Source organism: Promicromonospora sp. NPDC050880 (assembly GCF_044456525.1).
Classification (GTDB): domain Bacteria; phylum Actinomycetota; class Actinomycetes; order Actinomycetales; family Cellulomonadaceae; genus Promicromonospora.
Window position 1 is genome coordinate 219,967 of sequence record NZ_JBITFV010000002.1, and the last position, 55,798, is coordinate 275,764.

A 55,798-nucleotide genomic window follows, 5' to 3' on the forward strand; every position below is an offset into this window, starting at 1 on the left:
CTCGGGACGGCGGGGCTCGGGACGGCGGGGCTCGGGACGGCGGGGCTCGGGACGGCGGGGCTCGGGACGGCGGGGCTCGGGACGGCGGGGCTCGGGACGGCGGGGCTCGGAGCGGCTGGGCTCGGGGCGGCGGGCGGGTGTCCGGTGCGTTCCTGGGCCAGCTCCGGCGTCCCCGCGACCGTGCAGACCATGCCGGCCGTGCAGAACCCGCACTGGAACCCGGCCGCCTCGACGAAGGCGCGCTGCACGGGGTGCAGGTGCTCGTCGTCCGCGGCGGGGTCACCGCCCGGCCCGAACCGGCCCAGGCCCGCGGCGGTCACCACCTCGGCGTCGGCGGCCCGGTGCGCCGGGACCAGGCACGACTGCACGGGGGCGCCGTCGAGCAGCACGGTGCAGGCGCCGCAGTCGCCCGCGTCGCACCCCTTCTTCACGGCGGTGGCGCCTTGTTCCCGCAGGTAGGTGCGCAGGCACTGGCCGGGGCGGGGTTCGGCCGTGACGTCGGTGCCGTCGAGCCTCATGCGGCCGCCCTCGTGCGAGCCCGGGAGCGCCTCCGGGAGATGTCTCCCCGCGCAGGTGGGTTGCAGGGAGTAGACATTGTCGACGCACAGCAACGCATCTGCGCGGCGCACACCCGCCGGCGGCCGGCCGCGCCCGCCACACCAGCCACACCAGCCACACCAGCCACACCAGCCACGCCGGCCGCGCAGACCTTCGGGTGTCCGACGCGGTCCCCACGGGTGCTCATGTCGGGTCTCCCAGGTCGTCGAGCACCTCGTGCGCGAGCCGCCGGGTCATCGCGGCACGCCACGCGCGGCTCCCGTGCGTGTCCTCGTACCAGCCGCCCGCACCGCCCGGACCGGACGCACCGATCGCACCGATCGCGCCGGACGCGCCGATCGCGTCGGACGCGCCGAGCGGGCCGGACGCGCCGAGCGGGCCGGACGCGCCGAGCGGGCCGGACGCGCCGAGCGGGCCGGACGCGTCGAGCGGGGACGCGTCGAGCGGGCCGGACGCGTCGATCGCGTCGATCCAGCGGTCCAGCGCCTCGTGGTCGCGGACGGCGCGGCCGAGCGGCCGGGCGACCGACCCGGTCAGGGTGAGCCACGCGCCGTCCTCGCCGGCCCGGCCGGTCACCATGGCGGCCGTACGCCCGGTCGGTGTCAGCGACGCGCGCCGGACCGCCGTGCGCTGCCGGAGCACGGCCTCGGGGACCAGCACCTCGCGGAGCACCTCACCACGCGACAGCGCGACGACGCCGGCCCCGGTGACCAGGTCGGCGACGGGTACCTCGCGCGTCCCGCCGTCCGGCGTCCACACGACCGCCCGGGCCGCGAGCGCCGCGAACAGCCCCGCCATCGACCCCGCGGGCAGGCCGAGCGCCAGGTTGCCGCCCACGGTCGCCGTGCGGGCCACCTTGGCCGAGAGCGTCAGCGCCGCCACGCACGGCGCCACGATCCCGAGCGCACGGTACGGCCCGGGCACCCCGAGCCCGCCGGGCCCCGCCAGCAGCTCCTCCAGCGTGCACGTGCCGGCCACGCGCAGTCCCGACCCGTCCACCGACCAGGGCTCCCAGCCCAGGCCGGTGAGGTCCACGAGCCCCGTCACCCCGGGCGGGACGGGCTCCGAGTAGAGGTAGGTGCCCCCGCCCAGGAACGTCTCGCCGGGCCGCAGCACGCAGTCCGCGCGGCTCCGGGCCACGCGCACGGTGTCGACGTCGAGGTCCATGCGGTCAGCCCTCGTCAATCTCGCGCAGCAGCGCGTACCGGGCGTCGATCGCGTCGACACGGCTGCCGGCGCCGTCGAGCAGCTCGTGCACGCGGTCCGAGAGGGCGGCCACGACGCTCACGGGCGCCACCATCGAGTCGAAGGCGCCCCGCGTGGTGATGGGGCACTCGATCCACCAGGTCACGACGCCGGACAGGTGGCGCAGGCTGGAGTCGGCGAGCAGGAGCACGCGGACGCCGTCGGCCAGCAGGGACTCGACCATCTCGGCCACCCGGAAGGCGTGGCGCCGGATCGAGACCACCACGACGACGTCCTGCGGGCCCAGCCCGACGAGGTCGTCGGCCAGGGACTGGCCGGGCGCGGGCGCCAGGTGCACCCGCCCGCGCACCTGGACCAGGTTGCGCCTCAGCTGGGTGGCCGGCCCCAGGGAGCCCCGGCGGCCGACGACCACCACGTCGCCCGCCGTCGCGAGCGCCGCGGCGATGTCGTCGAGCACGCCCTCGTCGAGCAGGGTGTACGCCTTCTGGAGGTTCTTGATCTCCTGCTCCAGCCGCTCGCGCAGGCCGGGCGGCGGTTCGACGGCGATCGGCAGGCCTCGCCCGCGACGGGCGCGCAGGTGCGCCCGCAGCCCCTCGAAGTCGTCGTAGCCGAGCTTGCGGAACAGGCGGCTCATCGTCGCCTTCGACACCCCGGCGAGGGTGGCGAGCTCCGTGGCGCGGTAGGTGCCGAGGTCACCGAGGTGGTCCAGGAGGGCGTCGGCGGCCCGGCGCTCCTGCGGGGACAGCTCGCGGTAGGCGCTGGCCACGCGCTCCTCCAGCGGCGTGGCGACGGACGTCATCGGGCCTCCTGGTGGGCGAGCGCGAGGACGGCCTGCGTGCAGGCGTCGAGCGCCACCTCGACGTCCGCGAGCTCGACGTGCTCGTCGGGGTGGTGGCTGATCCCGTCCCGGCAGCGCACGAACAGCATGCCGACGCCGGTCACGGCGGCCATCGCCATGCCGTCGTGACCCGCGGGGCTCCACAGGCCGGGGACCCGGGCGGGCGCCGCACCGTCCGACGGCGCCCCGGGCAGTGCCGGGTCCAGGCCGGGCACGACGGCCGCGATCCCGCTGGCGACCGCCGCCGACAGGCGGCTGTCGCAGGTGGTCGACGGGGCCCGGTGGGTCTCGGTGTGCTCGAACGTCACGCGCCGCTCGCGCGCGATCTCCTGCCCGGCGGCCGCGATCCGCTCCCACAGGGCGTCCCGGTCGGCGTCGGTGCGGCCGCGCAGGTCCAGGGTGAGCTCGGCCCGGCCGGGGATGACGTTGACGGCACCGGGCTGCACGTGCAGGTCGCCCACGGTGGCGAGGCAGCCGGCCGCGACCGCGAGCTCCTCGATCCGGGTGACGAGGTGCGCGGCGGCGACCAGCGCGTCCCGGCGCCGGGCGAACGGGGTACCGCCCGCGTGCCTGGCCTCGCCGGTGACGGTGAGCACGAACCGCCGCGCCCCCGCGATCGTGGTGACGTACGCGAGCGGCAGGTCCAGCGACTCCAGCACGGGACCCTGTTCGATGTGCGTCTCCAGGTACCCGACCAGGTCCTGCGGACGGCGGGCGGCGTCGCCCACGCGGCCCGGGTCCAGGCCGAACCGGGTGAAGGCCTCGCGCAGGGTCACGCCGTCGGCGTCGGTCTGCTCCCACCAGGCCGCGTCCCACTGGCCGGAGGCGGCACAGCTGCCCAGCAGCGCCTTGCCGAACCGCGTGCCCTCCTCGTCGGAGAACCCCACGACCTCCAGGGCGAACGGCAGCACCGTGTGGCGCAGCCGGTGCGCGACGGCGATGGCGAGCACCACGCCGAGCATGCCGTCGTACCGCCCGGCGTCGGGCACGGTGTCGAGGTGGGAGCCGAGCACGAGCGCGGGCTCGCCCGGTGTGGCGGGACGCTGGGGCGCACCGGCGGCGGCGCGGCGGCCCCAGAGGTTCCCGGCGGCGTCGGTCTCGGTGTCGAGGCCGGCCTCGCGCATCCAGGCGGCGACCACCGTGTTCGCGGCGGAGTGCTCGGGCGACAGGTAGACACGTTCCAGGGCGTCCTCCCGGGCGGAGTACCGGGTCAGGTCGTCGCACCGGTCCAGCACCCAGGCCGCGGTGCCGGTCATCGGGCGGCCTCGTACTCGGCCAGGGCCGCCGTCACCCCGCCGCCGGGCGGGGTCGCGAAGCCGGCGCGGCGCAGCTCGTGCTCGAGCGCCGCCAGGGTGGTCAGGACGGCGTCGCGCCGGGCGTTGAAACCCATCGTGCCAATGCGCCAGACCACGCCGTGCAGCGGCCCGAACGAGGTGCCGATCTCGATGCCGAAGTCGTCCAGGAGAGCGCCGCGCACGGCGTCGCCGTCCACGCCGTCGGGGATGCGCACGGCCACCACGTTGTGCATCTTGTGCCCGACGTCGCCGAACACCTCCAGGCCGAGCCCCCGCACGCCCGCAAGCATCGCGGCGCCGTGCCGGGCGTGCCGGGCGACGGCGGCCGCCATGCCCTCGTCGGTCAGGACCCGGGCGCACTCGCGCGCCGCGTACAGCATCGACGTGGCCTCGGTGTGGTGGTTGAGCCGGCGCGGGCCCCAGTAGTCCATGATCTGCGCCAGGTCGAGGTAGTTCGACACGATCGGGCTACCGTGCGGCGCCACGTCGTGCTCGGTGCGGATCCCCGCCTCGACGTGCTTGCGCCGGTCGACGGCGGCGACGGCGGCGGGCGAGAGCGTCACGGGCGCGCTGCCCGACGGCCCGCCCAGGCACTTCTGCAGCCCGGCGGTCGCCGCGTCGACACCCCACTCGTCGGTGTGGAACGGGTTGCCGCCGAGCGTGGCGGTGGCGTCCACGTACAGCAGGGCGTCGTGGTCGTGGGCGATGCGGCCCAGCTCCGCGAGCGGCTGGGCCATGGTCGTGGAGGTGTCCCCGTGCACGACGGCGACCACGCGCGGCCGCACGCGCCGCACGGCCTCCTCGATCTGCCCCGGGTCGAAGACCGTGCCCCACTCCGTCTCGATCGTGTGCACCTCGGCCCCGGCGCGGGCACCGATCTCCGCGAGCAGGTGCCCGAACCGGCCGAACACCGGCACGAGCACGCGGTCGCCCGGTTCCAGCAGGGACACGAGCGCCGCCTCGATACCGGCCCGCGAGGTGCCGTCCACGAGGAACGTCTGCTCGTTCGCGGTGTCCCAGACCGTGCGCCACAGCGCCATGGCCTCGGTCATCGTGTCGGTCATGAAGGGGTCGAACTGCCCCACGAGCGGCGCGGCCATGGCGCGCAGCACGCGCGGGTCGGCGTCGACGGGCCCGGGCCCCATGAGCAGCCGGGCGGGTGGGTGGATCTGGGTCATGCGGGCCTCCTGACCAGCCGCCCCGGCGCGGGCCGGAGCGCGGTGACGCCGCCCCGGACCGTCCGGGCGTCGTACGGCGTGACCTTGTTCTTGTGGGCCAGGTCGGCCGCGCGGAACGTCGTGGTGGCGTCCGGGTCGTAGACGACCAGGTCGGCCGCGGCGCCCTCGGCGATCACGCCCTTCGGCCGCGGCCCCCGGTCCAGGCCCACCAGCGCGGCGGTGTGCGCGGTGGTCCAGCGGGAGACGTCGGCCAGCGGCACGCCCCGGCGCCGGGCGGCGTCGGCCAGGACGAGGAAGCCGGGCTGGAGCCCCGCCACGCCGCCCCACGCGGCCTGGAGGTCCGCCTCGCCCGGGGCCGCGCCCCGGTACTTCTCCTCGGCCGTCGCCGGCGAGTGGTCGCTGACCACGCAGTCCAGGATCCCCTCGCGCAGCCCGTCCCACAGGGCGTCCTGGTTGCCGCGGTCGCGGATCGGCGGGCAGCACTTGTACGCGGAGTCGCCGTCAGGCACGTCCTCCGCGGCGAGCGTCAGGTAGTGGTGGCACGTCTCCGCCGTCACGGGCAGGCCCTCCGCCTTGGCCTCGGCCAGCAGGTCGAGCACCTTCGCCGAGGACACGTGCAGCACGTGCGTGCGCGTGCCGGTCTCCCGGACGGCGTCGAGCAGCGTGCGGACCGCGGCGGTCTCGGCCTCGTCCGGACGGGACAGCAGGAAGTCCGCGTAGGCGCGCGACGGCGCGTGCGGCGCCGCGGCGAGCACCGCCGGGTCCTCGGCGTGCACCACCAGCAGGCCGCCGAACCAGGCGATCCGGCCCATCGCGTCGAGCAGCTCCTGCGGCCCGAGCGGCGGGAACTCCGGCACCCCCGAGTCGGCGAGGAAGCACTTGAACCCCAGCACGCCGGCGTCCCACAGCGGCTCCAGGTGGTCGGCGTTGCCGGGTACCGCGCCGCCCCAGAACGCGACGTCGCAGTGCAGCTCGCCCCGGGCGCGGACGGCCTCCGCGGCGGCACGCTTGATCTCCAGCGCCTCGACCGTGGTGGTGGCGGGGATCGAGTTGAGCGGCATGTCCACGATGGTGGTGACACCGCCCAGCCGCGCGGCGCGGGTCGCGGAGGCGAAGCCCTCCCACGCGGTGCGGCCCGGCTCGTTGACGTGCACGTGCGTGTCCACGACACCGGGCAGCAGCACCCGGTCGCCCAGCGCGACCACCTCGGGCGGGGGCTCCGGGGTGCCGCCGAGCACCTCGCCGCCCAGCACGTCGTCGGCGGGGCGCAGCACGGCGTCCGGGTCGGACGTGCCCCACCACACCTGGTCGATCCGGTCGCCCTCGATCCGCAGCACGGCCGGGCGCAGCTCGCCCTCGACCAGGACCTGCTCCGAGGCGACCACGATGCTCCCGCTCACAGCAGCCCCCCGACGCTCGACCACGCGGGGTGCTCCCCGTCGTCCTGCGACCGCTGCACCGTGGCCTCGATCAGCCCGTACGGCCGGTCCGCGGCGAAGAACACCTCGCCCGGGTTGTCCAGGCCGAACGGCTCCAGGTCCACGAGGAAGTGGTGGTTGTTGGGGCAGGACAGCCGGATCTCGGCGATGTCCGGGTAGGCCTCCAGCACGGCCCGGCCCATCGCGAACACCGTCTGCTGCAGGGCCAGGGAGTGCACCCGGGCGAAGGTCTCCAGCAGGATCGAGCGCACCGCCGCGAACCGCTCGTCGTACTGCGCGGGCGTGGCGGTGCCGGTGAACGAGGGCGCGTAGCGCCACCAGGCCGTGACGTCGGTCGCGAGGATCCGGTCGTCGGTCTCGGGCAGCGTGGTGTAGCGGTCGCGCGGGAAGCCGGAGAACTCCGAGCCCGTGGACTTGAGCACCGTCGCGTCCCGCAGCCCGGCCAGCACCGTCAGGCCGTCGGAATCGGCGTGCACGAGCGCCGTGCGCCGCTCGGCCCCGCCCCGCACGAACGCGTGGTCGTGCCCGTCGGGGCCGTCCGGGATCCGCTCCCAGCCGTGCTGCTCGGCGAGCCAGCGCCCGCCGGTCACCTGCGGCTCCGCCAGGAAGTGCCGCGCCAGCCGCAGCAGGAACGTCTCGGGCGAGCCCACGCCGTCGCGCGCGAACGCGTACATCGTGTTCTTCTGCGTGTCCGTGGCGATGACGCCGGTGTTGTCGCCGGACTCGTGCGTGGCCCGGAAGTCGCCGCGGAGCTGGGCGGTGAGGGTCAGGTCGGTGAGGCGGTGCCGCGCCGTGTCACGGTCCACCCGGACCAGCCGCACCTCCGCCTTGCCGTACTGGTTGGGCCCCAGGACTATCGACATTCAGCTCCCTCGGTAGGTGGTGTAGGCGAACGGGCTGAGCAGGAGGGCCACGTGCGTGTGGTCGGGTCCGAGCACGACGTCGAGCACCACCTGCCCGAAGAACGTGTCCCGGCCCTGTGCCGCGAACCAGTCGCCGGCGGCGAAGGTCAGGACGTGCCGGCCCGGGGCGACCTCGCCCCAGGCGACGCGGCCGTCGGCGTCGGTGACGGCGTGGCGGGCGGCGGGCGGTGCGCCGTCGTCCGCGGGGGCACCGGGCCCGGACGCCGGGACGAGCGTCACCGCGAGGCCAGCGGCGGGCAGACCGCGGGCGGCGTCGAGCACGTGGGACGAGGCGGTCGTCATCGGTCCGCCCCGTCCGGCTCGGCCGCGGGGTCCACCTCGTCCGGCTCGACGAGCGCCTCCAGCCGCAGCAGCGCGATCTGCCGGAGCTGCTCGGCGGTCACGAGCGCCTCGGTGGCGGGGTCGTTGGCCAGGCGCTCGGTCAGGTTGGCGAGGATCTCCTCGGCGGTGCGCCCGGCGGCCCGGACCAGGAAGATCCGGCCGAACCGCTCCTCGTAGGCCACGTTGCCCGCGGCGATCCGCGCGGCCGTGGCCTCGGCCGCGGTGGGCTGCTCGCCCCGGGACAGGCGCGCCTCGACGCTGTCGCCCGTGGCCCGCTCGCCGATCCGCGGGTGGTGCGCGAGGGCGGCGTCCACGTCGTCGCCGGTCCAGTCGGCGGCGGCCCGCATCGCGTGCAACAGCAGGGAGTCACGGCAGCGGTAGGGCCGGCCGGCCACGACGTCGTCCACCCACGCGCCGATGTCGGCGCACGGGCGGACTGCCGACGCCGCCTCGGCGGCGGGCAGGGCGTTGAAGGTCGCGAGGTCCACGGGACAAACCTAGTTTCAAACTGTCCCCCGCGATGAGACGCGCGTTTCAGCGAGGTAAATCTTCGCCCGCCCGTGGACCCCGCGGCTCGTCTCACCTGACGTCGCGCGGCAGCGTCTCCGTGGTGCCCGGCTGCTCGACGGCCCGGGCCCGCGCGGGCCAGACCGCGATGAGCAGGCCGGCCAGCGCGCTCAGGCCGTGCAGCCAGTTGTCGGCGGTGTTGATGTTGAGGAAGTTGATCTCCGGGTTGCCGACGGCGAACAGGCCGTAGACGAAGGCCGCGCCGTACCCGACCAGGAGGAGCCAGCCGAAGGTGCGGGCGCCGCCCGAGGTGCCCCAGAGGCTGATGCCCAGGAGCCCGATGACCAGGTGCACGATGTTGTGCAGCGGGTTGATCGCGAAGCCCAGCAGCGTCTGGCCGTGGTCGTGCTCGGTGAAGCCGCTGAAGCCGGTCACGAGGAATCCCGCGATGCCGACCAGCAGGTAGACCACGCCGATCACGAGGGCGAGCCACTGGTGGGTACCGCGGGCCTGTCGAGAAGCGGTGGAGTGGGTCATGATCCTTCTCCCGTCCGGTGCTGTCCCCTCCACCGTCACGCCGGACGGCGCCACTCGCACACCGGCGCCCACCGGGTGCGACGGGCTATCCCGCCAGCCGTGCCGCCAGGTGCAGCAGCGACCGGTCGGAACCCGCCGGGCCCACGAGGCACGCGCCGGCCGGGAGACCGCCCGCCGTCGGCACGGGCACCGACACCGCAGGCAGGCCACCGATCCCCGCGACGCAGGTCAGCAGCATCGTGGCCGCACGGGCCGCCTCGGCCTCCTGCGGCCGGGGCGCGACCGACGCCGCCGACGGAAGCACCAGCACCCGCTCCCCCAGCCGCTCCCGGATCAGCTCCCGGGCGCGCGCGACGTCGGCCCGGGCCGCGGCGGCCTCGTCCGCCCCCACGGACCGTGCCCGCTCGAACCGGGCCCTGACCGCGGGCCCGAGGGTGTCCATCCGGTCGGCGAGCCACGCACCGTGCACGACCCACGCCTCCGCCGCCTGAAGGGTCTGGAACGCGGCGAGCCAGCCGGGCTCGGGCGCCCAGTCGACGGCCACGGCCCCGGCGTCCGCGGCACGCTGCCCGACGGCGTCGCGCACCTCGGGCGCGGCGAGCCCGAGCAGGGCGTCGCTCGTCACGAGCGCGGCCGGGCCGGGCAGCGGGGCCGCGTCGTCGGGCAGCAGCGCCTGGCCCACCCGCGTCAGCGTGCCGGCGTCGCGGGCGAGCCAGCCCACCGTGTCGAAGGTGGGCGCGAGCGGCAGCAGGCCCCCGTCGGCCACGGCGCCGTGCGTCGGCCGGACGCCCCACAGCCCCTGGTAGGCGGCCGGGACGCGCACCGAGCCGCCCGTGTCGGTGCCGAGCGCGACGCTCGCCTCACCGGCCGCGACCGCCGTCGCCGGGCCCGACGTCGAGCCACCGCTGATCCGCCCCGGCGCGCGCGGGTTGGGCGGCGTCCCGTAGTGCGCGTTGGCGCCGGTCAGCGAGTACGCGAACTCCTCGGTCCGGGCGATGCCGGCCAGCGCCGCCCCGGCGTCCAGGAGCCGGCCCACGGCGTCGGCGTGCCGTTCCTCGACCGGAGCGGCCGCGAGCCAGGCGGGGTTCCCGGCGCCGATCCGCTGCCCGGCGACGGCGAACAGGTCCTTGACCGCGACGGTCTCGCCGTCGAGCAGGCCGGAGCCGGTCGGGCGGACCAGCGGCCCGGGCTCGGGACGGACGCGCCACACGCTGGGATCGAGGGTCATGCGCACATGCTGCCAGGCCGCCGGCGCCGCGGGCGCCGGGCCTACCCCGGGAAGTCCGCCTTGCGGATCCGCGCGTGGACGCCCTTGACCACGTCGACCACCTGCGAGATGTCGAAGTCCGTCGCCGCCGACAGGTACGCGTAGGCGTGCGCCGGCGACATCCCGTACCGCACGCCCAGCAGCGCGATCGCGGCGCGCACGCAGTTCTGCACCGCCACGTCGAGGTCGGCGTCCAGTCCCGTGGGGACCAGGTGGTCGGCGGTCTCGGCGAGCGGCCCGGCCAGCTCCCCGAAGGCGGCGACGGCGTCCGGTGCCGGGATCAGGTCGAACGCGAGCCGCACCCGCAGCGAGGCCTCGAACGCCGTGAGCGCCACCTCGCCGTCGCCCTGCGCGAAGTGCGGGTCGCCCACGTAGGCGAGCGCGCCCGCGACCTGCACCGGCAGGTACAGCGTGGACCCGGCACCCAGCAGGTTGATGTCGAGGTTGCCACCGAACGGCCCGGGCGGCACCGAGTGCGGCCGCTCGTCCCCGGCCGCGGCCACGCCCATGATGCCGAGGAACGGGTGCAGGTCGAAGCCCACCCGGGCCGCGGAACCCTCCGCGAGCGGGATCGAGCCGCGCCCGGCGCCGTCGGCCCACGTGTCCACCTGCGCGAAGACGCTCACGACGTCGACCCCGCCGGCCGGGAGCTCGTCCGGCAGGGAACCGCGGCCGTGCCGGTTGGAGATCACGCCGTACGGCACCCGCGGCTCCGTGGCCAGCACCCGGATCGCCAGCAGGTCGCCCGGCCGGGCACCGCGCACCTCGACCGGCCCGGTCACCACGTGGCCGCCGTGCGCACCGGGCACCCCGGGCAGGCCCGGGGTGCGGTCGCCGAGCCGGGAGCGGCGGGCCGTGGCCAGCTCGACGGCGTCGGCCAGCACGGCGTCCTCGGGCACGCCGCGCTCCGCGAAGTACGCGAGCGGGTCCCCGCCCTGGTCCTCCAGGACACCCTCGTGGGACAGGGTGTCGACCACCACCTCCTGACCGGGGTCCACCGCGAGCACGGCGGTGTCGGCGGCGCAGGGCAGGCGGCCCCAGTACGCCGTCTCCACGGAGGTGGGCAGGTAGGCGGCCCGGTCGGTGCGGGCGGTGCCGGGCTGGAGGATGGTCTGCTGGTGCACGGGGCGACTGTAGCCGCCTCGCCCAGGGCCGGGCGTCGGACCGGTTGGTCAGGCCGGCGGGGCGAGCAGCGCCCGGGCCGCCTCGCGCGCGGTGACGAACGCGTCGGGCTGCGCCCGGGTCGTGTGCGCGACCATCGCCCCCTCGTAGAGCAGGTGCACCTGGGCGCCGAGGCGCTCCGCGCCGGGATGGCCGGCCTGCCGCAGCAGGTCGGTGAACACGCCGAGCATGTGCTGCTTGTCGGCGAGGACCACTGCGTTGCCCGGGTGGTCGATGCCGCCGATCTCGGCGTGCGCGTTGACGAACGCGCAACCCCGCGCGTTGTCCTGCGCCCACTCCTCGGAGATCTCCAGCGCGGCGAGCACCTGCTCCGCGCCCGGCCGGGCCCCGTCAGCGACCCGCGCGGCGAGGCGCTCGCCGAACCACGCGTTCCACCGTTCCCGGCGCCGGGTGAGATACGCGGCCACCAGCTCGTCCTTGGAGCCGAACCGGTCGTAGAGCGTCTTCTTGGTGACCCCGGCCTCGTCCGCGATGAGGTCCACGCCGACGCCGCGGATGCCGCGCTCGTAGAACAGCCGGCTCGCGGTGACGAGGATCCGCTCGCCCGCGGCCGTGTGCGGGTTGGGGCTGCGTCGTGGCATCGGAGCCTCCCTCGTCGTCCTGCCCGGGCATCGGTCGGTGCACTGCGAGTATACCGACCTGTGTGGTTACCTGGATCGTATGAGACAGAGCCTCCTGCACCGCCTCGCCCCTGGCCTGCTCGTCGTGCTGTGGAGCTCCGGGTTCGTGGGCGCCACCTTCGCCGCCCCGACGGCGCCCGCCACCACGACCCTCCTGTGGCGCTACGTCGTCGCGGCACCGCTCATGGTGGCGGTGGTGCTGGTCCTGCGGCGCCGGTACGGGATCCGCTACCTGCGCCGCGAGGCCACGCTGGGCCTCCTCGGCCAGGCCGGCTACCTGTACGGCGTGTTCCGTGCCGTCGAGGAGGGGCTACCCGCCGGCACCGCTGCCCTGCTCGCGTCGCTGCAGCCCGCGCTGGTCGCCGTCGCCCTGGCCGGGCTGCGGCGCGGCTCGGGGTCCGGGCCCGCCGGCGGGCGCCGCCAGGCGGTGGGCCTCGCCGTCGGGTTCGTGGGCGTCGCGCTGGCCGTCGGGCCGGGCTCCGTGGCCGGGACCGGTGCGGCGGGGGCGCTCTGGGCGCTCGGCGGCATGCTGTCGCTCTCGACCGCGACGCTGCTCGGCAGCCTGTGGCCGGCGCCCGGTCCCCCGCAGGAGCGACAGTACGACGTGCTCGACTCGCTGACCGTGCAGAGCACGGCCGCCCTCGCGGCGTTCACCGTGGTGGCCTTCGCCGGCGGGCAGGCCGCACCGCCCGCCGACCCGGTCTTCTGGCTCGCGGTCGCCTGGCTCGTGTGCCTGGCGTTCCTGGGCGGCTACGGCATGTACCTGTACGTGCAGCGCACCCGCGGTCCGGTGGCGGTGAGCACGTGGCTGTACCTGACCCCGGCGGTGTCGGCCGCGTGGGCCTGGGCGATGTTCGGCGAGGAGCTGCCGCTGCTCACCGTGGCGGGGTTCGCCGTCAGCCTGACCGGCGTGCTGCTGACCCGGCCGGCACGGCAGGCGCCGGAGGAGCCGGCAGACGAGGTGCGCCGCCCGCCGGCCGCCGCTACCGCCCGCCCCAGCGCGCCAGGTGGTGCCACACCTTCTTGAGGTCCTGGGTGTCGTGCTCGCCGGCCCGCACGGCCTCGCCCACCACGCGGGCGTCCAGGCGGCCGTCGGTTGTGTGACCGGCGGCCACCTTGCGCGCCACCTCCACGATCGCCGGGCCCCGGAACTCCGGGCGGCGGGCCAGCTCGTCCACGTGCAGCCGGAACCCGTGGTGCCACTCGACGGCGACGCCCAGCCGGCCGGCTGCCTCCGCGACCGGGGTGTCCCGGTAGCAGGGGTCCAGCACCAGCGCCTCGACGTCGTCGGCCAGCGTGACCGGGCCGTGCACCTGGGCCTCGACGTAGTCGTCGAGCACGTCGTGCGTGCCGAGCGCGGTGTCGGCGTCCGCCAGTGCCACCAGCGGGGCCGGGTCGCTCGCGGCGAAGTGCTCGGGGTCGAAGACGGAGTCCGGGTAGCAGAACGTGGTGCGCTCCAGCACGTGCGGGCGCAGCCGCAGGTGGGCCGACCCGAAGCGGACCGCGCCGCCCGCGGCCCGGTCCCGGTGGTTCAGCGCGCCGTAGCGCGGGCGCTCGTGCGGCGGCGCGGCGTCGTACCGGCCGTCGAACATGCGTTGCTCCCAGCGCCACCGGTCGCCGCCCTCGTGGGCCGTGAGACCGCCGTTGCTGGTGCCGGTCTCGAACTGGGAGCGCCAGACGCCGTCGTGCGCGAGCCGCTCGACGAGGGTCTCGCTCCCGTCGGCGACCAGCCGGTCGGGGTGAAAGTTGATCGTGACCAGCCAGTTCATGGCCTGAGAGTAACCCGGGAAGGCACAGGCGGACCGCAGGAAAAAGGTCCGCCCCGACCGGACGGCCGGGGCGGACCTGTCGGTCAGGACGGTGTCAGTCCTGGACCTCGAGCATCCGGCGCCGCGCGCGGATCATCGCCGCGCCCGCAGCCGTGAGGCCGAGCGCCACCGCGGCGGCACCCGCGGCCTGGGCCCCGGTCTCGGCCAGCGCACCCGGCGCCTGGGCCTCGCCGTCGGCGCCGATGGGCGCCAGCGGGTCGATCCCGCTGCCGGATCCCGTGCCGTCGCCGTTGCCGATCGGGACGATGCCGGAACCGTCGTCCGAGCCCGCGCCCGAGCCGCCGTCCGAACCGCCGTCACCGGAACCGTCGTCGTCACCGCCGTCCCCGGGGTTCTCGCCCCCCGGGTTGTTCGCGTAGGAGGGGCTCTCCAGCAGGTCGTCGACGACGCCGTCGGGGCCGCCCACGCCGCCGATCACACCCGGCACGTCACCGCTGCCGAGGTTCTCGCCGATCGAGCCCACGTCGTCGATGATCTCGGCGGGCAGGTTGTCGGTCACGCCCTGCTCGGGGCCGTCGGCACCGAGCACGTCGTCGACGGCGCCGTCCTCCCCCGCCACCGCGGTGAGCGCACCGGTGACGCCGCCCACGACGTCCTCGACCGGGCCGCCCGCGTTGGGCGCGGCATCGGCCTTGACGGCCGGCGTCGTCGCCTCGGCGGCACCGCCGCCCGTCACGCCCTTGACCACGTCGTCCACGGCGCCGTCCTTGCCCGCGACTGAGTCCACGACGCCGGTCACGCCCTGGACCGTGTCGTCGACGGCGCCGTCCTCCTTGGTGACCTGGCCGACGGTGTCCGTCACCTGGGTCAGCGTGGTGTCCACCACGCCGTCCTCACCGACCACCGCGTCGACGGTGTCCGTGAGGAGCCCGCCGAGGCCGCCCTGTGACTGCTCGACCTTCGGCGACGTCTCGTCGGCCGCGGCCGCGGACATCGTGCCCGCGACCAGCAGGCCGCCCGCGACGATCGCGGACGGCAGCGCCCGGCTCACGAACTTCCTCTTCATGTGTCCCCCTGTATCTGGTAGTTCTGGAATCCGGCGCTCTACTCGACGCAGATTCCGATCCACAGTGACGGAAATGTCGGGTGAATTCAAGGATATCGGGTATGTTTCCCCCATGATCGTGCCAGGCTCAGGGGCAGCCCCGCAGATCCACCCGCTCGACCCGAACGATCCGCAGGAGCTGGGCGGTTACCAGCTTCTCGGCCGCATCGGCGCGGGCGGAATGGGAGTGGTCTACCTCGCAGAAACCCGTACCGGACGAAAGCTCGCCGTCAAGGCCATCCTCAAGGAGTACGTGCAGGACCCGGAGTTCCGTACCCGGTTCCGCCGGGAGGCCGCCGCGGCGATGAAGGTGCGCGGCCGGTTCCTCGCCACCCTGATCGACGCCGATCCGGACGGCGACCAGCCCTGGCTCGCGGTCGAGTACGTCGAGGGCCCGTCGCTGACCGCCGTCGTCCAGGCGAACGGTCCCCTGCCCGAGGCCGACGTGCGGCGCGTGCTCGCCGGCGTGGCCGAGGCCCTGCGGTCCGTGCACCAGGCCGGCATCGTGCACCGTGACCTCAAGCCGTCGAACATCCTGATCGGCCAGGACGGGCCGTTCGTCATCGACTTCGGCATCGCCCAGGCGTCGGACTCGACGTCGCTCACGCGCACCGGCCTCAAGGTCGGCACGCCGTCGTTCATGGCGCCCGAGCAGGTGCGCGGGAGCGTGTCCTCACCGGCCGCGGACATCTGGGCGCTCGGCGCCGTCGCGCTCTACGCCGCGACCGGGCAGCGCGCCTTCGGCGAGGGCGACACCACCGTCGTCTACTACCGCGTGGTGCACGAGGACCCGGACCTCAGCACCTGCCCCGCATGGCTCCTGCCGCTGGTCCAGGCCTGCCTCGCGAAGGACCCCGAGGAGCGGCCCGGGGTGCAGGAGGTGCTCGACTTCGTCAACGAGATCCCCGCCGGGTTCCGCGCGGCGACCACCAAGATCACGGCGGGCCCCGACGTCGTACCTCTCGACGACGACGCGACCACCCTGCGCGACGACGACGCGACCGTGCTCAAGGCCGAGACTGCCGAACCCGCCCCGGATCCCGCGCCGGAGCCGGAGGCGCCCCGCCGCCGGCTGCTGTCCCGGCCCATCACCTGGATCGCCGCGGCGGCCGGTGTGCTGGTGGTCGGGGCGGGAGCCACGGCGCTCGCCCTCGGCTGGCCCTCCGGCGTCCCGGAGGGCGGCCCGACGACGGCGTCGGCCTCCCCCTCGGCGTCCGCCGTGATCGACGAGTGCCTGGTGGGCAGCTGGCGGCTGGACGAGCTGACCGCCCAGGTCCGGCTCGGCGAGGACACGGTCGAGGCCACGGGCTTCGAGGGCCGGGTCACGGAGTTCCAGCCGGACGGGACGGAGCTGGTGCACTACGACGACGCCGAGCCGCTGCGCGCCCCGACCTCGGCGGGCGAGTACACGGAGACGTGGACCGGTACGGCCACCTACCCGATCCGGACCGAGGGAGGCGTCCTGACGACCACGGGGGTCGACCACAGCGACGTCACGGTGGTCAAGGCGATCGGTGACGAGAGCCGCGAGTACCAGCCGAGCGGCGGCACCCCGCAGCTCGACTACACCTGCGACGACACGACCTACACGGAGACGGCCGCAGGCTACGAGGCCACGTACACCCGCCTCAACTGACCCAAGCCCGTGAGTGCTGGATATTCGCCCTTCTGACGCGCGAAAGAGGGCGAATATCCAGCACTCAACAGTTTCGGGTCAGGAGGGCGTGCGTTCCGCGCGGTTGACCGCCGAGACGATGGCCTTCAGCGACGACAGCGTGATCGACGGGTCGATGCCCACGCCCCACAGGACGTCGTCGCCCACCGCGCACTCGACGTACGCCGCCGCGCTGGCGTCGCCGCCCTCGGACAGGGCGTGCTCCGTGTAGTCCAGCACCCGTACGTCCACGCCCACCTGCGCGATCGCGTTGACGAAGGCGTCGATGGGGCCGTTGCCCGAACCGGTCAGGGTCAGCTCCTGGCCACGGTCGGTCACGTCCACCTCGAGGGTGTCCTGCTCGCCCTCGGCCGACACGGCACGGGTGCCGCGCAGCGTGAGCCGCCCCCAGTGCTCCAGGCCCGACTCCGCACCGTCCTCGACCGGCAGGTACTCGTCGGTGAAGATGCGCCAGATGTCCTCGCCGGTCACCTCGGTGCCCTGCTCGTCGGTCACCTTCTGCACGGCGTGCGAGAACTCGATCTGCAGGCGCCGCGGCAGGTCCAGGTTGTGCTCGCTCTTGAGCAGGTAGGACACACCGCCCTTGCCGGACTGCGAGTTCACGCGGATCACGGCCTCGTAGGACCGCCCCACGTCGCGCGGGTCGATCGGCAGGTACGGCACGCCCCAGTCCAGGTCGTCGACACCGACGCCGGCGGCCTCGGCGCGCCCCGCCATGTGCTCGAAGCCCTTCTTGATGGCGTCCTGGTGCGAGCCCGAGAACGCCGTGAAGACGAGGTCGCCCACGTAGGGGTGCCGCTCGTGGACCGGCATCTGGTTGCAGTGCTCGACCGTGCGGCGGACGCCGTCGATGTCACTGAAGTCGATCTGCGGGTCGATGCCCTGCGAGAACAGGTTCATGCCCAGCGTCACCAGGTCGACGTTGCCGGTGCGCTCACCGTTGCCGAACAGGCAGCCCTCGATGCGGTCCGCGCCGGCCAGGTAGCCCAGCTCGGCCGCCGCCACGGCCGTGCCCCGGTCGTTGTGCGGGTGCAGCGACAGGATCACGTTCTCGCGGTGGGCGAGGTGCCGGCTCATCCACTCGATGGAGTCCGCGTACACGTTGGGCGTGGCCATCTCGACGGTCGCGGGCAGGTTGATGATGACCTTGCGCTCCGGCGTCGGCTCGAAGACCTCGATGACCTCGTTGCAGATGCGGACGGCGAACTCCAGCTCCGTGCCCGTGTAGGACTCCGGGGAGTACTCGTAGTAGATCCGCGTGCCGGGGACGGTCTCCTCCAGCTTGCGGCACAGCTTGGCGCCGTCGAGCGCGATGTCCACGATGCCGTCCTGGTCGGAGCGGAAGACGACCTCCCGCTGCAGCACCGACGTCGAGTTGTACAGGTGCACGATCGCCTGCTTGGCGCCGGCGATGGCCTCGTAGGTGCGCTCGATCAGGTGGGCGCGCGACTGGGTCAGCACCTGGATCACCACGTCGTCGGGGATCCGGTTCTCGTCGATGAGCTTGCGCACGAAGTCGTAGTCGGTCTGGCTCGCGGACGGGAAGCCGACCTCGATCTCCTTGTAGCCCATCTGCACCAGCAGCTCGAACATGCGCAGCTTGCGCTCCGCGTCCATCGGCTCGATGAGGGCCTGGTTGCCGTCCCGCAGGTCGACGGCGCACCAGCGCGGCGCCTTCTCGATGCGCTTGGCGGGCCAGGTGCGGTCCGGGAGGTCGACGCGGATCTGCTCGTGGAACGGGCGGTACTTCTGGATCGGCATGCCCGACGTCTGCTGCGGGTTGTCCTCGATGATCCCGCCTGCGGTGCCGTGCACCGCGGTCTCGTGAACTCCGCCGGGGGTGGTGGCGGTGATGCTGTTCTCCATCATGTGTCCTTCGCTCGGTGAGGTTGGCCGGCACACCAAGCCTCCGCGACGAGGGACCGGCCTGTCTAGGCCTCGTCGCGGCAGCGAAGGAGAAGGATCACCGTGAGACGCACGCCGTCACTCTACCCCCGTCGGCCGCCGTCCCCGCCACCCGGCCCACGATCCGGACCCACGCCCCACGACGCCGCCGAGACCTGGTCGTACGCCACCGGGTCTCGGCGGCGCCACCAGGTCTCGGCGGGCTCGGGGCGGAGTCAGCGGCGGGTGCGCAGGGCCGCGTCGACCTGCGGGTCGCCCAGGGCGCCCAGCCAGTCCAGCAGTGCCGGGTAGGTCGACGGGTTGGCCGCGACCTGCGGGCGCAGGTGCGGTGCCTCCTGCACGATCTTCGCCAGGTCCGCGAGCGGCGTCGCCGGGTCGAGCGCCACCGCGGCGGTCCACCGGCCCCCCACCGGCGGCATGACGGCGGTGTGCCCGGCCCGCGCACCCTGGTCCGCCTCGGTCCGCTGCGGCTGGCCGACGGACACCGGGCGCGTCACGTGCTCCTGCCCGTCGTCGCCGGCGGTCACGGCCTGCTGGCCCGTCATCGGGCGGATCCGCGCCGTCTGCTGACCGGAGGCCACGCGCTGGACGCGCGCCCCGGGCTGCGCCGCGGCCGGCTGACCGGACGCCTCGCCCGGGCGCACCGGCGGCAGGGTCGCGGTCTCGCCCACCGAGGCCGCGGGAGCACCCGCCGCCGGGAGGTCCTCGACGGTGCGCATCGCACTGAGGGGCACCTCGCCCGACGCCGGTGCGGCGTCGGCCTCGGCGGTGCCCGGAGCGGCGGCGGCCTGCGCGCCGGCCGCCTGGGCGGGCGGCGTGGCGCGCTGGGCCGCGGCGGCACCGGCGACGGTGCGCACGGCACCGGTCGAGGTGACCCGGCGCGGCTCGGCCGGCCGGCGCAGCTCGGGGGCGGACCGCACGGGCTCCTCCGGCAGCGTGGCCGGCGGCGCCTTGTCGCCCTTGGGCTGCTGCGGCGCCCACACGTACGCCTGGCTGCGGTCGACGTCCGCCGCCCCACCGATGCCGACCGTCTGGAAGTGCTCGCGCACCGCCTTCGGCACCATCAGGGCCGACGCCGCGACGATCGGCAGGCCGAGCGCCATGAGCAGGTCACCGAGGTTCACGCCCAGGCTCGCCCCGGACGTCGCGATGACGACCACGAGCCCGAGCACGCCCGCCACGCAGGCCGCGCCGACGGCCGGCACGTGACCCGTGCCGGGGTCGCGGCTCAGGGACCGGCGCGCGAACCACGCGATGGCCGCCACGACCACGCCGAGCACCAGGCGCACGACCAGCGTCACGCCGGCGCCCGACCCGATGAAGCCGGGGTCGATGAGCTGCACCAGCGCCGCGAGGGCACTGCACGCCGCGAGCAGCACGATGACGTCGAACGCGCGGATCGCCACCCGCACCCAGACGCCGGCGGCCCGCTCGGTGCTGAGGTCCTCCTCGGCCTCCGGGTCGCGGCGCACGGCGGGCGTACCCGCGATGGCGGCGGCGAGCGGCAGGAGCACGAGGCCGAACCGGCTCGGGTCCGTGACGCCGGGGCGCATGGACTCCAGGCCGGTCAGCGCGTCGCCCGAGGTGAACACGAACAGCAGCGCGAGCACGAACCCGGCGGCCACCAGCACCAGCCGGGAGGGACGGTCGTGCCGCACGGTGCCGCCCACCAGGAGCCAGGCGAGGCCCAGCACCAGGACCAGCCAGACGGGTGCCAGCAGGCGGTCACCCAGGGTGGCACCGTCGGCCAGCTCGGCGAACAGGGTCGACGCGACGGCGCCCACGGCGATCAGCACGCCGACACCCGCCAGGCCGAACCGCCAGCCGCGCAGCACCGCGCCGTCCTGCTCGACCGGGCCGAGCTCGCTGTCGCGCGGTGTGGCCGCGAGCGCCGCACCGGCCAGCGCGAGGCCCAGCCCGGTGCCGACGCCGGTGCCGGAGCTGACGTCGAAGACGAGGTGCAGCAGGCCGATCACCGCCAGCGGGAGCCCGGCGAGCAGGCGGGCCCGTCGGGTCGAGTGCACGGTCCAGGTCACGGGCAGCACGGCGAGGCGGGCCAGGTAGGGCAGGCTCAGCGAGGCGAGGGACAGCGCGACGGCGAGCACCACCTCGACACGGTCGGCGGACCGGTCCTCGAGGTTCCACGGCAGCGCGAGCGACACGAGCAGGGCGATCGCGGCGATGGCGTCGCGCACGTAGTCGGCCACGGCGATGTTGTCGAAGGCGCCGGCACCGGCGGGGCTCGCGTCGGGCGATTCCTCGACGCCGGCCTCGGGCGAGAGCACCGCGACGTGCTCGTGGCCGAGACGTTCGGTCGGTGCCCCGTTCGCGTCGGGTGCGGCGTCCGCCGAAGTTCTCTCGTCACGCTCGGAGGCGTGCTGGTCCATCATCCGTTCACTCCTCGATAACGCCGCTGGTCGAGACTGGGGAGGTGTGGCTGGCGGCGCGGGGTCCCCGATGTTTGTACCCGCTGGGTGCAGGCCCTGTCAGGCCGAACCGCGGCGAGTCCGGTCACACCTGCATTTCTGCGCACGTCCCTCACATTCACCCGTGCGCAGGACGTCACCGTCGGCGGCAGCCGATACGTCGAGGTCACAGGAGAACGCAGTGGACCCTTCTGCCGTACCGGCACCCCGCACCTGCGACGTCTGGCTGGTCCCGGTCCGACGTCGTGAGGCCTGGACGCGCCTGCTGACCGTACCGGATCGGGAGCACCTCGTGGGCCTGGACGAGCAGGCTGTGGACGTGCACCTGACGTCGCGGGCCGCCCAGCGGCTGATCCTGGCGCGGTATCTCCGGGTGCCGCCCGACGAGATCGTCGTGGACCGGGTCTGCGAACGCTGCGGTGACCCGCAGCACGGCCGCCCCTCCGTACCCGGCGCGAGCCTGGAGTACTCGGTCTCGCACACGCGGTCGTGGGTGCTGGTGGCGGTCGTGGGCGACGGCCGGGTGGGCGCGGACCTGGACGCCCGCCCGGCGGACCACGACCTGGAGGACCTGGCAGCCGCCGCCCTGACGCCGGCGGAGCGCCGTGCGTGGCGCCGGCTGCCGGCGCGGGAGCGCGCGGACGCGCTCCTGGCGTCGTGGACGCGCAAGGAGGCGACGGCCAAGCTGACGGGCCACGGGCTGGCGATCCCGCTGCGCGACCTGGACGTGTCCGGCCCGCGCCCGACGCTGCTGACCAGCGACCCGTCGGCGCGGCTGCCCTACCCGCGCCCCTACCTGACGCACGTGCCCGCCCCGTCGGGGCACAGCGCGGCGCTGGCGACGACGACGCACGTGGACCAGGTGCGTCAGCTCCGGCTCCCGGATGCGCTGCCGGAGGTCGTGGCGCACCGCCTCCACGGTGCCGCCGCGGCGCCGGCTCGCTCCTGAGCCCCGTGAGCAGGAGGGTCAGATGCCGAGCTGGTAGACGCCCCAGTAGGCCAGGGTGACCAGGAGCGCGGCCGCTCCGAGCACGGTGAGCCAGAACCCGGTGCGGACGACGACGGCTCCGCCGCGCGGGGTCTCGTGGACCGAGAGGCGGCCCGGCGCGTCGGCCGCCACCGCGGTGACCAGCCGGCCCCGCAGGTCCCGGAGCCGGTTGACCAGGAGCGCCGCCGCGACCACCGTCGCGATGCCGAGCAGGCGCACGCCGATCCATCCGCCCTGGACCACCGGCGCGTCCTTCTCGTAGTCGAGGGCGAGCCGGGCCACGGCGGCGAGGTAGGCGACCAGGCCGACGGTGGTGGCCGCGGCGCCGGCGCCGAGCCCCGTCAGCGGCTCGCGCAGGCCGGCGGCGAGGCGTGCACCCGGGCGACCCGGGCGACGTCGGGCGGCGCGGCCCGCGAGGGCGGCCCCGCCCAGGAGCAGAGGGCCGACCACGAGCAGCCCACCGGCGGTGACCACCACCCCGACGAGCCAGTCGCCGTCGCCGTACCAGTGGGGCTGCGGCACGGCGGACGCGAGGTAGAGCTGCTCGGGCTGGGCGCCGGCGACCTGCGGCGGCGCGGACGCCGTCCCCGGCAGGCCGAGCACCCAGTCCGCGAGGTCGGCCGCGAAGTCCGGGTGCAGCACCAGGCCGTCGGGCGTCTCGACGTTGATGCCGTGGTTGGCGTGCGCGTAGAACCGCACGGTCACGTCGGGGGCGTCGGCCATGAGCTCCCGGGCGCCCTGCTCGAACGGCATCGAGGCGTCCTTGGTGCCGTACACGGCGAGGATCGGGTCCTCCTGCTCCGTGAGCCACGGTCGCACGTCGAAGTCCGCGTACTCGAACCCGCCGCCCGGCAGCCGCATGCCGACGGCGCGCGGGATGGCGCGGAACACGCCGGCCGGCACGTCGGTGTTGCGCAGGTAGTTGTCGACGGCGTAGGCGGCCTGCTGCCGGGGCGGCACCACGGGCGCGGACACGAGGATCTGGAACGCGAGCCGGGGGTCGTCGACCATCATCACCGGCGACACCCAGGCCCCCTCCGACTCGGCGTACAGCCCCACGCGGTCGGGGTCGACGCCGGGCACGTCGCGCAGGTAGGCCACCGACCGCGCGTAGTCGCGGGCCATGGCCTCGTAGTCGCGGTGCCGCGTCGTGTAGGTGTCGAGCCGCTTGTCGGGCACCAGCGTCGTGATCCCCGCGCTGGCCAGCGCGGTCGCGGCCAGCGTGAACGCGTCGGCGGCCTTGCCGGTGCCCGCGCCGTGCACGAACACGATGCCCGGGCGCCCGTCCGGCGCCCCGACGGGTTCGCGCAGCAGCCCGCCCACCTCGATCCCGGGGGCGAGCGCGACGACGACGGGCGACTCCCGCACCTCGTAGTCCCCCGGCTCACCGGCGTCGGCCGAGGCGCCACCGATCGCCGTCGACGTCGTGGCGGGCTGCAGGTGCTCCGTCACGGGCTGCGGCTCCCAGGCGGGGCCCGCGACGGCACCGGTCACGGCGAGCACGACGAGGAACGCGGCGGAGGTGGCGACGGTCCGGAAGAACACCTTCGGATGTTACGCCCGGCGGGCCGGTGGCTCGATCCGGCGGGCCGGCCGTCACTCCGGCGGGCGGGAGGCCAGCATCTCCTCGGTGTCCCAGGTCAGGGCGCCGGAGCGCAGGTCGTCGACCACGCCGCTCACCCACGTCAGCTCGGCCCGCGTGACCGCGACGAGGTGCTCGTGCTCCAGCAGCAGCACGCGGGGCAGACCCCACTCGCGGCTCGTCCGCTCCTCGCGCTCCGCGACGTCCAGCGTGGCCGCCAGCGCCTCGGCCCGCTCGGCGAGCCGGTCGGCCACCAGGTCCGGGCCGGTGATCGCCACGACCGCCAGCACCGCCCGGAACTCGGGGAACTCCCGCGCGGGGGTGGCGAGGGCGGCGTCCATCCAGCGGTTCAGGGCGGCGCGGCCGTCGTCGGTCAGGGCGTAGACGATGCGGGCCGGGCCCGTGTCGGCGACCAGCTTCTCGCGCACCTCGATGAGGCCGTCCCGCAGCAGCCGCTCGATCGCCTGGTAGACGCTGTTGCTGCGGGCCACGTTGACCACGTCGTCCTTGCGCCGCGTCTTGATCAGGCGCTGCATGCGGTAGGCGTGCATGGGTTCCTCGGCGAGCAGCGCCAGCAGCACCATCGCGAGCGGCGAACGCGGCCGCGAGTCCTGTGTCACGGCGCCCAGCCTAGGCGGGATCGCACGACAGGCATCTTGCCATTTTATGGTTACCCATTTTATGGTTTCCACATGAGAGCACTCGTCATCGGAGCGGGCATCACCGGGCCCGTGACCGCCATGGCCCTGCAGAAGGCAGGCATCGACGCGACGATCCACGAGGCGTACGAGCGCACGGCGGACGGCGTCGGCGCCTATCTCAACCTCGCCACCAACGGCCTGGCCGCCCTGCGCCTGCTCGGCATCGACCACCGGGACCTCGGCGGCTTCGACACCCCCGCGCTGGAGCTGCGCAACGCCTCGGGCCGGCGTCTGGCCCACCTCGCGATGAGCCGGGACGACGCCGCCGGCACGGTCAGCCAGACCGTCCGCCGGTCGGATCTCTACGTCCGGCTCCGGGACGAGGCCGTGCGGCGCGGCATCCCGGTCGAGTACGGCAGGCGCCTGGTCGACGCCGTACCGCACCGGGGCGCCGTGCTCGCCACGTTCGCGGACGGCGGCACGGCCGAGGGCGACCTGCTCGTCGGCGCCGACGGCCTGCACTCCCGCACCCGCGCCATCCTGGACCCGCACTGCCCGCCGCCGCGCTACACCGGGCTCCTGAACACGGGCGGCTATGCCTCCGGCGTCTCGGTGGACACGCCGGTGGGGCTGTTCACCATGATCTTCGGGCGGCGGGCGTTCTTCGCCTACGCGAACCGGGGCCCGGGCGACGTGTGGTGGTTCGCGAACGTCCCCCGCGCCCGCGCGGCGAGCGACGACGAGCTCGCGGCGTACACCCCGGACCGCTGGCGCGCCGAGCTGGAGCGCCTGTTCGCCGACGACGCCGGGCCGGCGCTGGAGATCATCGCCGCGACGCCGGAGATCATCGCGCCCTGGAACACCCTGGACCTGCCCACGGTGCCCGTCTGGCACCGCGGCCCGATCGGGCTGGTGGGCGACGCGGCGCACGGCATCTCACCGACGTCCGGCCAGGGCGCCTCGCTCGCGATCGAGGACGGCGTGCTGCTGGCCCGTCTCCTGCGCGACCACGGCGACCCGGTGGCGGCGTTCGCCGCGTTCGAGGCGGCCCGCCGGCGACGGGTCGAGAAGCTGATCGCCCAGGCGAAGCGCACGTCCAACCAGAAGATCCCGAACCCGCTGACCCGGCTGCTCCGCGACCGCCTGATCCTCCCGCTGGTCAGCCGCGCAGCAGCTCGCACCACCCACGACTGGCTGACGGACTACCGCATCTCCTGGGACCCCCCGGCGGGCTCCCACCCCGCCCGCCGCTGAGTGCCGTGGCGGCCCGAGCCGGCGGCGAAGGCCGCCGCGCCCGCGTACGCGTCCGCCGCCAGGGAGCGGGCGCCATGGGTCCACTCCTGGGCCAGCGCGTCCGGCTCGGCCAGGCCCCACTGGTCCAGCACCGACGCACGGTCCTCGCGCAGGCAGGTCTGCGGGAACGCCGCCAGGGACTCCGCCAGCTCCACGGCCGCCGCCAGCGCCTGGCCTGCGGGCACCACCCGGTTGGCCAGGCCGATCCGCAGCGCCTCGTCGGCCTCGACCGCACGGCCGGTCAGGATCATGTCCATCGCGTGCGACTGCCCGACCAGCCGCGGCAGCCGCACGGTGCCGCCGTCGATCAGGGGCACGCCCCAGCGACGGCAGAAGACGCCGAAGACGGCGGTCTCGTCGGCGACGCGCAGGTCCGCCCAGGCGGCGAGCTCCAGCCCGCCCGCCACGGCGTGCCCGGACACGGCGGCGATCACCGGCTTGCTCAGCCGCAGCCGGGTGGGTCCCATCGGGCCGTCACCGTCCGGGGCCGCCCGGTTGCCGTCCGGCGTGCCCAGCGCCTTGAGGTCCGCGCCGGAGCAGAACGTGCCGCCCGTGCCGTACAGCACGGCGGCGGTGGCGGCGGCGTCGGCGTCGAAGGCGCGGAACGCGTCGGCGAGGGCGGCCGCCGTGGGGCCGTCGACGGCGTTGCGCCGCTCGGGGCGGTCGATGCCGATCAGGGTGACGCTGCCCTCGCGGGTGACCAGGACGCTCATCGGCGGCCCTCCCACAGCGGCTCGCGCAGCGCGCGCCGCAGCACCTTGCCCACGGGCGAGAGCGGCACCGCGTCGACGGTCCGCACCGACTTGGGCACCTTGTAGCCCGCCAGCCGTTCCCGCACGGCGGCCTGGAGCGCAGCCTCGTCGACGGTCGCGCCGGGCGCGGGCACGACGAACGCGGTGACGGCCTCGACCCACGTGTCGTCGGGCGCGCCGACCACGACGGCCTGCGCCACGGACGGCTGGGCCAGCAGCACGTCCTCGACCTCGCGCGGGTAGACGTTGTAGCCGCCGGTGATGATCATGTCGCTGCGCCGGTCCACGAGGTACAGGTAGCCGCGCTCGTCGACGCGGGCCATGTCCCGGGTGCGCAGCCAGCCGTCGCCGGCGAACATCTCCGCGTTCAGCTCGGGGGCCGCGTGGTAGCCGGCCATGGTGAACGGGGCACGCACCCGGATCTCGCCGACGTCGCCCGGGGCCACGGGGACGCCGTCGTCGTCGGTCACCAGGATCTGGGCGTCCAGGGCGGGCTGACCGCAGGAACCGAGCAGCGAGGCGTCGCCGTGGTCCGTCGCGTCGAGCACCGTGAGGCACAGGGGCGCCTCGGTCTGGCCGTAGTACTGCGCGAACCGCGGGCCCCAGACGTCCATGGCCTCCTCGATCACCGGGCGCGGCATGGGGCTGGCGCCGTAGATCGCGGTGCGCAGCGAGGAGACGTCGGCGCGCCGGGCGACGCCGCTGCCGAGCAGCATGCCGATCATCGTGGGCACCAGGTTGATCTCCGTGGCGCGGTACCGGGCGACGGCGTCGACGTAGCCCTGCGGGTCGAAGCCGGGCAGCACCACCGACTCGCCGCCGCGCAGCCAGTAGGGCAGCACGAAGGTGCCGCTGGCGTGGATCAGGCTCGCGGCGTGCAGCATCACCGAGTCGCGGGCGGGGCTGACCAGGTTGGTGAGGATGTTGGCGACGATCGCGGCGTAGCTGGCCTGGGTGTGCTCGACGGCCTTGAGCGTGCCCGTGGTGCCCGAGGTGTACAGCAGCAGGATCGGGTCCTGGGGGTGCGCCGGCAGGTTCGGGTCGGTGGTGGCGACCTCGTTCATCGCGACCAGCAGGTCCGCCCCGCCGACGGCGCCGGGCGCGCCCAGACCGAGCGTGGCGACGTCGTGCGCCGCGGCGAGCTCGCCGGCCCGCTCGACCAGGGCGGCGTCGTGCACCAGGAGCCGGACGCCGGTCTCGTCGAGCATGCGACCCTGCTCCGCCGCCGAGAGCCGGGCGTTCAGGGGCACGCGGGTGACGCCCGCCTTGAGGCAGGCGAAGTCCGTCGCGATGGACCACAGCCCGTTGCCCATCAGCAGCGCGACGCGCGACCCGGGCTCGGCGCCGTGGGCGTGCAGCACGCGCGCCATGGCGTTCGCCGCCTCGTCGACCTGCGTGTACGTGAGCGACTGGTCACCGAAGCGGACGGCGGTGCGCGGCCCGAACCGGGCGGCCCCGCGGCGGACCAGGTCGACGGTGAGCATGTTCTTCCTCCACGACAGATGTCCAGTTAGTACGTTTCGTGACCGTACTACCCGGTCCGCGCCAGGTGGAAGGGTGCGCCGACCATGTCACATCGCCGCAGGTCAGACCTCGTAGATCTCCGTACCCGACGAGCGTGCCCGCCGGTACCGCACCGGCAGCGCCTGCGGGTGCCGCACCCACGGCGACGGCACCCAGGCGAGCTCGTGGTCCTCGACCGCGAGCTCCAGGTCCAGCTCCGTGAGCAGCCGGTTGATCGCCACGCGGGCCACGATCCGGGCCTGCCGGGACGCCGGGCACCGGTGCGGGCCGACGCCCCAGGCAAGGTGTGCCCGGTTGCCGACCTCGTCCCACATGTCGCCCGTGTGCACCAGGGGGTCCTGGTTCGCCGCGGCCACGGCCATGATCAGGGCGTCGCCCTTGCGGATCAGCTTCCCGTCCAGCTCCAGGTCCTGCATGGCGTACCGGGGCAGCGGCGGGTTCGCGGCGGGGGCCTCGCGCCAGAGCACCTCGTCCAGGGCGTCGTCGAGGGCGATGCGCCCGCCGGTCCAGCGCGCGGCGAACCGCTGGTCGGTGAGCAGCAGCCGCAGGGTCAGGGCGATCCAGGCGGTGAGGAACTCGCTCGCCGCGATGAGCGGCACCGACATCGAGTCGGCCACCTCGCGGTCGTCGTGGAAGCTCTTGTGCTGCACGAACGCGGCGGTCAGGTCGGCGCCACCCGACGCGCGCCGCTCCAGCACATGGGCCATGAGGTTGCGCCCCATCCGGTCGCGCGCCTGCGCCGCCTCGCTCGTGTGGTCCATGATGTGCGCCGAGTCGGCCATCATCTGGTCGGCGGTCTCGGGGTCGAACCCGAACAGCGCCGTGACGGCCAGGAAGCCGACCTTCTTGGACCAGTCCTTGACGAGATCGGCCTCGCCGCTGTCTCCCAGGGCCTCGACCAGCCGCATGCTGACCTCCTCGACCTCGGCCACCACCGTCTTCTCGGGCAGCGCGGCCAGCCCGTCGTCCAGCGGCTCGCGCAGGCGGCGCCGCTTCTCGCCGTCGTGGTGGTAGGACGAGCTGCGCGGCTCGCGCGGCGAGATGCCCAGGAGGGCCGAGCGCTCGGACAGCAGGCCGTCGTAGTGCCAACGCCAGTTGCGCGGGTCGCGGGAGAACTGCGCCTCGTTGCGGGCGATGTCGCAGATCTCGGCGTGGCCCATCACGAGCCACGCCGGGACGCCCGGCTCCATGTCGACGGGCGCCACGACACCCCATCTCGCCCGGAGCACGTTGTAGATCTCCTGCGAGTCGGCACCACCCGTCGTCGCCGACAGGGGGGTGAGCCCGCTGAGGCTCGTGAGCTCGACGGGCGCCGTCCGGGCGGCCACTCTGTCCATGTGTGCTATCTCAGCACAGTGTCCGTATTGCCCGTAATCGTGGCTGCGATATCCGGGCTCCCGGGGGTGTCTGCCGAGGTCAGAACCCGAGGCGTCGCAGCTGTTTCGGGTCGCGCTGCCAGTCCTTGGCGACCTTCACGTGCAGGTCCAGGTAGACCCGCTGGCCCAGCAGCCGCTCGATACCCTGGCGTGCCTCGGTGCCCACCTGCCGCAGCCGCGAACCGCCGCGCCCGATGATGATGGCCTTCTGCGAGTCGCGCTCGACGAACAGGTTGACGCGCACGTCCAGGAGCGCCGGCCGGCCCTTGTCCGGGTCGCCCGAGCCCTCGCGCTCCACGATCTCCTCGACGACCACCGCGAGCGAGTGCGGCAGCTCGTCGCGCACGCCCTCCAGGGCAGCCTCGCGCACGAGCTCGGCCACCATGACGGCCTCGGGCTCGTCGGTCAGCTCCCCGCCCGGGTACAGCTCGGGGCCCTCGGGCAGGTGGGAGACGAGCACCGACTCGAGCTCGTCGACCTGGTAGCCGTCCTTCGCGGACACGGGCACGATGTCGTCCCACTCACGGTCCACGGACCGTGCGAGCTGGTCGACGGCGACGAGGTGCTCCATGAGCTCGGCCCGGGGCACCAGGTCGGCCTTCGTGACGACGGCGACGACGGGTACCCGGCGCCGCCCCACCATGAGCTCGGCGAGCTGTGCCGCGATGTACCGGTCGCCGGGGCCCACCTTCTGGTCCGCGGGCAGGCAGAACGCGATGACGTCCACCTCGGACAGCGTGTCGCGCACGAGGTCGTTGAGCCGCTCGCCCAGCAGGGTGCGCGGGCGGTGCAGGCCCGGGGTGTCCACGAGCACGAGCTGCGCGTCGGGGCGGTGCACGATGCCGCGGATGGTGTGCCGCGTGGTCTGCGGCCGCGCGGACATGATCGCGACCTTCTGCCCCACCAGCGCGTTCGTCAGGGTGGACTTGCCGGCGTTGGGCCGCCCCACCAGGCAGGCGAACCCACTGCGGTGCACAGCGGTCTGATGCGCGGGGCTCTGGTCGCTCACGAGGTCACTTCTCTCTTCTGGTCGTGCTTCTGATCACGGTGGTCGTGCTGGTCGAGACCACCGTTGCTGTCGTCCGGCTCGCCCACCGGTTCCGTGCGGTGCACCAGGAGGGTCGAGATCTGCTTGCGCCGGCCCTCGACCCGCTCGGCGGCCAGGTGGACGCCGCCCACCTCGGCCGAGGACCCGGCCAGCGGCACCTTGCCCAGCGCCTTGGCGAGCAGGCCGCCCGCGGTGTCCACGTCGTCGTCGTCCAGGCGCAGGTCGAACAGGTCGCCGAGCTCGTCGACCGGCAGGCGGGCCGGCACCCGGTACGTGCCGTTGCCGAGGTCCTCGACCTCCTGGACCGGCACGGTGTCGTGCTCGTCGGTGAGCTCACCGACGACCTCCTCCAGGAGGTCCTCGATGGTCACCAGGCCGGCGACGCCGCCGTACTCGTCGACGACGAGCGCGATGTGGCTGGCCGAGGCCTGCATCTCGCGCAGCAGGTCGTCGATCGGCTTGGACTCGGGCACGAACACCGCGTCGCGCGCGACGTCGGCCGCGGGACGCCGGGACGGCTCCGGCGCTGCGCCGCCGTCGCCCACGGGCCAGTGCACCGCGGCCACCACGTCCTTGAGGTAGGCGACACCGACGACGTCGTCCACCGACTCACCGATCACCGGCACCCGCGAGAAGCCGGACCGGAGGAACAGGCGCAGCACCCGGTCGAGCGAGGTGTCCGCCGTGACGGTGACCATGTCGGTGCGGGGCACCATGACCTCGCGCGTGATGGTGCCGCCGAGCTCGATCACGGAGCGCAGCAGCTCCCGGTCCGACTCCTCGAACGCGCTGCTCTCCCCCACCCGGTCGGCGATGTCGCGCAGCTCGGCGTCCGTGGGGGGCGACGGGTCGTGCCGCGGCACCGACAGCCGGGTCAGCCACGCGACGGCCCGGGAGACGCCGGTCAGCGGGCCCACGAGGGCGACCAGCACGGCGACCGGCCAGCGGAAGCCGAGCGCACGGGGCGACACCCGCACGAAGATCACGCCGATGACGGCGCCGACCACGAGCGCGATGAGCATGACGGGCAGCTCGTTCGGCACCCCCTGACCGGGGATCGCCTGCTGCACCAGCAGCGTCCCGGCCGCGATGGCCACGACCTCCGACATGACGCGCACGAGCGCGAAGGAGGCCACGATCGCCGTCGGGTCCACCACCAGGGCCTGGGCCCGCCGGATCCGCGCGGCGCGGTCCGGGTCGGGCGTCGGCCCGAGCTCCGCCTCGGCCAGCGCCTCCGTCAGGGAGGCGCGCGTGACGCGCAGCAGGGCGGCCTCACCGGCCGAGAGCATGCCGGCCAGCGAGAGGCCGACCAGCACGACGACGGTCAGGAGCAGGACGAGCACGCCGGTCACCGGGTGGCGAGGAAGGTCAGGAGAAGCTTGCGCTGGAGCGTGAACATCTCCTTCTCCTCCTCCGGCTCGGCGTGGTCGTAGCCGAGCAGATGGAGGATGCCGTGCGTGGTCAGGAGCAGCAGCTCCTCGGTGGTGGAGTGGCCGGCGGCCTTGGCCTGGGTGACCGCGACCTCGGGGCACAGCACGATGTCGCCGAGGGTGCCGGCCGGGGTGACCTCGCCGTCCCGGCCAGGACGCAGCTCGTCCATCGGGAAGGACAGGACGTCCGTGGGGCCGGGCTCGTCCATCCACTGCACGTGCAGGTCGGACATGACGGTGGTGTCGACGAAGATGATCGACAGCTCCGACTGCGGGTGCACCCGCATGGCGTCGAGCACGAACCGGCCGAGCGCGGCGAACTCCGCCTCGTCGACCTCGAACCCCGACTCGTTGTTGACCTCGATGCTCACCGGCGCTGCCTCTTGTTGCTCCCCGGACGGTGGTCCTGCGGCTGGCGGCCGGGGCGCTGCCCGCCCGCGACGACGTCCCACCGCGCGTACGCGTCGATGATGTCGCTGACCAGCCGGTGCCGCACCACGTCGGAGGACGTGAGGCGGCAGAACTCGACGTCGTCCACGCCCAGCAGGATGTCCTCGACGACGCGCAGCCCCGACTGGGTGCCGCCCGGCAGGTCGACCTGCGTGGCGTCCCCGGTGATCACCATCTTGGAGCCGAAGCCCAGGCGGGTCAGGAACATCTTCATCTGCTCGGTCGAGGTGTTCTGCGCCTCGTCGAGCACGATGAACGAGTCGTTGAGCGATCGGCCGCGCATGTAGGCCAGCGGCGCCACCTCGATGGTGCCGGCCTCGATGAGCTTGGGCACCTGCTCGGGGTCGACCATGTCGTGCAGCGCGTCGTACAGCGGGCGCAGGTACGGGTCGATCTTCTCCGACAGGGACCCGGGCAGGAACCCGAGCCGCTCCCCCGCCTCGACGGCGGGACGCGTGAGGATGATCCGGTTGATCTGCTTGGCCTGCAGCGCCTGGACGGCCTTGGCCATGGCGAGGTAGGTCTTGCCGGTACCCGCGGGGCCGATGCCGAACGTGATGGTGTTGGAGTCGATGGCGTCGACGTACGCCTTCTGGCCCACCGTCTTCGGCCGGATGGTGCGGCCCCGGTTGGACAGGATGTTGAACGTGAGGACCTCGGCAGGCCGCGACGCGGACGCGTCGCTCAGCATCGCCACCGAGCGCTTCACGACCTCGGGGGTGAGCTGCGTGCCCGCCTCGACGACCTCGATCAGCTCGTCGAGCAGCTGGGTGACCAGGGCGACGTCGCCCGCCGGTCCGTTCACCGCTATCTCGTTGCCACGTGCGTGGACGTCGACGCCGGGGAAGCCCTCCTCGACGGCCCGCAGCACCGAGTCCCGGCTCCCGAGGAGCGCGACCGTCGGGATGTGGGCCGGGACGACGATCTTGTGCTCGATCCGGGTCTGTGACTGTGTGCTGGGCGTAGTGGTCATGAGCCGGCCCGCGGGGCCGATCCGCTCCTTCGTGCGGTAGGGATGACGACAGTCCTCATCCTATCGACCCGGCCGGGCTGCGCCACGGTCTTTCCACAGGCTTCGCCCCACCTGCCGGTCAGGCGAAGCCCGGCAGCTCCCCGCCGGCCAGCAGGTGGGCGTGCACGTGGAAGACCGTCTGCCCGGCCTTCGGTCCCGTGTTGAAGATCAGGCGGTACTGGCCGTCAGCCAGCTCGCTCGCGACACCGTCGGCCAGCGCGACCACGCCGGCCAGCCCCTCGGCGTCGGACGCCGCGAAGGCGGGCACGTCCGGGTAGTGCTCTCTCGGCACCACCAGCACGTGCACGGGCGCCTTGGGCGCGATGTCGCGGAAGGCGACGGCGGTGTCCGACGACGCCACGACGTCCGCCGGGATGTCCCCCGCCACGATCTTGCAGAAGAGGCAGTCGGGGCTGTCGGTGCTCGTCATGGTCGGCAGGCTACCGGCGGCCCCCGGGAGGCCGCGCCCGCAGGCGTCCCCCGGGCCGTCCGGCAGCCGTAGCCACGATTTTCCATACCGTTACATGGCTGGAAATGCCTGGGTGAAGAGGATGTGGGAGAGTTTGCCGCGTTCGATGGAGATTGGCGCAATGCGACCCATTTCGCCTGGGTCGGTCACGCCGGGTCGCGTCGTCGTCCGCACACCACACACCGCAGTAGTCACCTGGAGGTACGCGTGGGTTGGTTCATCGCCCAATCGCTCGCATTCATCGTCATCGCGGGTCTGATCGGTCTCGCGATCGGCATCTGGATCGGCTGGATCGTCTGGGGCCGTCGCGCCAAGGGCAAGCACACCGCCGAGAAGGCCGAGGCCGCGCGTACCGCGAAGGCCACGGCGGAGGAGACGGAGGCCACGGGCACCGCGGCCGACAGCCCGGACGCAGCCGGCTCGGACGACGCGAGCCCGGTCAGTACGACCGAGACCGACCCCGAGACCGTGCGTGCGCTCGCGGTCGCTGCGACGACCGACGAGACGCCGGACGCCGGGACGAGCGCCGCCGGCGCCTCGGCCGCGGACGACGCCAACCGCCTGGACGGCGCGGACCACCCCGGCGCCGAGAACAGCGAGACCAGGGGCGACGGCACCGGGGACGCCGACATCGAGGACGGCTCCGCCGGGGCCGACGTCGTGGCCGCGGCCGAGGCCGTGGCGCGCGAGGCTGCCGAGGCCGCCGCCGCTGCCGCCGCGGAGGCCCCGGCCGCTGCCGCGGAGGCTCCGGCCGTCGCCGAGGACGCACCCGGGACCGCAGCCCCGCAGGACGACCTGCGCCGGATCGAGGGCATCGGTCCCAAGATCGCTGCCGCGCTCGCCGCCGCCGGCTACGGGACGTACGCGAGGATCGCGGGCGCCACCGAGGACGAGCTGCGCGAGGCCGTCGCGAGCCAGGGCATCAAGTTCGCCCCGTCGGCCAGCACGTGGGCCGACCAGGCGCAGTACCTGGTCGACGGCGACGAGGACGGCCTGCAGGAGTACCAGGACTACCTCGTCGGCGGCCAGGAACGCCGCGCCAAGTTCAACGAGAACGTCGACTACGCCGACGTCGACGAGATCGAGGGCACCGAGGCCAAGGCCGCCGCCCTCGCCCAGGACGAGGCCGAGACGGCCGCCGCCGAGGCGGCAGCGGAGCAGACCACGCCGGAGCCCTCGCCGGAGCCCTCGTCCGAGCCCGAGCCCGAGCCCGAGCCCGAGCCGCAGGATCTCCGGCGCATCGAGGGCATCGGCCCGAAGATCGAGGCGGTCCTCAAGGCCGCCGGGTACACCACGTACGCCAAGATCGCCGGAGCGAGCGAGACCGAGCTGCGCGAGGCCCTCGCCACCGGCGGGATCACGTTCGCGCCCGCCGCGACGAGCTGGGCGGACCAGGCGCAGTACCTGGTCGACGGCGACGAGGACGGCCTGCAGGAGTACCAGGACTACCTCGTCGGCGGCCAGGAACGCCGCGCCAAGTTCAACGAGAACGTCGACTACGCCGACGTCGACGAGATCGAGGGCACCGAGGCCAAGGCCGCCGCCCTCGCCCAGGACGAGGCCGAGACCGCGGCGGCGGAGGCCGGGTCTGAGGAGGCCGGGTCCGAGGATGCCGGGTCTGGGGCCGGGTCTGAGGAGACCGGGCCTACGAAGGCCGGGTCGAAGGCGACGGCCGCCGCCGAGGACGACGCCGAGCCCACGCAGTCCGGGGCGAAGGCATGAACCTGCGGACGGTCCTCCCGCCTGTCGTGGTGGTCGTCCTCGGGTTCGGTGCGCTCTCGGGCGTCCAGAACACGGGGTTCCGCGAGCAGATCGAGGCCACGCTGACCGAGAGCGCCGAGGAGGCGCTCGCGGCGGCGGGGCGCTCCGACGTGACGGTCGAGCTCACGGGCCGGGACGCGGAGGTCACGGCCGCGACCGCCGTGGACGCGCTGGTGGCGGCCGAGATCGTCGGCGACGTGACCGGCGTCCGCACGGCGGCGGCGTACGGCCCGGAGGGCCTGGTGCCTCCGGGTTCCGGGACGACGCAGGCGCACGTGGCGGGCGAGGACGAGGAGACCGGGGAGGCTCAGGCCGAGCCGACGGCGTCACCCGAGGCGACCGAGGCGACGTCCGACGACGGCACCGACGAGACCACGGACGACGAGAGCGACGACGAGACCAGCACGGACGACAGCACGGACGAGAGCACAGACGAGAGCACCGACGACGAGACCGCCCAGCCCGACCGCGAGCCCACCCGCAAGGAGCGGGAACGGGCGCAGGAGGACCTCGTCGAGATCCCGAGCATCACGTTCGTCACGGACAGCGCGCGCCTCACCAAGGACGGCCGCCGCGTGGTGCGGGAGGCCGCCGAGGTGCTGGAGGAGCACCCCGAGGTCGAGGTGCGCATCGAGGGGCACACCGACTCGGTGGGCACCGAGGCGCACAACCAGCGGCTCAGCGAGCGGCGCGCGCAGGCGGTGCTGGACCGGCTCGTGGAGCTGGGCGTCGACGCGGACCGGCTGACGTCGAAGGGTTACGGCGAGTCCGACCCGCTGGTGGTCCCGAGAACGTTCGCGGACCTGGAGCAGAACCGCCGCGTGGAGTTCGTCGTCACCCGCTGACGCACCGGGCGCCGAGGCCCGGCGGCACAGCCACCGGGCCTCGGCGCCGTCAGGCCCAGCGGCCCAGGCGAGTGCTCAGCAGGGCTATCGCGACCGGGCCTGCCGTCGACGTGCGCAGCACGTGCGGGCCCAGGCGGGCCGTGACCGCCCCGGCCTCGGTGAGCTGTGCGACCTCGGCCTCCGAGATGCCGCCCTCGGGGCCGACCACCACGAGCAGCTCCCCGGCGTCGGGCAGGGGCACCGCCGCCAGCGCCGTGGTGGCCTCCTCGTGCAGCACGAGCACCGCGCCGCCCGCCGCCACGACCTCCCGCGCCCGGGCCGCGAGCTGCTTGGTGCTGAGCGCGGCGGCGACGTCGGGGATGCGCGACCGGCGCGCCTGCTTGGTCGCGGCACGCACGGTGCTGACCCAGCGGGCCCGGGACTTCGCGGCCCGGTCCCCGCGCCACACGACGACGGACCGCTCGGCCTGCCAGGGCACGATCGCGTCGGCCCCCGTCTCGGTGGCGGCCTCGATCGCCATCTCGTCACGGTCCCCCTTGGCGAGGGCCTGCACCAGCGTGACGACGACGGCGGGCGCCGGCTCGACGTCGACGTCCTCGACCCGGAGGTGCACCTGCGCGCCGTCCACGGACTCGACGACGGTGCGCAGGCGCACCCCGGCGCCGTCGACCACGTCGATCCGCTCGCCCGGGCCGCGCCGCTGGACCACGCCGGCGTGCCTGCCCTCCGCGCCGTCGAGCACGTAGACCGAGCCGGCGGCGTACCCCGACAGCGGGTGCGCGACGGACGCCTCCGCGAGAAAGACCGGTGCGCTCATGGGCCGGCGGTCAGCGGCCGCTGAGCTTGTCGCGCAGGCGTGAGAACACGCCACCGTGCACCGTCGCGAGCCGCGGCTCGGGCCGCTCCTCGCCACGCAGCGTCGCGAGCTGCTGGAGCAGCGCCGTCTGCTCCTCGTCCAGGCCCGTGGGCACGTGGACCTCGATGTGCACGTTGAGGTCTCCGCGCCCGGTGGAGTGCAGGTGCCCCACGCCGAGGCCCTTGAGCGTCACCACCTGGCCCGGCTGCGTGCCCGGGCGCAGGTCGATCTCCTGGAGCCCGTCCAGGGTGTCCAGCTCGAGCACGGTGCCGAGCGCGGCCGCCGTCATCGGCACCTGGAGGGTGCAGTGCAGCTCGTCGCCGCGGCGCACGAACGTGTCGTGCGCCCGCTCGCGGATCTCGACGTACAGGTCGCCGGCGGGGCCGCCGCCCGGGCCCACCTCGCCCTGCGCGGAGAGCTTGATGCGGGTGCCGGTGTCCACGCCGGCGGGCACGTTCACGGCGATGGTGCGGCGCGAGCGCACGCGCCCCTCGCCGGCGCAGTCGGTGCAGGGCTCGGGGATGACGGTGCCGAAGCCGCCGCACGCGGAGCACGGCTGGTTGGTCATGACCTGGCCGAGGAACGAGCGCGCCACGCGCTGCACCGAACCGCGGCCGTGGCAGACGTCGCAGGTGCGGGCATGCGTACCCGGCCGCGCGCCGTCGCCGCCACAGGTGTTGCACACCACGGCGGTGTCCACCTGGATCTCGCGCTTGGCGCCGAAGACGGCCTCGCCGAGCTCGATGTCGAGCCGGACCAGCGCGTCGTTGCCGCGGCGGGCGCGCGGGACCGGCCCCGAGGGCTGCCCGCCGCCGAAGAACGTCTCGAAGATGTCCTGGAAGCCGAACCCGGCCCCGAACCCGCCGCCGGCGCCCCCACCGGGAGCGGTCGGGTCCACGCCCATGTCGTACTGCTGGCGCTTGTCCGGGTTGGAGAGCACCTCGTAGGCGCGCGCGACGTCCTTGAACCGGTCCTCGCCCGCCTCGCCCGCCACGTCCGGGTGCAGCTCGCGGGCCAGCTTGCGGTATGCCTTCTTGATCTGCTCGGGCGAGGCGTCGCGCGGGACACCGAGGATCTCGTAGTAGTCGGTCACAGGTCTCTCTTTGTGAGGAGGTTTGTGGAAGGGGTGTGTCAGCCGGGCAGCACTCGCGACAGGTAGCGCGCGACGGCGCGCACCGCGGCGATGGTGCCCGGGTAGTCCATGCGGGTGGGGCCGATCGAGCTCAGGATCGCGACGCTGTCGCCGTCGGACGAGCCGTAGCCGGACGTGACCACGGAGGTCTCCGACAGTCCGGCGAGCCGGTTCTCGTGGCCGATGCTGACGGCCACGCCGGCCTCGTCGGACATGTCGGTGAGGAGACCGAGCAGGACGACCTGCTCCTCGAGCGCCTCGAGCACGGGGCGCAGGCCCTGCTCGAACCGCATGCCGGAACGCGCCAGGTTCGCCTGGCCCGTGAGCACGATGCGTTCCTCGCTCTCCTCGGCGAGCGCCGCCGTGACGACCTCGGCCACCGCGGTGGCCAGCGCCCGGTGCTCGTCCGGCATCGCCTCGGTGAGCCGCGCGAAGGCGCTGCCGATCTCCGTGAGGCGGTGGCCGGCGGCCGCGGCGTTGAAGCGGGCGCGCAGCTCGCCGAGCGTCCCGTCGTCCAGGGTGACCGGCACGTCGAGGAAACGCTGCTCCACCCGCCCCGTGTCGGTGATGACGACCACGAGGAGGCGCCCCTCGGCCGTGGGCACGAGCTCCAGGTGCCGCAGCCCGGACCGGCGCAGCGACGGGTACTGCACGACGGCGACGTGCCCCGTGAGCTGGGCGATGAGCCGCCCGGCGCGCGCCACGACGTCGTCCAGGTCGACCGCCTCGGACAGGAAGGTCTCGATGGCACGCTTCTGCGGCTGGGTCAGCGGCCGCACCTCGGCGAGCTGGTCCACGAAGAGGCGGTAGCCCTTGTCGGTCGGGATGCGCCCGGCCGACGTGTGCGGCTGCGCGATGAGCCCGGCCTCCTCCAGGGCGGCCATGTCGTTGCGCACCGTCGCCGGGGAGACGCCGAGCTTGTGCCGCTCGGTGAGGATGCGCGAACCGACGGGCTCCCGTGTGCGGACATAGTCCTCCACGATCGCCCGCAGGACATCGAGCCTGCGTTCCTCGCTCATCGCGCTCACCTCCGTCCAGTAGAACGTCCAGGACCTGCACCCGGGTTCCTGCCCGCTCTCCAGCACTCTCAACGACCGAGTGCCAATCCTACGCGGCATGCGCCAGCGGCCAAGTCCCCGACCCGCTGTCGGCTCTCCGCGTACACAGTGCCCGCACACTCCGGCGCGCGAACGGCGGGAGCGCAAGGGCTCCCTCGTTCGGTCATCTGCAACACTCTCGCCCGCAAGATCGGTCGGTTGCCCCGAGATCGGTCGGTCAACCGACCGATCTCGGGGCAACCGACCGATCATCCCCGTGCGCTCGGCGCAACCGACCGAAGTTCCGGCAGCTGCGGGTGCGCGGATCCGCTCAGGTGCGCAGCACGCCCCTGAGGCTGCTCGGGCGCAGGGCGCTGCCCACCGTCTAGGGCGATGCCTTAGGCACCACCGACCCGTCCGCGGGAACCGGCAGCGAAGATGCGGCGACCACCCGATCCGCGGGCACCACCTCAGCGACGAGTCTGGAACCACTGCCGGCGCGGGGCCGGCAGGGACCAGGAGGCACCACCATGTTCGGCTTTTCCGAGTACACCGACTACCGCCGCCACGAGCAGGACGTCGACCGCCGCGCCGAGCAGGCCCGGGTCGCCCGCGAGCAGCGGGACGCCGCCCGCCGCCAGGACGCCGAGCGGCGCGCCGCCGAGCGGACCGCACGCGCCGGCCGCCGCGGTCCGGCCCGCGCCCGGGTCGCCTGACCCGGCCCGGCCCGGGCCGGGGCGACGGGTGAGCCCACCCATGACGGCAGACCCCACCAGGACGGCGACCAGCGCCGGCCGGACCACCGGACCGGCATGGGACGATGAGCCCATGCCGGTCCCTCGCGCGCGCCTGGTGGGCCGAGCCCGCGAGCTCGGCACGCTCACCGCCGCACTCGACGACGTCCGCGGCGGCGCCGGCCGCACCGTCGTGATCGCCGGCGAGGCGGGCATCGGCAAGACCCGCCTGCTCGACGAGCTCGCCGCGCGCGCCGACGGCGTCACCCTCCTCACCGGGCAGTGCGCCGACGAGGGATCCGGCCCCCTGCCCTACGCGGCCCTCGCCGGCCTGCTGCACGCCCTCGTCCGGACCCAGGGCCCCGAGGCCGTCGTGGCCGCGGCCGGGCCGGCGGCCGGCGCCCTGTCCCCGGTGGCGCCCCAGCTCGTCGCCCCCGGCTCCGGCGCCGGAGCCGACCGCCTCCCCGAGGTCCTCACGAACCTGCTCGCCGGGCTCGCCGCCGAACGCCCCGTCGTCGTGGTCATGGAGGACCTGCACTGGTCCGACGACGTCACCCGCGCCGTCGCCCTGCGCCTCGCCCGGACCGCACCGCCCGGCCTGCTCCTGCTGCTCACCTACCGCAGCGACGACGTCGGACGCGCGCACCCCCTGCGCACCGTCATGGCCGAGCTCGACCGGGCCCGCCTCACGACCCGTCTCGACCTGCCCCGCCTGGGCGAGCCCGAGATCCGCGAGATGGCCCAGGACCTGCTCGACGCCGGCCTCGACACCACCTCGATCGCCGACCTGGCGGACCGCAGCGAGGGCGTCCCCTTCTACGTCGAGGAGCTGGTCGGCTTCCTCGGCACCGACCTGCCCGACTCCCTGCGCGACATCCTGCTGCTGCGCTACTGGAACCTGAGCCGCGCAGCCCAGGCGCTGTGCCGCGTGGTCGCGGCCGCCGGACCCCGCGTCTGGTACGACGTGCTCGACGACGTCCTGGCGGACCCCTCGACGGCATCCGGACCACGCGTCGTCCCGGACGGCGCCGAGCCCGAGGAAGCGGTCCGCGAGGCGGTCGAGGCACAGGTGCTGGTGGTCACCGACGTCGGGTACGCGTTCCGGCACGCGCTGGTCCAGGAGGCCGTGTACGCCGAGCTGCTGCCCGGCGAGCGGCGCCGGCTGCACGCCGCCTACGCCCGGGCGCTGGAGCAGGCCCTGGTCCGGCGCGCCCGCTCGGTCGCGAAGCTGTCCCGCATCGCCGACCACTGGTGGCGCGCCGGGATGCTCGACAGGGCGCTCGCCGCGGCCGTCGAGGGCCACCGGGCCGCGGTGGACGGCGCGGCGTCGTCCACCGCGGTCGCCCTGGGCGAGCGCGCCCTGGAGCTCTGGGACCAGGTGCCCGACGCCGAGGCCGTGGCCGGCCTGCCGCGTCACGAGCTGCTCCGCACGGTCGCCGAGTCGCTGCGCGGGGCCACCCGGACCACCCGGGCCCTGGCCGTGGCGCACGAGGCGGTCGACGAGTGGCCCGCCGACGACCCGGCGGGGCTGGCCCGCATGCTCTCCGACGCGGCGCTCATCGCGGGCCACGCCGGCTCGGACGAGGGGCCCGAGCTGGTCGAACGGGCCCTGGCCCTCGTCGAACCGGGCCGGGACGACGCGGTGCGCGGGCTGCTCCTGATGCTGCGGGCGCGCCGCGAGATGCTCGTCGGCCGCCCCCGGGCGGCGATCGAGGCCGCGACGGCCGCCTACGACGCCGGCCGTGCGATCGGCAGCGCCGAGGTCGTGTCCGTCGCGCTGAACCTGCGGGGCGTGAGCCGGGTGCAGCTCGGCGACCCCGGCGGCCACGCCGAGATCGAGGCCGGCCGCGAGGCGGCCGGGGACATCTGGCACGGCCTGAGCCGGTACTACGTCAACGGGTCGGACGCCTGGCTCGTCGTGGGCGACTGGGCCCGGGCGGCCGCGATCGCCGAGGAGGGGATGAGCGCCGCCCGCCGGTACGGCTCGTCCGACTCGACCCGGATCATGATCGAGGGGAACCTCGCCGAGGCGCAGATCGGGCGCGGCGACTGGGCCGAGGCCGCCGCCTGGTACGAGCGCATCGTCCCGCCGATCCACGACAGCGTGTACTCCGTCTACCTCAGCGAGCGCCGGGTCTGGCTCATGACGTGGCAGGGACGCGTGGAGCAGGCCCAGGCCGAGGCGCGCCGCCGGGCCACGAGCTGGGAGCGCTTCGGGCACCTGGAGGAGCAGATCAGGTCACGCACCAGCGGGACGCTGGCGGAGCTCGCGCTGCTGCGCGACGAGCCGGCCGAGGCCCTGGAGCGCATGTCGGTCGTGGTGGCCCCGGACCACGTGCGTCTGCCGGCCTACGACCTGCCGCAGCTCGCCGTGGCCGCGCAGGCGATCGCCCGCCTGCGCGCGGCCGGGCAGGACGTGGACGACGCCCCCTACCGCGCCGCCCGTGACGAGTGCGCGCACTGGCCGACGTTCCCGCTGTGGTCGGCGCTGTTCGAGGCGGAGCTCGGCACCGGCCCGTGGACCGCTGTCGCCGACCTGCCGAGCCCCGGGCCCGTGCACCTGCGCGCCTACGCGCTGTGCCGCGAGGGCGCGCGGCTGCTGGAGGACGGGGACCGGGGCGGTGCCCGGTCGACGCTGGGGTCGGCCGTCGCGGAGGCGGAGAAGATCGGGGCGGGGCTGATCGTCCGGCGGGCGCAGGGCCTGCTGGACCGGGCGGGGCTGACCGGCCCGGCCGAGGAGCGCACCGCGCCTGCCGAGGGGCCGGGCACCGGCCTCGGCGCGCTCACCGCACGCGAGCAGCAGGTCCTGGACCTGGTGGCCGAGGGCCTGACCAACGCCCAGATCGCCGGGCGGCTGTTCATCTCGGCCAAGACGGCCTCGGTCCACGTCTCGGCGATCCTGCGCAAGCTGTCCGTGGCGACACGCACGGAGGCCGCCCTCCTGGCCCGCCGTCGGTGAGTGCCGGGCGTTCGTCCCGATGACACTCCGAACGGCGCGAACGTCCAGCACTCGGCCGGGGGGCCGATCTACGCTCACCTCGTGTCCGACGAACGGTATGGGTCCGATGTGCTGTCTCCCCAGTTCCCCGGTGCGCAGCGGGGGCGGCGGCCCACGTCGCAGCCGACGCCCGCGGAGATCGGGCTCGTGGTCGAGGAGGTCCAGACCGGCTGGGTCGGCGCCGTCGTCCGGGTCGAGAAGTCGGGCGGCATGCACGTGGTGGTCCTGGAGGACCGCCGGGGTCGCACCCGCACCTTCCCGCTCGGCCCGGGGTTCTGGGTGGAGGGCAAGCCGGTGGTGCTGACCGCGCCCGTCGTGCAGCGCGCGCCCGCGAAGCCCGCGCGCACCGCCTCCGGGTCGGTGGCCGTGCACGGTGCACGCGCCCGCGTGGCGCGGGGCAGCCGCATCTGGGTCGAGGGCAGGCACGACGCCGAGCTGGTGGAGAAGGTCTGGGGTGACGACCTGCGCATCGAGGGCGTGGTCGTCGAGATGCTCGACGGCGTGGACCACCTCGCCGAGCGGCTCGCCGAGTTCGGGCCCGACGCCGACCGCAAGGTCGGCGTGCTCGTGGACCACCTGGTGCCGGGGTCGAAGGAGCAGCGGCTGGCGGACGAGGCCCTGCGGGGCGTCCCCGCCGGGACGGTGCTGGTGCTCGGTCACCCGTACGTCGACGTGTGGCAGGCGGTGCGCGCGCAGCGGCTCGGGCTGGAGCGCTGGCCGGTGATCGAGCGCGGCACGGAGTGGAAGCTCGGCATCCTGCGCTCCCTCGGCTGGCCCGCCGCGACGCAGGCCGACGTCGCCCGGGGCTGGCAGCGCATCCTCGGCACGGTGCGGGACTACCGGGACCTTGACCCGGCCCTGCTCGGACGAGTCGAAGAACTTATCGATTTCGTGACCACCTCGTAAGCCGCAGCCTCTACGGTGGTGGCCATGTCCGAGAACTCACAGCAGCCGCAGCCGCCCCAGCAGCCCGGCCAGCCGTCTCAGCCGCAGCCGGGCCCCGCCTACGGGACACCGCAGCCCGGCTCCTCCCCGTACCAGGGTCAGCCCCAGCCCGGCCCCGCCTACGGCAACGGTCCGTACCAGCCGCAGCCGCTCACGCCGTCGGACGAGCGCATGTGGGCCGTCTTCGCCCAGGTGGGCCCGTTCCTCATCACCTTCATCGCGCCGCTCGTGATCTGGCTCGTGCTCAAGGACCGGAGCCGGTTCGTGGAGCAGGAGGCGAAGGAGTCGCTGAACTTCCAGATCACCGTGATCATCGCGCACATCGCGGCCGCGATCATCTCCGCCGTCACCTTCGGGATCGGCGCGATCGTCTATCTCGCGTTCATCGCCGTGGTGGTGTTCCAGATCCTGGCGGCCGTCGCGAACGGCCGTGGTGAGCCGTACCGCTACCCGGTGAACATCCGCTTCATCAAGTGAGCCTGCGACGACGCCCCCTGCCACCGGGCGGACCGGTGGCAGGGGGCGTCGTCGTCCCGGGCGGAGCGCCTGGCGTCAGGCCGCGACGGGGCCGCCGGTCAGGCGGCGGAACGCGAAGGCGAGCGCCAGGGTCGACAGCGGGACGGTGACCAACAGGCCGAGGAGGCACGGGATCAGGCCCAGGATGTTGATGCCGAGGAGCGCGAGCTCCAGCAGGAACACGGCCCCGAAGTTCTTGCCCACCAGGCGGAACGAGCCGGTGAAGGCCTCCCACGCGTTGAGGTTGCGGTCCACCACGTTGTGGTAGGTGAACACGCTGAAGATCGCCACCGCGATGAGCCCGATTCCGCACAGCACGGCGCCGACGATGCTCGCCGCAAACAGCAGGAGCGCCGCGAGGATGATCATCCCGTAGCTGTTCACCTTGAAGAGCGTGCCCCAGGTGGCCTTCTCGCCACCCGCCTCACGCAGCGCAGCGTTGATGCCGAGGGCGCTGAGCACGGCGGTGATCAGGGAACCGATGAGCTGGAGCAGCGAGCTGCCCGTGGACACGCCTGCCGCGGCCGAGGTGCTGATGTCACCGCGCATCGCCGCCTCGTTGATCTCCTGGTAGTCCCCGAACGAGCCGGAGCTGAAGACCAGGCCGATGACGAACGTGAGCAGCGTGAAGAGCACCCAGAACAGCCAGTTGCCGGTGAACCGGCGCCAGCCGAAGCTCAGGGCCTCCCCCACGGAGAACGGGCCGGACGGCTGCGTCCCGTAGGTTCCGCCCGGACCGCCGTACGCGGGCGGCTGGGTCGGGCCGCCGTAGGCCGGGGGCTGCGTGGGCCCGGCCGGGGGCTGCTGCGCGGGGCCGTCGTACGGCGAGGGCGAGGCACCTGCGGGCGGGGGCGTGGCGCCGCCCGACGGCGGCTGGGCGGGGCCGCCCTCGGGCGGGGTCGGGCCGCCCGGCTGGGGCTCGTACGGGTTCTGCGGCGTGTTCTCGGTCATAGGGGCTCCCCTTGGTGGTCAGTGATCCGCCCCCACCTTCACCCTTTCTCCGCAACACCGCACGCGGAACTACCGAGTTGTTATCCGTGCGTCAGGGGTGCACGCCCTCTCCGGTCCACCGCTGGACGAGGTAGGCCCCTACCAGGAGCATCGCGGGTGCCACGACGACCAGCCCGAGCCCGCACGTGACGACCGACGCGACGCCCAGGCCGGCGAAGATCGCGTACACCCCGAGCGTGGCCGGCAGGTGCGCCAGCACGAGCCCGATGCCGCCGCCCAGCGCCCTGCCGAACCCAGCCCTCTTGAGCAGCAGGAAGGGAACCGGCAGCAGGAGCAGGGTGAACACGACCTGCACGAGCCAGCCCACCATCGGCACGGCGGTGCTGACGAAGCCGAGCGCGCCGGTGATCACCGCGTACCCCAGCAGACCGCCGAAGCCGCGCAGCAGGAAGAAGTCGCGGACCCGGACACGGCGGTTCCGCGTCGCGGCCAGGGCACCGGCGTACAGGAGCGCCTGGAGCAGGAAGCACACCGCCGTACCCGCGGCGGCGAGCCCCTTGGCGGTGATCGTCCGGCCCGCCGCCTGCGCGGCGTCGACGGCCGCCGGGTCGGTCGCGTTCAGGATGCCGTCCAGGGCGGACGGGCTGAACACGAGCACGACGGCGCCCTGCGCCACGCCCAGCAGCAGGCTCATCAGCACCCAGGTGCCCCAGCTCGCGCCGAACGCGCTCCACGCCCACCGCCACGCCCGGCCGACCGTCGGCGGTTCCTCGACGAGCCCGTGCGCCGGCTCCGGGTCGGGGACGGCGGAGTACTGCGGGAGGCCCTGCTGACCAGGTACCCGGCCGGGCTGCTGCCCCGGTTGCTGCGCCGGCGGCTGCTCCGGTGGCCATGCCTGCTGGCCGGGCTGCGCCGGAGGCTGCCGGGGCTGGTAGTCGGGCCGCCCGTACGGGTTGGCGGGGCGGCCGTACGGATCGCGCGGACCGTACGGGTCGAACGGTTCGGGCTGCCGGGGCTGCTGTCCGTACGGGTCTCGCGCGTACCGGTCTCGCGAGTACGGATCCTGCGAGTACGGGTCCTGCGGGTTCCAGCCACCGTCGGTGTTGCTCATGCGCGTGCCCCTCGCCAGGCGGCCGGGCCGCCCCCTCACCCTGTGAACGGGCACAAGGTAGCGACGGTTTCGCCTACCGCGCAAACAAACCACCGGCGACGCCGCGGCCGGGCTCTCAGGACGTCAGGTCACGCACCACGGCGTCCGCCAGCAGGCGCCCGCGGCGGGTCAGGACGGCCCGCGGCCCGCCGTCCCCGGCGCCGAGGGCGGCACGCCCGTCGAGCAGCCCGCGGGCCACGAGACCGGCCACCGCCGTGCGCCCCGACGGGGTCAGCACACCGAGGTCGAGGCCCTCGCGCAGCCGCACGCCCAGCATGACCCGTTCCAGGTGCGCCTCGCCGCGCGTGAGCAGCTCACGCCCCGCGCCCGGGCTCTGCCCGGCCTCCAGCCGCGTGGCGTAGGCGCGCGGGTGCTTCACGTTCCACCAGCGGACGCCGGCCTCCTGCGCCGCGTCCGGACCGGACACGTAGCTGTGCGCGCCCGGCCCCACGCCCCACCAGTCGTCGCCGCGCCAGTAGCCGATGTTGTGCCGGCACTCGTGGCCCGGACGGGACCAGTTCGACACCTCGTACCAGCGCAGGCCCGCAGCGGTCAGCAGGTCGTCGGCGAGCTCGTACTTCGCCGCCTGGTCGTCCTCGTCGGGCAGCGTCACCTCGCCGCGCCGCACCTGGGCAGCCATCTTGGTGCCCGGTTCCACCACCAGGGCGTACGCGGACACGTGGTCCACCCCGGTGGCCAGCGCCGCCTCCACGCTCGCGCGCCAGTCGGCCAGCGACTCCCCCGGCGTGCCGTAGATCAGGTCCAGCGACACGTCCAGCCCGGCGTCCCGCGCCCAGCGCACGACGTCGGGGATGCGCGCCGGGTCGTGGGTGCGCTCCAGCGTCGCCAGCACGTGCGGCACCACCGACTGCATGCCGAACGAGACGCGCGTGAACCCGGCGTCGGCCAGCACCCGCAGCGACTCGGGCGTGACCGAGTCCGGGTTGGCCTCGGTGGTCACCTCCGCGCCGTCGGCGAGCCCCCAGGCGTCGCGGACGCCGTCGAGCACCCGGGCGAGGTCCGTGGCGGGCAGCATCGTAGGCGTGCCGCCGCCGAAGAAGACGGTGGACACCGCGCCGGGCGTACGCCCGGCGTCGGCCAGCACGCGGCGGGCGAGCGAGACCTCGCGCAGCGCCGTCGTGGCGTACGCGGCCTGGTTGGCGCCGCCACCCAGCTCGGCCGCCGTGTAGGTGTTGAAGTCGCAGTACCCGCACCGGACGGTGCAGAACGGGACGTGCACGTACACACCGAACGGCCGGCCGGCGTCCGGGGACGACGGGCGCACCCAGTCGGGCAGCGCGCCGTCGTCCGGGACGGGGACGCCCGGAGGAAGAGCAGGCACCTACTTCTTCTTGTCCTTGGGCGCCGAGTCGGAGGAGAGCGCGGCGATGAAGGCGTCCTTCGGAACCTCGACCGAGCCGATGTTCTTCATGCGCTTCTTGCCCTCCTTCTGCTTCTCCAGCAGCTTGCGCTTACGGCTGATGTCACCGCCGTAGCACTTGGCGAGCACGTCCTTGCGCATGGCGCGGATGGTCTCGCGGGCGATCACACGGGCGCCGATCGCGGCCTGGATCGGCACCTCGAACTGCTGCCTCGGGATGATCTCCTTGAGCTTGCCGGTCATCAGCACGCCGTAGTCGTACGCCTTCTCGCGGTGCACGATGGCACTGAACGCGTCCACCTGCTCGCCCTGCAGCAGGATGTCCACCTTGACGAGGTCGGCACTCTGCTCGCCGCTGGGCTCGTAGTCCAGCGAGGCGTATCCGCGGGTGCGGGACTTGAGCTGGTCGAAGAAGTCGAAGACGATCTCGGCCAGGGGCAGCGTGTAGCGCAGCTCCACGCGGTCCTCGGACAGGTAGTCCATACCGAGCTGCACGCCGCGCCGCTCGTTGCACAGGCCCATGACCGTGCCCACGAACTCGCTCGGCATCAGGATGGTCGCCTTGACGACCGGCTCCCGGACCTCCTTGATCTTGCCGCCCGGGAACTCGCTCGGGTTGGTGACCTTGACCTCGGTGCCGTCCTCCAGCGTCACGTCGTAGACGACGTTCGGGGCCGTCGAGATGAGGTCGAGGTTGAACTCGCGCTCCAGGCGCTCGCGCACGATCTCCAGGTGCAGCAGGCCGAGGAACCCGACGCGGAACCCGAAGCCGAGCGCCACCGACGTCTCCGGCTCGTAGTTCAGCGCGGCGTCGTTGAGCTTGAGCTTGTCCAGCGCGTCGCGCAGGTCGGGGTAGTCCGAGCCGTCCACCGGGTAGAGGCCGGAGAACACCATGGGCTTGGGGTCGCTGTACCCGCCGAGCGCCTCGGTGGCGGGCTTCGCCTGGTTGGTGACCGTGTCGCCGACCTTGGACTGGCGCACGTCCTTCACGCCCGTGATGAGGTAGCCGACCTCGCCCACGCCGAGCCCCTTGGTGGGGTTGGGCTCGGGCGAGATGACGCCGATCTCCAGCAGCTCGTGGCTGGCCTTGGTGGACATCATGGTGATGCGCTCGCGCGGGTTCAGGTTGCCGTCCACGACGCGCACGTACGTGACCACACCGCGGTAGGTGTCGTACACCGAGTCGAAGATCATGGCTCGGGCCGGGGCGTCGGCGTCGCCCACCGGGGCCGGGACACGCTGGACGATCCGGTCGAGCAGGGCGTCGACGCCCTCGCCGGTCTTGCCGCTGACCTTGAGCACCTCGTCGGGGTCGCCGCCCACCAGGTTGGCGAGCTCCTCCGCGTACTTCTCGGGCTGGGCCGCGGGCAGGTCGATCTTGTTCAGGACCGGGATGATCTCCAGGTCGTTCTCCATGGCCAGGTAGAGGTTGGCCAGGGTCTGGGCCTCGATGCCCTGCGCCGCGTCCACCAGCAGCACCGCGCCCTCGCACGCCGCGAGCGACCGGGAGACCTCGTAGGTGAAGTCCACGTGGCCCGGGGTGTCGATCATGTTCAGGGCGTGCGGCGTGCCGTCGAGCTCCCAGGGCATGCGCACGGCCTGCGACTTGATCGTGATGCCGCGCTCGCGCTCGATGTCCATCCGGTCCAGGTACTGCGCGCGCATGGCGCGCGCCTCCACCACGCCGGTGAGCTGGAGCATGCGGTCGGCCAGGGTGGACTTGCCGTGGTCGATGTGCGCGATGATGCAGAAGTTGCGGATCAGCTCGGGCGCGGTGGCGTTCGGCTGGATGCGCGCCGCGAGCGTGGGACCGGGGATGGGCAAAGCGATCTCGCTCCGTCGTGGTGTGGTCGTAAGAGGGCCAGCCTCCATTCTCCCACGTCCCGTGCGAGCGGGGGACGTGCGTGCCTACGGTCGAGGGACAGCGACCCCGACCGACGGAGGACGACCATGTCTCACCTGACCGGAAAGCAAGTGCTGGCGATCGTGACGAACTACGGCGTCGAGCAGGACGAGCTGCTCGTACCGGTGCGCCACCTGCGCGACCACGGCGCGGTGGTGACCCTCGCCGCCGTCTCCGGCGAGGACGTCCGCACCCTGGTGGGCGACGAGAAGCCGGGCGAGGCGGTGGCACCCGACACGACGTTCGACGCCGTCGACCCGGCCGGCTTCGACCTGCTGCTGGTCCCCGGCGGCACCATCAACGCGGACGCGCTGCGGCTCCAGCGCCCGGCCGTGGCCGTCGCCGAGGCGTTCGCGGCCTCGGGACGGCCCGTGGCCGCCATCTGCCACGGACCGTGGCTCCTGGTGGAGGCCGGCCGGGTCGACGGCGCGACGCTGACCAGCTACCCCTCCCTGGCCACCGACGTGCGCAACGCGGGCGGCACCTGGGTGGACGAGCCGGTCGTGCGGGACGACGGCGCCGGGTTCCCGCTCATCACGTCCCGGAACCCGGGCGACCTGCCCGACTTCCTGCGCGAGGTCGACGCCGCACTGGCCCCGTGACGCGGGCGGCCGGCCCGTCCGAGGACGGACCGGCCGCCCGGGTCCGGCGCCGTCAGGCGAGCTGTCCCGCCGTGGTCCGGGGCAGCAGCCGGTTGAGCACGTCGGCGAGCGTGACCACGCCGAAGTCGACCGCGGGGCCGGCCGGGCCGTCGCCGTCCGACCGGGGCACGACGGCGAGGTGGTTGCCCGTCTCGCGCATGCGTGTCAGGGCCGTGTGCAGCGGCACGTCCGCCTCGAGCACGAACACCGGCCGGGTCACGTCCGCGACGGACGCGTCGTCGGCCAGCAGGAGCGTGTCGCGCACGTGCACGACACCTTCCGGCCGACCCCCGTCGCTCTCGACCAGGATCCGCAGGTGGCCCGAGGCGCGGGACGCCTCCTGCACCTGCGCGGCCGTGGCCCCGTGCCCGACGGCGGACGGCGCCGCGTGGCCGGCCAGCAGGTCCTCGATGGTCAGGCGGCGCAGGTCGAGCGCGCCCGAGAGCTGGTCGGAGTACGCCACGTCGAGCGCGCCCACGCTCGCGGAGTGCTCCACGAGGTGCCGCAGGTCGTCGGGCCCCTGCCCGGAGGCGACCTGGTCCGCGGGCTCGACGCCCACGCGCCGCAGGCACCAGTTCGCGGCGCCGTTGAGCGCCACGAGCACGGGCCGGGTCACGACCATGAACGCCCGCATCGGCAGCGCGAGCATCGTCGCGCTGGCCTCGGGGTGGGCGATGGCCCACGACTTGGGCGCCATCTCCCCCACCACCAGGTGCAGGAACGTGACGATGACCAGGGCCAGCACGAAGCCCGCGACGTCGGCGGCCCAGTACGGGGCACCCCACGTCTCGAACACCGGCGTCAGCCAGTGGTGCACCGCGGGCTTGGTGATGGCACCGAGCGCCAAGGTGCAGATCGTGATGCCGAGCTGCGAGCCTGCCAGGAGCACGGTGAGCTCGCTGGCGCTGCGCAGCGCGGCCCGGGCGGAGCGGCTGGTGGGCGCGGCGTCCTCCAGGCGGTGCCGCTTGGCCGCCAGGAGCGCGAACTCCACGGCCACGAAGAACGCGCTCAGCGCGATGATGACGACGGTGGCGGCGAGGACCACCCAGGGGTTGCTCATCGGGTCTCCTCCCCGTGCGCCGCGGCGCTCTGGGTCGCGACGTCCGGCGGTTGCTCGGCCTCGACCAGGGTGACCTTCACGCGGGACGGCACGTGCCGCTCCACCTCCAGCACCTCGATCCGCAGTGCCTCGGCCGGGTGCGGCTCCGGCGCGACCAGGTCGGCCGGGTCGGCAGGCAGCACGACGTCGACCACGTCGCCCGCCGCCGGCAGCGTGCCGTGGGCGGCGATCGCCAGCCCGGCGATCGTCTCGTGGTCGCCCTCGGGCAGGTCGCGCTCGACGGCGCGCTCCACCTCGTCCAGGTGCACGTCGCCCGCCATCACCCAGACGCCGTCCGACGCCGCGGTGACGGGATCGATCTCGTCGTCGTGCTCGTCGGTGATCTCGCCGACCAGCTCCTCCGCGAGGTCCTCGACGGTGAGCACGCCGGCGAACCCGCCGTACTCGTCCACGACGCACGCGAGCTGGTTCCGCGTGGCCGACAGTTCGCGCAGGGCGTCGGGCAGCCCCATCGACGTGGGCAGCACGAGAGCAGGACGCATGAGGTCCGCGACGCCTCGGGGCTCGTGCCCGCCCGCGGACAGCAGGTCCGCGAGGTGGACGACGCCCGCGACCTCGCCGTCGTCGTCCACCACGGGGTAGCGGGAGTGCCCGCGGGCCATCAGCTCGCGCACCTGGGTCAGCGGGTCGGTGGTGTGCACCACGTCGACGCGTGCGCGCGGGATCATCGCGTGCTCCACGTCCTGCCGCGGGAAGTCGAGGATGCGGTCCAGCAGCACCGAGAGGTCGTCGGGCAGGTCGCCGCTGGCGCGCGAGTCCGCGACGATGTGCTCCAGGTCGCGCACGGTCGCCGAGTGCTCGACGTCGTGCACCGGCTCGATGCGCAGCAGCCGCAGCAGGGCGTTGGACGCGGCGTCGAACACCTTGATCAGCCAGCCGAACACGGCCAGGTAGGCCGTGGTGGACCGGGCGAGCCACAGGGCCACGGGCTCCGGCCGCGCGATGGCCAGGTTCTTGGGGACGAGCTCGCCGAACAGCATCTGGACGAGCGTCGAGAAGACCAGGGCGAGCACGGTACCGATCGCGATGCCGGTGCCCATCGGGACGCCCACGCCGCCGAGCGCCTCGCCCAGCGCCTCACCGACCAGCGGTTCGGCGACGTAGCCGACGAGCAGGCCGGTGACGGTGATGCCGAGCTGCGCGCCCGACAGCATGAAGCTCGTGCGGCGCGTCACGCCCAGCGCACGGCGGGCGCCGGCGTCGCCGGCCTCGGAACGGGCCGCGAGCCGGGCCCGGTCGACGGCCATGTACGCGAACTCCTGCGCCACGAAGTAGCCCGTCGCAGCGGTGATCGCGAGGATCACCAGCACGCCCAGCAGGAGAGAGATCACCCAGCTCAACGCCACCACCTCCGGCCCGGGGTGCTACGGCGTACGGCTGGGCGGGGACTATGACTGTCTGCGTCCATGATCCTTCACTGTGTGGTGCTGGCGCTGCCCCTCGGCGGGTCCGCCGGGGTACGTCGCGTGGAGAACGACCCAGGTGTCCCTACGGTTCCACGGTTCACCCGGCTCGTCATCCGGAGCCCGTCCGGTCGTGTCGGTGGCGGGCGGTACCTTTCCGCACATGACCCTCGACCACCTGTCGCTGCTGGCCCGCCTCCAGGGCGACTTTCTCGCCGCCCTGCCCGGCGCCGACCCTGCCGCCCGGGTGCCCGCGTGCGACGGCTGGACGGTGCGCGAGCTGGTCGAGCATCTCGCCGGGGTGCACCGCTGGGCGGCGAGCAACGCCTACCGGGTGGACACCGAGCCGCTCGGCGAGGGCCCGTTCGACCTCGCACCGCACTACGCCGCCCAGGCCGCCACGCTGCGGCGGGCCCTGGCCGAGCTCCCGCCCGACGCGACGGCGCGGGTGCTGGCCCACCCCGAGCCCCTGGGTCCCGGGCCGGTGCGGTTCTGGCACCGCCGTCAGGTGCACGAGACGCTCGTGCACCTGCACGACCTGCTGGCGGCGTCCGCGGGAGCGGGCACCCTGGGCCTCGCGCACGCCGAGCCGGAGGTGTGGGCGGACGGCGTCGACGAGGTGGTGACCGTGCTCCAGCCCCGGCAGGTGGGCCTGGGGCGCATGGAACCGCTGCGGCACCCGGTGTCCCTGGTGGCCACCGACGTGGCCGGCACACCCGCGTGGGTGCTCGGGGCCCCGGGGCAGCGCGGCGAGGAGGTCTCGCCACGCGTCGTGGTCTCCGGGTCCGCCGAGGGGATCGCGCTGATGCTGTGGCACCGGCTCACGCCGACGGAGGCAGGGCTCACCGTGGAGGGCGACCGCGCCGACCTGGAGGCGGCGCTGGCCGAGCCGATCGTGCCGTAGGCATCAGGAGACGTGCCGTAGGCATCAGGAGAAGGGGGCGCCCGGGTCCCTCTTGACCCACCGGACCTCGTCGAGCGTGACGAAGCTGGGGTCGAAGCTGCTGCCGTTCCGCGCGCGGGCATTGACCACGACACGGCCGGACGTCGGGGAGTTGTGGCACTCGCGAGTCCCGAGGTCCAGCGTCGCCCCGTCAGCCTTGACGACGGAGAACTTGCACGTCGCGCCCCGCTTCTGGAGGCGTGCGGTGATCCACTGCTGATCGACGTCGGCGAGCGGCACACCGACAGACATCCCCGGGGTGCCCATCTTCACCTTCTTGACCCCGTCCTCCAGCAGGTTGGCGACGAACAGGTCGAGCTCCTCCTCGACCGTGAACACCTCCGGCATCATGGCCACGGTGAAGACGCCGACGGAGTCGGTCACGTTGCTGTGGATGTAGACGTGCGCCGAGAAGTCCCCGGAGCCGCGCAGCGTCGTCGACGTCCCGGTCACGCAGCGGCCGCCCTCGGCGGACGCGTCGCCCGTGCGGCGGAACCCGAGGCGCCACCTCTGGACCGTTCCGCCATCGACCGGGTACCACAGGTCGGGTGACCTCGTCGTCTCGATGTCGGACCCGTACCAGTTCGGCGACGCGGCGTCGTACCGGCAACCGATCGTGTAGACGTTGCCGGCGTCGTTCCTGAGGGTGACGTCGAGGCCGTCCGCGACGGCAGCGCTCCCGGTGGGCGGGCGCACGAGACTCGCGCCGAGCGCGACCGCGCACGCCAGGACCCCGGCGACGAGCAGGGCCGACCTGCGCATGATTCCTGTCATGGCTCTCCTCGGGGGTACGTCGCTACCGCCCACGTCGGACGTGCGTCGCGACCGTACTGCCCGGCGCCGGCTCTGTACACGAAACAGGCACGAGTTTCCCGTCCCGTCGTCTCGCGGCCATGCCCGGCGGCGCGCTCAGCCCGCGAGCACCGCGGCGATCCGCTCCTGCCCCGCCCTGGCGAAGGCCGGCCAGCGGTCCCAGTAGTACGGCAAGGCGATCACGGCCTGCACCAGCATCCAGCCGCGGCCCCGTTCCCAGGCGTCGTCCGGGTCGGGCAGCCCGTCGGTCGCCGCCGCCCGGAAGTCGGCACGCTCGGCGGCGGTGAGACCGGTAGCCCAGGCGGGGATCAGATCGGCCGCCGGGTCGCCGACACCCATGGCGCCCCAGTCGATGACACCGGTCAGCCGGCCCCCGCGAGCCAAGAGGTTGCCCGGCAGGAGGTCCCCGTGGATCCAGCGGCCCTCGGCCGCCGGGCGTGCTGCCAGCGACCGCTCCCACGCCTCGGTCACGGCGGGGCCGTCAATCCGGTCCCCGGACGCGAGCACGGCGGCTCGGACGTCGTCGTCCAGCCGGGCGAGCGGGACGCCGCGCGAGGTGCCGTCCTTGACGGGGCCGCCGTCGACCGGCACCGTGCGGAGGGCCGCGACGAGCTCGCCGAGGTCGCGGACGCCGGCACGGCTCAGGTCACCGGGCGCGGGCGGATCCCCTACCAGCCAGGGCACCACCGACCAGCGGAACGAGTAGCCCGCGCCGGGCTCGCCGACCGCCCGGGGCGCCGGGACCTCGACGGGCAGGTGCTCGGCCAGGTGCGGGAGCCAGCGGGCGTCGGCCAGGGCGTGGTCCTGGGCCCAGGCGATCTTGGGCATGCGGACCAGCAGGTCGTCGCCGAGCCGGAACAGGTGGTGGTCGGTGCCGCCGGCGGGCCCGGGCGTCACGGGCAGGTGCGCCCAGCGCGGGAACTGCTCGGTGACCAGGCGATGGACGAGTCCCGGGGTGGAGACGACCTCGTCGTCGTGCAGGCGCATGGCCCCACCGTGGCACCACGAGCAAGACCCGGTCGACGCAATTTCGCGGCCCGCACCCGCCGCCCTCGGGGCCACCGCCGTCGACCGGAGGGCTGGTCGCTGCCTCGGCGGTCATGGGGCGAGGAAGCCTACGTTCGGTACGCGTCGACGGACGCCATGTCCGGCCGCCGTCGATGAGTTCGGCGGGGCGTCGTCGTCGGACGTGGCATGACCGACTTCGCCACCACCAGCCAGGGCGACCGTGTCGCCTACGACCTGCGCGGCGGGACCGGGGCCGCGATCGTCTTCGTGACGGGCGCCGGGCCGGACCGGGCCGACGACCCCGTCACGGCCGAGACGGCCCGGCGCGTCGCCGACGCCGGGTTC

51 protein-coding genes (1 of these 51 cut by a window edge) are annotated in these 55,798 nt (G+C 74.1%); 13 read left to right on the forward strand and 38 right to left on the reverse strand.

From position 1 onward, the window contains the following. The 13 genes from ACIBBF_RS04885 to ACIBBF_RS04945 all read right to left on the reverse strand — a co-directional run. A partial coding sequence (locus ACIBBF_RS04885; protein WP_397411077.1) for a (2Fe-2S)-binding protein occupies window positions 1-518 on the reverse strand: 518 nt, incomplete at its 3' end. 223 nt (window positions 519-741) lie between these two features. Beyond that, on the reverse strand, window positions 742-1,725 hold the full coding sequence (locus ACIBBF_RS04890) for an FAD binding domain-containing protein (protein ID WP_397411079.1): 984 nt from the start codon (window positions 1,723-1,725) through the stop codon (window positions 742-744). Window positions 1,726-1,729: 4 nt separating this feature from the next. After that, entirely contained in the window at window positions 1,730-2,563 is an 834-nt protein-coding gene (locus ACIBBF_RS04895; protein WP_397411081.1) for a MurR/RpiR family transcriptional regulator, read from the reverse strand. Continuing rightward, window positions 2,560-3,858 carry a Zn-dependent hydrolase gene (locus tag ACIBBF_RS04900; protein WP_397411083.1) on the reverse strand — a complete coding sequence of 433 codons (1,299 nt, stop codon included), beginning with the start codon at window positions 3,856-3,858 and terminating at the stop codon, window positions 2,560-2,562. Before ACIBBF_RS04900 ends, ACIBBF_RS04895 begins: the two co-directional genes overlap by 4 nt. Next, the gene (locus ACIBBF_RS04905; protein WP_397411085.1) at window positions 3,855-5,075 is read right to left on the reverse strand and encodes a pyridoxal-phosphate-dependent aminotransferase family protein; all 1,221 of its coding nucleotides are present in this window, start codon (window positions 5,073-5,075) and stop codon (window positions 3,855-3,857) included. The genes ACIBBF_RS04900 and ACIBBF_RS04905 overlap by 4 nt, the downstream gene beginning before the upstream one ends. Further along, the gene (allB, locus tag ACIBBF_RS04910; protein WP_397411087.1) at window positions 5,072-6,475 is read right to left on the reverse strand and encodes an allantoinase AllB; all 1,404 of its coding nucleotides are present in this window, start codon (window positions 6,473-6,475) and stop codon (window positions 5,072-5,074) included. Before allB ends, ACIBBF_RS04905 begins: the two co-directional genes overlap by 4 nt. Next, complete coding sequence (gene pucL / locus ACIBBF_RS04915) at window positions 6,472-7,377, reverse strand: factor-independent urate hydroxylase (RefSeq protein WP_397411089.1); 906 nt, start codon at window positions 7,375-7,377, stop codon at window positions 6,472-6,474. The genes allB and pucL overlap by 4 nt, the downstream gene beginning before the upstream one ends. Next, a complete protein-coding gene (locus ACIBBF_RS04920; protein WP_397411091.1) occupies window positions 7,378-7,719 on the reverse strand; it encodes a hydroxyisourate hydrolase in 342 nt (113 codons plus the stop codon). Beyond that, a complete protein-coding gene (gene uraD, locus ACIBBF_RS04925) occupies window positions 7,716-8,246 on the reverse strand; it encodes a 2-oxo-4-hydroxy-4-carboxy-5-ureidoimidazoline decarboxylase (RefSeq protein WP_397411093.1) in 531 nt (176 codons plus the stop codon). Before uraD ends, ACIBBF_RS04920 begins: the two co-directional genes overlap by 4 nt. Before the next feature lie 91 nt (window positions 8,247-8,337). Then, window positions 8,338-8,802 (reverse strand): DUF4383 domain-containing protein, encoded by a 465-nt coding sequence (locus tag ACIBBF_RS04930; protein ID WP_397411095.1) that lies wholly within the window; start codon window positions 8,800-8,802, stop codon window positions 8,338-8,340. 85 nt (window positions 8,803-8,887) lie between these two features. Then, window positions 8,888-10,030 (reverse strand): amidase family protein, encoded by a 1,143-nt coding sequence (locus ACIBBF_RS04935; RefSeq protein ID WP_397411097.1) that lies wholly within the window; start codon window positions 10,028-10,030, stop codon window positions 8,888-8,890. A gap of 41 nt (window positions 10,031-10,071) precedes the next feature. Then, complete coding sequence (locus ACIBBF_RS04940; RefSeq protein ID WP_397411099.1) at window positions 10,072-11,193, reverse strand: acetamidase/formamidase family protein; 1,122 nt, start codon at window positions 11,191-11,193, stop codon at window positions 10,072-10,074. 48 nt (window positions 11,194-11,241) lie between these two features. Next, window positions 11,242-11,832 (reverse strand): TetR/AcrR family transcriptional regulator, encoded by a 591-nt coding sequence (locus ACIBBF_RS04945; RefSeq protein ID WP_397411101.1) that lies wholly within the window; start codon window positions 11,830-11,832, stop codon window positions 11,242-11,244. A gap of 79 nt (window positions 11,833-11,911) precedes the next feature. Here ACIBBF_RS04945 and ACIBBF_RS04950 point away from each other — a divergent pair, with 79 nt between their 5' ends. Beyond that, a complete protein-coding gene (locus ACIBBF_RS04950) occupies window positions 11,912-12,898 on the forward strand; it encodes a DMT family transporter (RefSeq protein WP_397411103.1) in 987 nt (328 codons plus the stop codon). Here ACIBBF_RS04950 and ACIBBF_RS04955 read toward each other — a convergent pair. Both ACIBBF_RS04955 and ACIBBF_RS04960 read right to left on the reverse strand, forming a co-directional pair. After that, window positions 12,855-13,640 carry a DUF3626 domain-containing protein gene (locus ACIBBF_RS04955; RefSeq protein ID WP_397411105.1) on the reverse strand — a complete coding sequence of 262 codons (786 nt, stop codon included), beginning with the start codon at window positions 13,638-13,640 and terminating at the stop codon, window positions 12,855-12,857. The two genes, ACIBBF_RS04950 and ACIBBF_RS04955, sit on opposite strands and share 44 nt — an antisense overlap. A gap of 94 nt (window positions 13,641-13,734) precedes the next feature. Further along, a complete protein-coding gene (locus ACIBBF_RS04960) occupies window positions 13,735-14,706 on the reverse strand; it encodes a hypothetical protein (RefSeq protein WP_397411107.1) in 972 nt (323 codons plus the stop codon). 112 nt (window positions 14,707-14,818) lie between these two features. Here ACIBBF_RS04960 and ACIBBF_RS04965 point away from each other — a divergent pair, with 112 nt between their 5' ends. After that, window positions 14,819-16,381 (forward strand): serine/threonine-protein kinase, encoded by a 1,563-nt coding sequence (locus ACIBBF_RS04965; protein WP_397411109.1) that lies wholly within the window; start codon window positions 14,819-14,821, stop codon window positions 16,379-16,381. Between the two features lie 78 nt (window positions 16,382-16,459). On the opposite strand, the gene leuA is transcribed toward ACIBBF_RS04965, so the two are convergent. Together leuA and ACIBBF_RS04975 are read right to left on the reverse strand one after the other, a co-directional pair. Further along, window positions 16,460-18,289, reverse strand: coding sequence for a 2-isopropylmalate synthase (gene leuA / locus ACIBBF_RS04970; RefSeq protein ID WP_397411111.1), 1,830 nt, complete (start codon window positions 18,287-18,289; stop codon window positions 16,460-16,462). A 251-nt stretch (window positions 18,290-18,540) separates the two neighbouring features. Further along, window positions 18,541-20,715 (reverse strand): hypothetical protein, encoded by a 2,175-nt coding sequence (locus tag ACIBBF_RS04975; RefSeq protein ID WP_397411113.1) that lies wholly within the window; start codon window positions 20,713-20,715, stop codon window positions 18,541-18,543. Window positions 20,716-20,932: 217 nt separating this feature from the next. Between ACIBBF_RS04975 and ACIBBF_RS04980 the strand changes: the two genes are divergently transcribed. Further along, a complete protein-coding gene (locus ACIBBF_RS04980) occupies window positions 20,933-21,700 on the forward strand; it encodes a 4'-phosphopantetheinyl transferase family protein (RefSeq protein ID WP_397411114.1) in 768 nt (255 codons plus the stop codon). 18 nt (window positions 21,701-21,718) lie between these two features. Here the strand turns inward: ACIBBF_RS04980 and ACIBBF_RS04985 are convergent, their stop codons facing one another. Continuing rightward, on the reverse strand, window positions 21,719-23,284 hold the full coding sequence (locus ACIBBF_RS04985; RefSeq protein ID WP_397411116.1) for an alpha/beta hydrolase family protein: 1,566 nt from the start codon (window positions 23,282-23,284) through the stop codon (window positions 21,719-21,721). Window positions 23,285-23,335: 51 nt separating this feature from the next. Next, window positions 23,336-23,941: a PadR family transcriptional regulator gene (locus tag ACIBBF_RS04990; protein ID WP_397411118.1), complete on the reverse strand. Its 606-nt coding sequence runs from the start codon at window positions 23,939-23,941 to the stop codon at window positions 23,336-23,338. 72 nt (window positions 23,942-24,013) lie between these two features. On the opposite strand from ACIBBF_RS04990, the gene ACIBBF_RS04995 reads away from it, so the two are divergent. Beyond that, on the forward strand, window positions 24,014-25,216 hold the full coding sequence (locus ACIBBF_RS04995; protein WP_397411120.1) for an FAD-dependent oxidoreductase: 1,203 nt from the start codon (window positions 24,014-24,016) through the stop codon (window positions 25,214-25,216). On the opposite strand, the gene ACIBBF_RS05000 is transcribed toward ACIBBF_RS04995, so the two are convergent. The 8 genes from ACIBBF_RS05000 to ACIBBF_RS05035 all read right to left on the reverse strand — a co-directional run bounded on the left by ACIBBF_RS05000 (window position 25,165) and on the right by ACIBBF_RS05035 (window position 33,277). After that, window positions 25,165-25,968, reverse strand: coding sequence for a crotonase/enoyl-CoA hydratase family protein (locus ACIBBF_RS05000; protein ID WP_397411122.1), 804 nt, complete (start codon window positions 25,966-25,968; stop codon window positions 25,165-25,167). The two genes, ACIBBF_RS04995 and ACIBBF_RS05000, sit on opposite strands and share 52 nt — an antisense overlap. Beyond that, window positions 25,965-27,491, reverse strand: a complete 1,527-nt coding sequence (locus ACIBBF_RS05005) for a class I adenylate-forming enzyme family protein (protein ID WP_397411124.1) — start codon at window positions 27,489-27,491, stop codon at window positions 25,965-25,967. Before ACIBBF_RS05005 ends, ACIBBF_RS05000 begins: the two co-directional genes overlap by 4 nt. Before the next feature lie 102 nt (window positions 27,492-27,593). Continuing rightward, complete coding sequence (locus ACIBBF_RS05010; protein WP_397411126.1) at window positions 27,594-28,868, reverse strand: cytochrome P450; 1,275 nt, start codon at window positions 28,866-28,868, stop codon at window positions 27,594-27,596. Between the two features lie 79 nt (window positions 28,869-28,947). Then, complete coding sequence (era, locus tag ACIBBF_RS05015; protein ID WP_397411128.1) at window positions 28,948-29,916, reverse strand: GTPase Era; 969 nt, start codon at window positions 29,914-29,916, stop codon at window positions 28,948-28,950. After that, window positions 29,913-31,307 carry a hemolysin family protein gene (locus tag ACIBBF_RS05020; protein ID WP_397411130.1) on the reverse strand — a complete coding sequence of 465 codons (1,395 nt, stop codon included), beginning with the start codon at window positions 31,305-31,307 and terminating at the stop codon, window positions 29,913-29,915. Before ACIBBF_RS05020 ends, era begins: the two co-directional genes overlap by 4 nt. Beyond that, window positions 31,304-31,756 carry an rRNA maturation RNase YbeY gene (gene ybeY / locus ACIBBF_RS05025; protein ID WP_397411132.1) on the reverse strand — a complete coding sequence of 151 codons (453 nt, stop codon included), beginning with the start codon at window positions 31,754-31,756 and terminating at the stop codon, window positions 31,304-31,306. Before ybeY ends, ACIBBF_RS05020 begins: the two co-directional genes overlap by 4 nt. Further along, complete coding sequence (locus ACIBBF_RS05030) at window positions 31,753-32,808, reverse strand: PhoH family protein (RefSeq protein WP_397411134.1); 1,056 nt, start codon at window positions 32,806-32,808, stop codon at window positions 31,753-31,755. Before ACIBBF_RS05030 ends, ybeY begins: the two co-directional genes overlap by 4 nt. A gap of 118 nt (window positions 32,809-32,926) precedes the next feature. After that, entirely contained in the window at window positions 32,927-33,277 is a 351-nt protein-coding gene (locus ACIBBF_RS05035; RefSeq protein ID WP_397411136.1) for a histidine triad nucleotide-binding protein, read from the reverse strand. Window positions 33,278-33,523: 246 nt separating this feature from the next. Here ACIBBF_RS05035 and ACIBBF_RS05040 point away from each other — a divergent pair, with 246 nt between their 5' ends. Together ACIBBF_RS05040 and ACIBBF_RS05045 are read left to right on the forward strand one after the other, a co-directional pair. Beyond that, a complete protein-coding gene (locus ACIBBF_RS05040; protein WP_397411138.1) occupies window positions 33,524-35,038 on the forward strand; it encodes a helix-hairpin-helix domain-containing protein in 1,515 nt (504 codons plus the stop codon). Then, window positions 35,035-35,922: an OmpA family protein gene (locus tag ACIBBF_RS05045; protein WP_397411140.1), complete on the forward strand. Its 888-nt coding sequence runs from the start codon at window positions 35,035-35,037 to the stop codon at window positions 35,920-35,922. The genes ACIBBF_RS05040 and ACIBBF_RS05045 overlap by 4 nt, the downstream gene beginning before the upstream one ends. A gap of 49 nt (window positions 35,923-35,971) precedes the next feature. Here ACIBBF_RS05045 and ACIBBF_RS05050 read toward each other — a convergent pair whose 3' ends face one another. Genes ACIBBF_RS05050 through hrcA form a run of 3 tightly spaced genes read right to left on the reverse strand, consistent with a single transcriptional unit; the run spans window position 35,972 to window position 38,929 of the window. Then, a complete protein-coding gene (locus tag ACIBBF_RS05050) occupies window positions 35,972-36,739 on the reverse strand; it encodes a 16S rRNA (uracil(1498)-N(3))-methyltransferase (RefSeq protein WP_397411142.1) in 768 nt (255 codons plus the stop codon). A gap of 10 nt (window positions 36,740-36,749) precedes the next feature. After that, window positions 36,750-37,871 (reverse strand): molecular chaperone DnaJ, encoded by a 1,122-nt coding sequence (gene dnaJ / locus ACIBBF_RS05055; RefSeq protein ID WP_397411144.1) that lies wholly within the window; start codon window positions 37,869-37,871, stop codon window positions 36,750-36,752. A gap of 38 nt (window positions 37,872-37,909) precedes the next feature. Next, a complete protein-coding gene (gene hrcA, locus ACIBBF_RS05060) occupies window positions 37,910-38,929 on the reverse strand; it encodes a heat-inducible transcriptional repressor HrcA (RefSeq protein ID WP_397411146.1) in 1,020 nt (339 codons plus the stop codon). Between the two features lie 548 nt (window positions 38,930-39,477). Here hrcA and ACIBBF_RS05065 point away from each other — a divergent pair. The 4 genes from ACIBBF_RS05065 (at window position 39,478) to ACIBBF_RS05080 (ending at window position 44,101) form a co-directional block, all read left to right on the forward strand. Continuing rightward, window positions 39,478-39,663 carry a hypothetical protein gene (locus ACIBBF_RS05065; protein WP_397411148.1) on the forward strand — a complete coding sequence of 62 codons (186 nt, stop codon included), beginning with the start codon at window positions 39,478-39,480 and terminating at the stop codon, window positions 39,661-39,663. Window positions 39,664-39,775: 112 nt separating this feature from the next. After that, a complete protein-coding gene (locus ACIBBF_RS05070; RefSeq protein WP_397411150.1) occupies window positions 39,776-42,640 on the forward strand; it encodes an ATP-binding protein in 2,865 nt (954 codons plus the stop codon). A gap of 81 nt (window positions 42,641-42,721) precedes the next feature. Then, on the forward strand, window positions 42,722-43,585 hold the full coding sequence (locus tag ACIBBF_RS05075) for a DUF3097 domain-containing protein (RefSeq protein WP_397411152.1): 864 nt from the start codon (window positions 42,722-42,724) through the stop codon (window positions 43,583-43,585). 24 nt (window positions 43,586-43,609) lie between these two features. Continuing rightward, window positions 43,610-44,101, forward strand: a complete 492-nt coding sequence (locus ACIBBF_RS05080) for a DUF4870 domain-containing protein (protein WP_397411154.1) — start codon at window positions 43,610-43,612, stop codon at window positions 44,099-44,101. 75 nt (window positions 44,102-44,176) lie between these two features. Here ACIBBF_RS05080 and ACIBBF_RS05085 read toward each other — a convergent pair whose 3' ends face one another. The 4 genes from ACIBBF_RS05085 to lepA all read right to left on the reverse strand — a co-directional run bounded on the left by ACIBBF_RS05085 (window position 44,177) and on the right by lepA (window position 49,446). Beyond that, window positions 44,177-45,091 carry a hypothetical protein gene (locus tag ACIBBF_RS05085; RefSeq protein WP_397411156.1) on the reverse strand — a complete coding sequence of 305 codons (915 nt, stop codon included), beginning with the start codon at window positions 45,089-45,091 and terminating at the stop codon, window positions 44,177-44,179. 91 nt (window positions 45,092-45,182) lie between these two features. Further along, entirely contained in the window at window positions 45,183-46,202 is a 1,020-nt protein-coding gene (locus tag ACIBBF_RS05090; RefSeq protein WP_397411158.1) for a hypothetical protein, read from the reverse strand. Between the two features lie 115 nt (window positions 46,203-46,317). Beyond that, entirely contained in the window at window positions 46,318-47,583 is a 1,266-nt protein-coding gene (hemW, locus tag ACIBBF_RS05095; RefSeq protein ID WP_397411160.1) for a radical SAM family heme chaperone HemW, read from the reverse strand. Then, on the reverse strand, window positions 47,584-49,446 hold the full coding sequence (gene lepA, locus ACIBBF_RS05100; protein ID WP_397411162.1) for a translation elongation factor 4: 1,863 nt from the start codon (window positions 49,444-49,446) through the stop codon (window positions 47,584-47,586). Window positions 49,447-49,572: 126 nt separating this feature from the next. Between lepA and ACIBBF_RS05105 the strand changes: the two genes are divergently transcribed. Further along, window positions 49,573-50,127, forward strand: coding sequence for a DJ-1/PfpI/YhbO family deglycase/protease (locus tag ACIBBF_RS05105; protein WP_397411164.1), 555 nt, complete (start codon window positions 49,573-49,575; stop codon window positions 50,125-50,127). A 52-nt stretch (window positions 50,128-50,179) separates the two neighbouring features. Here ACIBBF_RS05105 and ACIBBF_RS05110 read toward each other — a convergent pair whose 3' ends face one another. After that, a complete protein-coding gene (locus ACIBBF_RS05110) occupies window positions 50,180-51,226 on the reverse strand; it encodes a hemolysin family protein (protein WP_397411166.1) in 1,047 nt (348 codons plus the stop codon). Beyond that, the gene (locus ACIBBF_RS05115) at window positions 51,223-52,626 is read right to left on the reverse strand and encodes a hemolysin family protein (RefSeq protein WP_397411168.1); all 1,404 of its coding nucleotides are present in this window, start codon (window positions 52,624-52,626) and stop codon (window positions 51,223-51,225) included. Before ACIBBF_RS05115 ends, ACIBBF_RS05110 begins: the two co-directional genes overlap by 4 nt. A gap of 226 nt (window positions 52,627-52,852) precedes the next feature. Here ACIBBF_RS05115 and ACIBBF_RS05120 point away from each other — a divergent pair, with 226 nt between their 5' ends. Beyond that, on the forward strand, window positions 52,853-53,593 hold the full coding sequence (locus tag ACIBBF_RS05120) for a maleylpyruvate isomerase N-terminal domain-containing protein (protein WP_397411170.1): 741 nt from the start codon (window positions 52,853-52,855) through the stop codon (window positions 53,591-53,593). A gap of 24 nt (window positions 53,594-53,617) precedes the next feature. Here ACIBBF_RS05120 and ACIBBF_RS05125 read toward each other — a convergent pair whose 3' ends face one another. Together ACIBBF_RS05125 and ACIBBF_RS05130 are read right to left on the reverse strand one after the other, a co-directional pair. Next, window positions 53,618-54,406: a hypothetical protein gene (locus tag ACIBBF_RS05125; protein WP_397411172.1), complete on the reverse strand. Its 789-nt coding sequence runs from the start codon at window positions 54,404-54,406 to the stop codon at window positions 53,618-53,620. 135 nt (window positions 54,407-54,541) lie between these two features. Next, the gene (locus ACIBBF_RS05130) at window positions 54,542-55,432 is read right to left on the reverse strand and encodes an aminoglycoside phosphotransferase family protein (protein WP_397411174.1); all 891 of its coding nucleotides are present in this window, start codon (window positions 55,430-55,432) and stop codon (window positions 54,542-54,544) included. 207 nt (window positions 55,433-55,639) lie between these two features. On the opposite strand from ACIBBF_RS05130, the gene ACIBBF_RS05135 reads away from it, so the two are divergent. After that, window positions 55,640-55,798 carry the 5' portion of an alpha/beta fold hydrolase gene (locus ACIBBF_RS05135; protein WP_397411176.1) on the forward strand. The gene runs 633 nt beyond the window's last position, so only the first 159 of its 792 coding nucleotides appear in the window; the start codon lies at window positions 55,640-55,642; its stop codon lies beyond the right edge, outside the window.

Coding starts and splice junctions, on each gene's coding strand:
- ACIBBF_RS04890 (WP_397411079.1), bottom strand. CDS start 1,725: ATGGACCTCGACGTCGACACCGTGCGCGTGGCCCGGAGCCGCGCGGAC.
- ACIBBF_RS04895 (WP_397411081.1), bottom strand. CDS start 2,563: ATGACGTCCGTCGCCACGCCGCTGGAGGAGCGCGTGGCCAGCGCCTAC.
- ACIBBF_RS04900 (WP_397411083.1), bottom strand. CDS start 3,858: ATGACCGGCACCGCGGCCTGGGTGCTGGACCGGTGCGACGACCTGACC.
- ACIBBF_RS04905 (WP_397411085.1), bottom strand. CDS start 5,075: ATGACCCAGATCCACCCACCCGCCCGGCTGCTCATGGGGCCCGGGCCC.
- pucL (WP_397411089.1), bottom strand. CDS start 7,377: ATGTCGATAGTCCTGGGGCCCAACCAGTACGGCAAGGCGGAGGTGCGG.
- ACIBBF_RS04920 (WP_397411091.1), bottom strand. CDS start 7,719: ATGACGACCGCCTCGTCCCACGTGCTCGACGCCGCCCGCGGTCTGCCC.
- ACIBBF_RS04930 (WP_397411095.1), bottom strand. CDS start 8,802: ATGACCCACTCCACCGCTTCTCGACAGGCCCGCGGTACCCACCAGTGG.
- ACIBBF_RS04935 (WP_397411097.1), bottom strand. CDS start 10,030: ATGACCCTCGATCCCAGCGTGTGGCGCGTCCGTCCCGAGCCCGGGCCG.
- ACIBBF_RS04945 (WP_397411101.1), bottom strand. CDS start 11,832: ATGCCACGACGCAGCCCCAACCCGCACACGGCCGCGGGCGAGCGGATC.
- ACIBBF_RS04950 (WP_397411103.1), top strand. CDS start 11,912: ATGAGACAGAGCCTCCTGCACCGCCTCGCCCCTGGCCTGCTCGTCGTG.
- ACIBBF_RS04955 (WP_397411105.1), bottom strand. CDS start 13,640: ATGAACTGGCTGGTCACGATCAACTTTCACCCCGACCGGCTGGTCGCC.
- ACIBBF_RS04960 (WP_397411107.1), bottom strand. CDS start 14,706: ATGAAGAGGAAGTTCGTGAGCCGGGCGCTGCCGTCCGCGATCGTCGCG.
- ACIBBF_RS04965 (WP_397411109.1), top strand. CDS start 14,819: ATGATCGTGCCAGGCTCAGGGGCAGCCCCGCAGATCCACCCGCTCGAC.
- leuA (WP_397411111.1), bottom strand. CDS start 18,289: ATGATGGAGAACAGCATCACCGCCACCACCCCCGGCGGAGTTCACGAG.
- ACIBBF_RS04975 (WP_397411113.1), bottom strand. CDS start 20,715: ATGATGGACCAGCACGCCTCCGAGCGTGACGAGAGAACTTCGGCGGAC.
- ACIBBF_RS04995 (WP_397411120.1), top strand. CDS start 24,014: ATGAGAGCACTCGTCATCGGAGCGGGCATCACCGGGCCCGTGACCGCC.
- ACIBBF_RS05000 (WP_397411122.1), bottom strand. CDS start 25,968: ATGAGCGTCCTGGTCACCCGCGAGGGCAGCGTCACCCTGATCGGCATC.
- ACIBBF_RS05005 (WP_397411124.1), bottom strand. CDS start 27,491: ATGCTCACCGTCGACCTGGTCCGCCGCGGGGCCGCCCGGTTCGGGCCG.
- ACIBBF_RS05010 (WP_397411126.1), bottom strand. CDS start 28,868: ATGGACAGAGTGGCCGCCCGGACGGCGCCCGTCGAGCTCACGAGCCTC.
- ACIBBF_RS05030 (WP_397411134.1), bottom strand. CDS start 32,808: ATGACCACTACGCCCAGCACACAGTCACAGACCCGGATCGAGCACAAG.
- ACIBBF_RS05035 (WP_397411136.1), bottom strand. CDS start 33,277: ATGACGAGCACCGACAGCCCCGACTGCCTCTTCTGCAAGATCGTGGCG.
- ACIBBF_RS05045 (WP_397411140.1), top strand. CDS start 35,035: ATGAACCTGCGGACGGTCCTCCCGCCTGTCGTGGTGGTCGTCCTCGGG.
- ACIBBF_RS05050 (WP_397411142.1), bottom strand. CDS start 36,739: ATGAGCGCACCGGTCTTTCTCGCGGAGGCGTCCGTCGCGCACCCGCTG.
- hrcA (WP_397411146.1), bottom strand. CDS start 38,929: ATGAGCGAGGAACGCAGGCTCGATGTCCTGCGGGCGATCGTGGAGGAC.
- ACIBBF_RS05065 (WP_397411148.1), top strand. CDS start 39,478: ATGTTCGGCTTTTCCGAGTACACCGACTACCGCCGCCACGAGCAGGAC.
- ACIBBF_RS05070 (WP_397411150.1), top strand. CDS start 39,776: ATGCCGGTCCCTCGCGCGCGCCTGGTGGGCCGAGCCCGCGAGCTCGGC.
- ACIBBF_RS05080 (WP_397411154.1), top strand. CDS start 43,610: ATGTCCGAGAACTCACAGCAGCCGCAGCCGCCCCAGCAGCCCGGCCAG.
- ACIBBF_RS05085 (WP_397411156.1), bottom strand. CDS start 45,091: ATGACCGAGAACACGCCGCAGAACCCGTACGAGCCCCAGCCGGGCGGC.
- ACIBBF_RS05090 (WP_397411158.1), bottom strand. CDS start 46,202: ATGAGCAACACCGACGGTGGCTGGAACCCGCAGGACCCGTACTCGCAG.
- ACIBBF_RS05105 (WP_397411164.1), top strand. CDS start 49,573: ATGTCTCACCTGACCGGAAAGCAAGTGCTGGCGATCGTGACGAACTAC.
- ACIBBF_RS05110 (WP_397411166.1), bottom strand. CDS start 51,226: ATGAGCAACCCCTGGGTGGTCCTCGCCGCCACCGTCGTCATCATCGCG.
- ACIBBF_RS05120 (WP_397411170.1), top strand. CDS start 52,853: ATGACCCTCGACCACCTGTCGCTGCTGGCCCGCCTCCAGGGCGACTTT.
- ACIBBF_RS05125 (WP_397411172.1), bottom strand. CDS start 54,406: ATGACAGGAATCATGCGCAGGTCGGCCCTGCTCGTCGCCGGGGTCCTG.
- ACIBBF_RS05130 (WP_397411174.1), bottom strand. CDS start 55,432: ATGCGCCTGCACGACGACGAGGTCGTCTCCACCCCGGGACTCGTCCAT.